The sequence below is a fragment of the Microbulbifer elongatus genome (genome assembly GCF_020524885.1).
Classification (GTDB): domain Bacteria; phylum Pseudomonadota; class Gammaproteobacteria; order Pseudomonadales; family Cellvibrionaceae; genus Microbulbifer; species Microbulbifer elongatus_A.
In genome coordinates this window covers 1614251-1671921 of sequence record NZ_JAIVKJ010000001.1, presented here as the reverse complement: position 1 = coordinate 1671921, position 57671 = coordinate 1614251, and the positions used below count along the sequence as shown (strand labels likewise).

53 protein-coding genes (2 of these 53 running past the window's edge) are annotated in these 57671 nt (G+C 56.9%); 29 read left to right on the top strand and 24 right to left on the bottom strand.

Annotated features, from left to right (window positions below; all coding sequences use genetic code 11):
• Positions 1 to 1096: the start of a heavy metal translocating P-type ATPase gene (locus tag LC059_RS07095; protein WP_226703105.1), read on the bottom strand. The gene continues 1283 nt to the left of window position 1, outside the view; the window shows 1096 of its 2379 coding nt (coding positions 1-1096); its start codon is at positions 1094 to 1096; its stop codon lies off the left edge, out of view.
• A 215-nt stretch (positions 1097 to 1311) separates the two neighbouring features.
• On the opposite strand from LC059_RS07095, the gene LC059_RS07090 reads away from it, so the two are divergent.
• Positions 1312 to 4002, top strand: a complete 2691-nt coding sequence (locus tag LC059_RS07090) for a cation-translocating P-type ATPase (RefSeq protein ID WP_226703104.1) — start codon at positions 1312 to 1314, stop codon at positions 4000 to 4002.
• 30 nt (positions 4003 to 4032) lie between these two features.
• Here LC059_RS07090 and LC059_RS07085 read toward each other — a convergent pair whose 3' ends face one another.
• The 5 genes from LC059_RS07085 to LC059_RS07065 form a co-directional block, all read right to left on the bottom strand.
• The gene (locus LC059_RS07085) at positions 4033 to 4443 is read right to left on the bottom strand and encodes a low affinity iron permease family protein (protein WP_226703103.1); all 411 of its coding nucleotides are present in this window, start codon (positions 4441 to 4443) and stop codon (positions 4033 to 4035) included.
• A gap of 54 nt (positions 4444 to 4497) precedes the next feature.
• Complete coding sequence (gene ppsA / locus LC059_RS07080; protein ID WP_226703102.1) at positions 4498 to 6912, bottom strand: phosphoenolpyruvate synthase; 2415 nt, start codon at positions 6910 to 6912, stop codon at positions 4498 to 4500.
• 8 nt (positions 6913 to 6920) lie between these two features.
• Positions 6921 to 7838 carry a 1-phosphofructokinase family hexose kinase gene (locus LC059_RS07075; protein WP_226703101.1) on the bottom strand — a complete coding sequence of 306 codons (918 nt, stop codon included), beginning with the start codon at positions 7836 to 7838 and terminating at the stop codon, positions 6921 to 6923.
• A gap of 23 nt (positions 7839 to 7861) precedes the next feature.
• Positions 7862 to 8860 carry a type I glyceraldehyde-3-phosphate dehydrogenase gene (gene gap, locus LC059_RS07070; protein WP_226703100.1) on the bottom strand — a complete coding sequence of 333 codons (999 nt, stop codon included), beginning with the start codon at positions 8858 to 8860 and terminating at the stop codon, positions 7862 to 7864.
• A gap of 78 nt (positions 8861 to 8938) precedes the next feature.
• A complete protein-coding gene (locus tag LC059_RS07065; protein WP_226703099.1) occupies positions 8939 to 9487 on the bottom strand; it encodes a GNAT family N-acetyltransferase in 549 nt (182 codons plus the stop codon).
• Positions 9488 to 9628: 141 nt separating this feature from the next.
• Between LC059_RS07065 and LC059_RS07060 the strand changes: the two genes are divergently transcribed.
• The 13 genes from LC059_RS07060 (at position 9629) to LC059_RS07000 (ending at position 20656) form a co-directional block, all read left to right on the top strand.
• Positions 9629 to 10750 carry a 4Fe-4S dicluster domain-containing protein gene (locus LC059_RS07060; RefSeq protein ID WP_226703098.1) on the top strand — a complete coding sequence of 374 codons (1122 nt, stop codon included), beginning with the start codon at positions 9629 to 9631 and terminating at the stop codon, positions 10748 to 10750.
• Positions 10751 to 10755: 5 nt separating this feature from the next.
• Positions 10756 to 11229, top strand: a complete 474-nt coding sequence (locus LC059_RS07055) for a cyclic nucleotide-binding domain-containing protein (RefSeq protein ID WP_226703097.1) — start codon at positions 10756 to 10758, stop codon at positions 11227 to 11229.
• Positions 11226 to 12035, top strand: coding sequence for an FAD/NAD(P)-binding protein (locus LC059_RS07050; protein ID WP_226703096.1), 810 nt, complete (start codon positions 11226 to 11228; stop codon positions 12033 to 12035). The genes LC059_RS07055 and LC059_RS07050 overlap by 4 nt, the downstream gene beginning before the upstream one ends.
• On the top strand, positions 12011 to 12832 hold the full coding sequence (locus LC059_RS07045) for an oxidoreductase (protein ID WP_226703095.1): 822 nt from the start codon (positions 12011 to 12013) through the stop codon (positions 12830 to 12832). The genes LC059_RS07050 and LC059_RS07045 overlap by 25 nt, the downstream gene beginning before the upstream one ends.
• A complete protein-coding gene (locus LC059_RS07040) occupies positions 12819 to 14138 on the top strand; it encodes a Ni/Fe hydrogenase subunit alpha (protein ID WP_226703094.1) in 1320 nt (439 codons plus the stop codon). Before LC059_RS07045 ends, LC059_RS07040 begins: the two co-directional genes overlap by 14 nt.
• Positions 14135 to 14620, top strand: coding sequence for a hydrogenase maturation protease (locus LC059_RS07035; RefSeq protein WP_226703093.1), 486 nt, complete (start codon positions 14135 to 14137; stop codon positions 14618 to 14620). The genes LC059_RS07040 and LC059_RS07035 overlap by 4 nt, the downstream gene beginning before the upstream one ends.
• On the top strand, positions 14602 to 14874 hold the full coding sequence (locus LC059_RS07030) for a hydrogenase maturation nickel metallochaperone HypA (RefSeq protein WP_226703092.1): 273 nt from the start codon (positions 14602 to 14604) through the stop codon (positions 14872 to 14874). The genes LC059_RS07035 and LC059_RS07030 overlap by 19 nt, the downstream gene beginning before the upstream one ends.
• The gene (gene hypF / locus LC059_RS07025; protein ID WP_226703091.1) at positions 14864 to 17203 is read left to right on the top strand and encodes a carbamoyltransferase HypF; all 2340 of its coding nucleotides are present in this window, start codon (positions 14864 to 14866) and stop codon (positions 17201 to 17203) included. Before LC059_RS07030 ends, hypF begins: the two co-directional genes overlap by 11 nt.
• Positions 17194 to 17436, top strand: coding sequence for a HypC/HybG/HupF family hydrogenase formation chaperone (locus LC059_RS07020; protein WP_226703090.1), 243 nt, complete (start codon positions 17194 to 17196; stop codon positions 17434 to 17436). The genes hypF and LC059_RS07020 overlap by 10 nt, the downstream gene beginning before the upstream one ends.
• A gap of 3 nt (positions 17437 to 17439) precedes the next feature.
• A complete protein-coding gene (gene hypD / locus LC059_RS07015; RefSeq protein ID WP_226703089.1) occupies positions 17440 to 18546 on the top strand; it encodes a hydrogenase formation protein HypD in 1107 nt (368 codons plus the stop codon).
• 11 nt (positions 18547 to 18557) lie between these two features.
• The gene (hypE, locus tag LC059_RS07010) at positions 18558 to 19595 is read left to right on the top strand and encodes a hydrogenase expression/formation protein HypE (protein WP_226703088.1); all 1038 of its coding nucleotides are present in this window, start codon (positions 18558 to 18560) and stop codon (positions 19593 to 19595) included.
• A gap of 135 nt (positions 19596 to 19730) precedes the next feature.
• Complete coding sequence (locus LC059_RS07005; RefSeq protein ID WP_226703087.1) at positions 19731 to 20420, top strand: RNA polymerase factor sigma-70; 690 nt, start codon at positions 19731 to 19733, stop codon at positions 20418 to 20420.
• The gene (locus LC059_RS07000; protein WP_319005078.1) at positions 20417 to 20656 is read left to right on the top strand and encodes a zf-HC2 domain-containing protein; all 240 of its coding nucleotides are present in this window, start codon (positions 20417 to 20419) and stop codon (positions 20654 to 20656) included. Before LC059_RS07005 ends, LC059_RS07000 begins: the two co-directional genes overlap by 4 nt.
• An 18-nt stretch (positions 20657 to 20674) precedes the next feature.
• On the opposite strand, the gene LC059_RS06995 is transcribed toward LC059_RS07000, so the two are convergent.
• Positions 20675 to 21553 (bottom strand): mechanosensitive ion channel family protein, encoded by an 879-nt coding sequence (locus LC059_RS06995; protein ID WP_226703086.1) that lies wholly within the window; start codon positions 21551 to 21553, stop codon positions 20675 to 20677.
• Between the two features lie 281 nt (positions 21554 to 21834).
• On the opposite strand from LC059_RS06995, the gene LC059_RS06990 reads away from it, so the two are divergent.
• Positions 21835 to 22464 (top strand): NAD(P)H-binding protein, encoded by a 630-nt coding sequence (locus tag LC059_RS06990; RefSeq protein WP_226703085.1) that lies wholly within the window; start codon positions 21835 to 21837, stop codon positions 22462 to 22464.
• Between the two features lie 65 nt (positions 22465 to 22529).
• Here LC059_RS06990 and LC059_RS06985 read toward each other — a convergent pair whose 3' ends face one another.
• On the bottom strand, positions 22530 to 22877 hold the full coding sequence (locus LC059_RS06985) for a hypothetical protein (RefSeq protein WP_226703084.1): 348 nt from the start codon (positions 22875 to 22877) through the stop codon (positions 22530 to 22532).
• 367 nt (positions 22878 to 23244) lie between these two features.
• On the opposite strand from LC059_RS06985, the gene LC059_RS06980 reads away from it, so the two are divergent.
• Positions 23245 to 24048: an OmpW/AlkL family protein gene (locus tag LC059_RS06980; RefSeq protein WP_226703083.1), complete on the top strand. Its 804-nt coding sequence runs from the start codon at positions 23245 to 23247 to the stop codon at positions 24046 to 24048.
• A gap of 328 nt (positions 24049 to 24376) precedes the next feature.
• Here LC059_RS06980 and LC059_RS06975 read toward each other — a convergent pair whose 3' ends face one another.
• The 5 genes from LC059_RS06975 to LC059_RS06955 form a co-directional block, all read right to left on the bottom strand.
• On the bottom strand, positions 24377 to 25369 hold the full coding sequence (locus tag LC059_RS06975; protein WP_226703082.1) for a hydrolase: 993 nt from the start codon (positions 25367 to 25369) through the stop codon (positions 24377 to 24379).
• 108 nt (positions 25370 to 25477) lie between these two features.
• Positions 25478 to 25819 (bottom strand): DUF411 domain-containing protein, encoded by a 342-nt coding sequence (locus LC059_RS06970; protein WP_226703081.1) that lies wholly within the window; start codon positions 25817 to 25819, stop codon positions 25478 to 25480.
• Positions 25820 to 26012: 193 nt separating this feature from the next.
• Positions 26013 to 26999 (bottom strand): L-histidine N(alpha)-methyltransferase, encoded by a 987-nt coding sequence (egtD, locus tag LC059_RS06965; protein ID WP_226703195.1) that lies wholly within the window; start codon positions 26997 to 26999, stop codon positions 26013 to 26015.
• Between the two features lie 2 nt (positions 27000 to 27001).
• Complete coding sequence (egtB, locus tag LC059_RS06960) at positions 27002 to 28372, bottom strand: ergothioneine biosynthesis protein EgtB (RefSeq protein ID WP_226703080.1); 1371 nt, start codon at positions 28370 to 28372, stop codon at positions 27002 to 27004.
• Positions 28373 to 28561: 189 nt separating this feature from the next.
• Positions 28562 to 31138, bottom strand: a complete 2577-nt coding sequence (locus tag LC059_RS06955; protein WP_226703079.1) for a TonB-dependent receptor — start codon at positions 31136 to 31138, stop codon at positions 28562 to 28564.
• A 488-nt stretch (positions 31139 to 31626) separates the two neighbouring features.
• Here LC059_RS06955 and LC059_RS06950 point away from each other — a divergent pair, with 488 nt between their 5' ends.
• Positions 31627 to 33828 carry a penicillin acylase family protein gene (locus LC059_RS06950; RefSeq protein WP_319005077.1) on the top strand — a complete coding sequence of 734 codons (2202 nt, stop codon included), beginning with the start codon at positions 31627 to 31629 and terminating at the stop codon, positions 33826 to 33828.
• A 57-nt stretch (positions 33829 to 33885) separates the two neighbouring features.
• On the opposite strand, the gene LC059_RS06945 is transcribed toward LC059_RS06950, so the two are convergent.
• The 7 genes from LC059_RS06945 to LC059_RS06915 form a co-directional block, all read right to left on the bottom strand.
• Positions 33886 to 34149: a hypothetical protein gene (locus LC059_RS06945; RefSeq protein ID WP_226703078.1), complete on the bottom strand. Its 264-nt coding sequence runs from the start codon at positions 34147 to 34149 to the stop codon at positions 33886 to 33888.
• 98 nt (positions 34150 to 34247) lie between these two features.
• Positions 34248 to 35627: a siroheme synthase CysG gene (cysG, locus tag LC059_RS06940; protein WP_226703077.1), complete on the bottom strand. Its 1380-nt coding sequence runs from the start codon at positions 35625 to 35627 to the stop codon at positions 34248 to 34250.
• Positions 35628 to 35645: 18 nt separating this feature from the next.
• Positions 35646 to 36923, bottom strand: a complete 1278-nt coding sequence (serS, locus tag LC059_RS06935; RefSeq protein ID WP_226703076.1) for a serine--tRNA ligase — start codon at positions 36921 to 36923, stop codon at positions 35646 to 35648.
• An 18-nt stretch (positions 36924 to 36941) separates the two neighbouring features.
• The gene (gene crcB / locus LC059_RS06930) at positions 36942 to 37316 is read right to left on the bottom strand and encodes a fluoride efflux transporter CrcB (protein WP_226703075.1); all 375 of its coding nucleotides are present in this window, start codon (positions 37314 to 37316) and stop codon (positions 36942 to 36944) included.
• A 48-nt stretch (positions 37317 to 37364) separates the two neighbouring features.
• Positions 37365 to 38729: a replication-associated recombination protein A gene (locus tag LC059_RS06925; RefSeq protein ID WP_226703074.1), complete on the bottom strand. Its 1365-nt coding sequence runs from the start codon at positions 38727 to 38729 to the stop codon at positions 37365 to 37367.
• Positions 38722 to 39348 (bottom strand): outer membrane lipoprotein chaperone LolA, encoded by a 627-nt coding sequence (gene lolA / locus LC059_RS06920; RefSeq protein WP_226703073.1) that lies wholly within the window; start codon positions 39346 to 39348, stop codon positions 38722 to 38724. The genes LC059_RS06925 and lolA overlap by 8 nt, the downstream gene beginning before the upstream one ends.
• Before the next feature lie 100 nt (positions 39349 to 39448).
• Positions 39449 to 41773, bottom strand: coding sequence for a DNA translocase FtsK (locus LC059_RS06915; RefSeq protein ID WP_226703072.1), 2325 nt, complete (start codon positions 41771 to 41773; stop codon positions 39449 to 39451).
• 579 nt (positions 41774 to 42352) lie between these two features.
• Between LC059_RS06915 and trxB the strand changes: the two genes are divergently transcribed.
• The 4 genes from trxB (at position 42353) to infA (ending at position 45438) form a co-directional block, all read left to right on the top strand.
• Complete coding sequence (trxB, locus tag LC059_RS06910; RefSeq protein WP_226703071.1) at positions 42353 to 43294, top strand: thioredoxin-disulfide reductase; 942 nt, start codon at positions 42353 to 42355, stop codon at positions 43292 to 43294.
• 101 nt (positions 43295 to 43395) lie between these two features.
• Entirely contained in the window at positions 43396 to 44130 is a 735-nt protein-coding gene (gene aat, locus LC059_RS06905; protein ID WP_226703070.1) for a leucyl/phenylalanyl-tRNA--protein transferase, read from the top strand.
• Between the two features lie 159 nt (positions 44131 to 44289).
• Positions 44290 to 45009, top strand: coding sequence for an arginyltransferase (locus LC059_RS06900; protein ID WP_226703069.1), 720 nt, complete (start codon positions 44290 to 44292; stop codon positions 45007 to 45009).
• A gap of 210 nt (positions 45010 to 45219) precedes the next feature.
• Positions 45220 to 45438, top strand: a complete 219-nt coding sequence (infA, locus tag LC059_RS06895) for a translation initiation factor IF-1 (RefSeq protein WP_067081888.1) — start codon at positions 45220 to 45222, stop codon at positions 45436 to 45438.
• Between the two features lie 134 nt (positions 45439 to 45572).
• Here infA and clpA read toward each other — a convergent pair whose 3' ends face one another.
• Positions 45573 to 47855, bottom strand: a complete 2283-nt coding sequence (gene clpA, locus LC059_RS06890) for an ATP-dependent Clp protease ATP-binding subunit ClpA (RefSeq protein WP_226703068.1) — start codon at positions 47853 to 47855, stop codon at positions 45573 to 45575.
• Between the two features lie 130 nt (positions 47856 to 47985).
• Positions 47986 to 48381, bottom strand: coding sequence for an ATP-dependent Clp protease adapter ClpS (clpS, locus tag LC059_RS06885; protein WP_226703067.1), 396 nt, complete (start codon positions 48379 to 48381; stop codon positions 47986 to 47988).
• 350 nt (positions 48382 to 48731) lie between these two features.
• Here clpS and cspD point away from each other — a divergent pair, with 350 nt between their 5' ends.
• The gene (gene cspD / locus LC059_RS06880) at positions 48732 to 49025 is read left to right on the top strand and encodes a cold shock domain-containing protein CspD (protein WP_319005076.1); all 294 of its coding nucleotides are present in this window, start codon (positions 48732 to 48734) and stop codon (positions 49023 to 49025) included.
• 301 nt (positions 49026 to 49326) lie between these two features.
• On the opposite strand, the gene icd is transcribed toward cspD, so the two are convergent.
• Positions 49327 to 50577, bottom strand: coding sequence for an NADP-dependent isocitrate dehydrogenase (gene icd, locus LC059_RS06875; protein ID WP_226703066.1), 1251 nt, complete (start codon positions 50575 to 50577; stop codon positions 49327 to 49329).
• A 217-nt stretch (positions 50578 to 50794) separates the two neighbouring features.
• Between icd and LC059_RS06870 the strand changes: the two genes are divergently transcribed.
• From LC059_RS06870 to LC059_RS06840, 7 genes are all read left to right on the top strand, one after another.
• The gene (locus tag LC059_RS06870) at positions 50795 to 51454 is read left to right on the top strand and encodes a pseudouridine synthase (RefSeq protein ID WP_226703065.1); all 660 of its coding nucleotides are present in this window, start codon (positions 50795 to 50797) and stop codon (positions 51452 to 51454) included.
• Between the two features lie 319 nt (positions 51455 to 51773).
• A complete protein-coding gene (mnmA, locus tag LC059_RS06865) occupies positions 51774 to 52955 on the top strand; it encodes a tRNA 2-thiouridine(34) synthase MnmA (RefSeq protein ID WP_413231540.1) in 1182 nt (393 codons plus the stop codon).
• The gene (gene hflD / locus LC059_RS06860; RefSeq protein WP_226703063.1) at positions 52952 to 53602 is read left to right on the top strand and encodes a high frequency lysogenization protein HflD; all 651 of its coding nucleotides are present in this window, start codon (positions 52952 to 52954) and stop codon (positions 53600 to 53602) included. Before mnmA ends, hflD begins: the two co-directional genes overlap by 4 nt.
• An 82-nt stretch (positions 53603 to 53684) precedes the next feature.
• Positions 53685 to 55058, top strand: a complete 1374-nt coding sequence (gene purB / locus LC059_RS06855; protein ID WP_226703062.1) for an adenylosuccinate lyase — start codon at positions 53685 to 53687, stop codon at positions 55056 to 55058.
• Between the two features lie 36 nt (positions 55059 to 55094).
• Positions 55095 to 56300, top strand: a complete 1206-nt coding sequence (locus tag LC059_RS06850; RefSeq protein ID WP_226703061.1) for a cupin domain-containing protein — start codon at positions 55095 to 55097, stop codon at positions 56298 to 56300.
• A 49-nt stretch (positions 56301 to 56349) separates the two neighbouring features.
• Positions 56350 to 56811, top strand: a complete 462-nt coding sequence (locus LC059_RS06845; protein WP_226703060.1) for a GNAT family N-acetyltransferase — start codon at positions 56350 to 56352, stop codon at positions 56809 to 56811.
• Entirely contained in the window at positions 56795 to 57340 is a 546-nt protein-coding gene (locus LC059_RS06840) for a hypothetical protein (protein ID WP_226703059.1), read from the top strand. The genes LC059_RS06845 and LC059_RS06840 overlap by 17 nt, the downstream gene beginning before the upstream one ends.
• A 48-nt stretch (positions 57341 to 57388) precedes the next feature.
• Here the strand turns inward: LC059_RS06840 and LC059_RS06835 are convergent, their stop codons facing one another.
• Positions 57389 to 57671, bottom strand: the end of a protein-coding gene (locus LC059_RS06835) for an FdhF/YdeP family oxidoreductase (RefSeq protein WP_226703058.1). It continues 2054 nt past the right edge of the window; 283 of the gene's 2337 nt are visible here — the last part of the coding sequence; the start codon falls outside the window, past its right edge — the gene reads right to left on this strand; it ends in the stop codon at positions 57389 to 57391.

The following is a 57671-nucleotide window of genomic DNA, read 5'->3' as shown; positions in this document are numbered from 1 at the left end:
ATACCTGGTCCAGGGAGGCGGCCAGGCGCAATACCTCGTCGGGGGGAAAGCCCTCGGTGGCTTCTATGCCCACCAGTTGGGGGCGCCCGGTGGTGAGGGTGCCGGTTTTGTCGAACAGCAGGTTCTGGATATCCGCAAGCTGCTCCAGCGCGGTGCCGTTTTTGATCAGGATGCCGCGCTTTGCGGCCTGGGAGATGGCGGCGATCATCGCCACGGGTGCCGCCAGAATAAGCGGGCAGGGAGTGGCCACCACGAGCACCGCGAGGGCACGTATTGGATCCCCCGAAAGCCACCAGGCCGCGCCAGCCAGAATCAGTACCGGGGGGATAAACCAGAGCGCATAGCGATCCGCGAGGCGCGTAAACGGCGCCTTGCCCGCCTGGGCTTCGGCGACCATACGTACAATACCGGCATAGGTACTGTGCTCGGCAGTTTTCAGCGCCTGTAACTCGAGCGGACTGCCGGCATTGATCACCCCGCTCAGCAGCTGATCACCGCGGGACCGGCGACACGGGGTTGATTCCCCAGTAACGGCCGACTCGTCCAGATCGGCGCTGCCAGATAACAGCAGCCCATTGACAGGTACCGCTTCTCCCGGTTTTACGATTAGTTCATCTCCCACGCGCACGCTGTCCGCGGGAATATCCTCAATGCCGAATGTCTTACCAGGAACCTCACCGAATAGCCTGCGACGGTGGGCGACCCGCGGGGTGCGTTCCACAAGGGCCGAAAGCTCCCTGCGTGCACGCCCGGCGGAGTACTCCTCAAGCGCGCGGCCACTGGCAAACATAAACACGATCACTGCGCCGGCCAGATGTTGGGAGAGCGCCAGTGCGGCGACCATGGTCAAAAGAGCAAGCAGATCCACGCCGGCCTGTCGTCGGACAATTGCTCGCAGAGTATCCATCGTGGCGACGGCGAGCATCAGTACCACCGCGGCAATCCACGGTAGCGAGGGGTCGCCGTCCAGCATCCAGGCCACACCGCCGGCAGCGAGCAGGAAACCGATGACAACGACCAGCCCTATGTGTAGATAACGCGCCAGATTCGTGGCCAGTTTTGTCTGTGGTGATGAGGGTGTGGCGTCGCTGGTCATGGTGAAATCACCGTGGTGCGCGGATCTGGTCGGTCTGCGTGTGTACGCAGTATGACCCGCGGCAATTTATCTACCAGTAATAGACTAACCCGAGAGATCGAGGCAGTGTCACTGCGCATCATGGCTTCTGTGGGGGAGCATATAGTTGATGTAATGCTATTTTTGCAATAGCGATGGCTCCCGCTTGTCGTCCAATTGTATTCCTACAAACCGAAATGACCGACTCCGAACCATTGCCCCTTTGGCACAGCCTGTCCGCAGCGGAAGTCTCAGCGCTTCTGAAGAGCGGTGAAGACGGATTGAGTAGCGAAGAAGCTGCTCGGCGCCTGGCGCACTATGGGCCCAATACGCTGCCGCAACCGCGCCTGACCGGATTCCCGCGCCTTTTCCTGCGCCAATTCATCAGTCCACTCATTTACGTATTGCTAGCGGCAATGGTGGTTTCATTGGTGGCAGGTAAGTTTGCTGATGCGTCTTTTATCGGCCTAATCCTGTTGCTCAATGCGCTGATCGGCGCGCTGCAGGAAAGACACGCCCACCGCAGTGCACAGGCTCTGCGCAAGCTGATGGTGATTCGTGCAAGAGCAGTGCGTGGTGGAGAGATCGTAGAAGTGCCGGCAGAAGCGCTGGTCGCCGGTGATCAGGTATTGCTGAGTTCTGGCGATCGGGTGCCCGCTGATATGCGGTTGCTGGAATCCATCGGATTGGAGGTCGACGAATCTGTACTCACCGGAGAATCGCTACCGGTATTCAAAAGCAGTGAGGTGTTGAGCGATAAGGCGTCCCCTGTCGCCGAGCGGGTGAATATCTGCTACGCCGGCACATTGGTTGCCGCAGGAAGGGGCCGCGCGGTGGTGACGGACACCGGGAAGCGCACGGAAATGGGCAAGCTGAGCCTGACGATGGAAGCCGCTCAATCCGCCAAGCCCCCATTGTTCCAGCGTATTGAACGCTTTAGTAAAAAGCTCACCATCGCGCTTTTAATTGCCGTAGCGCTGTTGGCCACCATTGAGCTCGCGCGTAATACCGAGCCGTTGGTGATCTTCATGACCGCAGTAGCGCTCGCGGTCTCTGCTATTCCGGAAGGCCTTCCAATGGCGCTTACCCTGGTACTTTCCATCGGCACCCGCCGCATGGTCAGGCGCCACGTCATTGTGCGTAAGCTAGTAGCGGTGGAAAGTCTCGGCTCCTGTACGGTGATCGCTACTGACAAGACGGGGACCCTGACAGAAAACCGTCTTACCGCGCGCAAAATCGTTTTCTTCGATGACACGAGTGTGACCATTGATGGCGGCAAGCTTCCATCGATACCGGATTCGCCAGAGTATGACAATATGCGGGTGACCCGTCTCGCAAGGGTGGCCGCCCTGTGCAATGAGGCTGAACTGCGCCCGCTGAAAAATGGTAAATGGCACAGCAGTGGTGACGCGGTTGATCAGGCCCTACTGGTTATGGCGCATAAGGTCGGGCTGCAACGCAACACTCTCAATACCCACTGGCCACAACAGGCACAAATACACTACGAACCCGCACTGGGGTTTGCCGCCACACTACATGGAAATGATCAGGACGGGCATTCCCTGATCTGTGTTAAAGGTGCGCTGGAGAAGTTGCTGCCGATGTGCGATCGCATGGTGACCGCAGATGGCGATATGCCACTGGACAAGTCGGCAGTGTTGTCTGCGATGGCAGGTCTTGCCGAGCAGGGCGCGCGCGTATTGGCGTTTGCCGATGGCGAGGAGGGTACTCCTGAGCACTTTGTACCCGACAACCTCCGCGGGCTATGTCTTCTCGGACTGGTGGGGATGTTTGATCCACTGCGCCCGGAAGCGGTCGCCGCCGTTGCAGAATGTCGGGCCGCCGGTATCCACGTATGTATGGTGACCGGAGATCATCCGCGCACCGCACTGACCATTGCGCGGGAATTGCAGTTGGCCGATGCAGAAGATAAGCCGGTAACTGGTATCGACCTGGCTAAAGCCGAAACAGATGGGCCGCAGGCAGTGGATGCGCTCACCGCGGATGCCCGCGTATACGCACGGGTATCGCCGGAACAAAAGCTCATCATCGTGCAATCACTGCAGCGGCAAGGACAATTTGTGGCGGTAACTGGCGATGGTGTCAACGATGCCCCCGCACTGAGCAGCGCACATGTGGGCGTGGCCATGGGAGAGCAGGGCACGGAAGTCGCAAAAGAATCCGCCGACCTGTTGTTGACCGATGACAATTTCGCCTCGGTGGTTGCAGGCGTGGAGGAGGGGCGGATCGCCTACCAGAATATCCGCAAGGTAATTTTCTTCCTGATTTCTACCGGTGCTGCCGAAGTGGTGTTGTTTATCCTCACCACCACATTCGGCCTGCCATTGCCGCTGACGCCGGTGCAGTTACTATGGCTCAATCTGGTAACCAACAGTGTGCAGAGTGTAGGGCTCGCTCTGGAGCCGGGGGAGGGCGATGAAATGCACCGGCCACCGCGGCCGCCGCAGGAGTCGCTATTCAACCCGGTGATGCTGCGGCGGGTACTGGTCTCCGGGCTGGTGATGGGAGGGCTCGCTTTCACGTGTTTCTATTGGTTGCTAGAGCATGGATGGGCGGTAGAAGAAGCGCGCAACAGTGTGCTGTTATTGATGGTGTTGTTTGAAAATGTGCAGGTTTTCAATAGTCGGTCAGAGAGCCGCTCGATATTTCGTCAGCCGTTTTTTTCCAACCCGATTTTGCTGCTGGGTACTCTGGCTGCGCAGGGATTGCACATACTGTGTCTGTATTCGCCACTGATGCAGGACGTGCTCGGAGTATCCCCGGTTAGCGCCATGCAGTGGGGCGCATTATTAACCATCGCACTACTGCAACTACTGGCCATGGAAGTACTATCGCTTATAGCGAAGCCAGCAAAAAGCTCACTTTGAATGCTGACTGTGCAGGTGCCTGCGCCTGTCTCAGGCCTCCGGTGTGCCTGTGTCCTTAACGCCGCGTGTCAGCTCTTCCCGCGCGACGGAGGCGAGATGTTCGTACCGATGCAGGAAGTCTTGCAGGCTATCTTCATCCAATTCCTCCAGGTCAAGCAGTGCGTTATGCGCCCCCTTGGTCGCGCGGATGAGTTCATCCAGTTTGACCTGAATAGCTTCTGTGTCGCGGTTCTGGGTGTTTTGGATCAAAAATACCATCAGGAAAGTGACCGTTGTAGTAATAGTATTGATGATCAGCTGCCAAGTATTACTGAAGCCAAAAATCGGACCCGATAATGCCCAAAGTATAATAATTCCCACTGCACTGGCGAAAACTCTGGGGCGCCCACAGAAATGGGCTGCATTCTTGGCAAGCTTTGAGTACCAGCTGGTTGCACGCATTCGATGGCCTCCTGCTTATCGTCTGTCTCGGTTAAATCGCTGTCGTACAGGGGCTCAGACACCTTTCTGCTGTTCGATTACTGCGACTCTCTCAATAGTGTGCAAGAGGGCATCCGGACTGAGGCTGATCGAAGTGATTCCCTGCTTTACCAGATATTCAGCGACTTCCGGATAGTTTGACGGGGCCTCCCCACAGATGCCCGCGGGAATGCCATTGCGCTTCGCGCCCTCGATTGCCAGTCGGATCATTTCCAACACCCCGGGATCCCGCTCGTCGAAATCGAAGGCGACAATGTCGGAATCGCGATCAACCCCCAGAACTAGCTGGGTCAGGTCGTTGGAACCAATGGATATGCCATCGAAGAGCTGACTGAACCCATCAATCTGCACCACGTTGTTGGGAATCTCGCACATCACATAGACTTCCAGCCCGTTGTGACTTTGCTTGAGGCCGTGGTCAGCCATCGCCTTCAGTACCTGCTCGGCTTCTGGTATGCGTCGACAGAAGGGAATCATGACCTTGATATTGGTCAGGCCCATATCTTCGCGCGCTCGCTTGATGGCCGCACATTCCTGCGCAAAACCCCCAGCATAGGCGGGGTGCGCATAGCGCGCGGCTCCACGGAAGCCGAGCATGGGGTTCTCCTCGTGGGGCTCGAAGGCGCTCCCTCCGATCAGGCGCGCATATTCATTGGTCTTGAAATCCGAAGTGCGCACGATGACCGGGCGCGGGTAAAACGCCGCAGCAATGGTGCCGATGCCTTCGGATAACTTCTCGATAAAATATTCCGGACCACTGTCGTAATTGGCAGTGAGTGCATCAATGGTGTTGCGATCCTGCGTGTGCTCGACTTTGTCCGGACAGACCAGCGCCATTGGGTGGATCTTGATATGCTCATTGACGATAAATTCCATTCGCGCGAGGCCGACGCCATCACAGGGGAGGGCGCTGAGCCGAAAGGCCTGCTCTGGACTGCCGAGGTTGATCATCATTTTCGTGTGCGGGGTCGGCAGCTGATCGAGTTGAATCGTCGTGGTATCGAACGGTATATCACCGTCGTAGATATGGCCGGTATCCCCCTCAGAACAGGACACAGTCACCACCTGTCCGTCGTGGAGCCGGTGTTCGCTACCGATACCGACAATGGCAGGAATGCCAAATTCCCGCGCCACGATCGCAGCGTGGCAGGTGCGGCCGCCGCGTTCGGTCACCAGCGCCGCCGCCCGCCGCATTGCCGGGCCCCAATCTGGGCTGGTGCTGGCTGCGAACAGAATCTCGCCGTCCTGGAACGACGAAAGCCCATTGACATCGTCAACTCGGCGGAGTGTACCGCTGGCAATGGCACTGCCGATGGCGCGTCCCTCGGCGAGCATCGAGGACGTCTCCGGTATGGCGCGAAGCCTGTAGCGCTGTAACTGGTTAACCGGTTTTCGCGAGACCACGGTTTCCGGGCGTGCCTGGAGCAAGTACAGGTGACCGTCGTCGCCGTCCTTGGCCCACTCCAGATCCATTGGGCAGGGCTCGCCGCGCTGCGCACTGTAATGTTTCTCTGCGGCCATGGCGTACCGCGCAAGTTCCAGTATCTCTTCATCGTTAAGGCTGTACCGCTGGCGACGTACATCCGGCGTTTGAATATTCTGGAGTTCCTGGCTGTTCAGATCCGGGTCACACACCAGAGTCAGTTGTTTGGAGCCCAGCTGCCGCCGCAGCACACAGCGGTGTCCAATCTCGTATGTGGGCTTGTGCACATAAAATTCATCCGGGTCCACCGCACCCTGAACTATATTTTCGCCCAGCCCATAGGCCGAGGTGATAAACACCACATCGCGAAAGCCGCTGTCCGTATCCAGGGTAAACATCACGCCGCTGGATGCCTGATCCGCGCGCACCATTTTCATGACAGCAACTGCGAGGGAAACCTTGAAGTGGTCGAACCCGTTTCGCTCGCGGTAGCTGATAGCGCGTGCGGTGAACAGCGAAGCGAAGCAGCGCCGACAGGCTTCAATCAGGCCGTCAAGATTGCCTATGTTCAGGTAGCTGTCGTGCTGTCCTGCAAAACTTGCCTGAGGTAAATCTTCCGCGGTTGCGGAACTGCGCACCGCCAACCGCACTTGCTGCCCGTACTGATCGCACAGCCTTTCATAGGCTGCGGCAATTTGCGTTACCAGTTCATGGGGTAAACCGGCTTCGTAGACGATGGTCCGCGCCTCTTTGGCAATTTTCTCCTGCTCTCCGGGTACCGCAGAGGCGTGGAATTGGATCAGTGTGCGCAGTGGTTCCCAGGCTTTGGCCTGGTCGAGCATGTCACGATAGGCTGAGGCAGTAATGGCAAAACCGTTGGGGACCCGGATTCCCTCTGGGGTAAGCGACCGGTACATTTCCCCCAGTGATGCCGTCTTGCCGCCGACCTCGGCCAGATCGGCCAATCCCAGGTCCGCGAACCAGCGGATGTAGTTGGCTTCAGTCATAGCAAGATTCACAGACTCCTGAATATCTGCTCCACGTCGTCTTTGTGGCACAGCTCGGTTCCCCGGGTCATGACGGCGGCCGCACCCGCGGCCACCCCGAACTTTGTCGCTTCGGTAATTGTCTTTCCTGCGGAAAGTGCAGCGACCACGCCACCAACCACGGCATCGCCAGCGCCGACTTTGCTTTGTAAACGAACAGCGGGCGCAGGGATCCGCTCAAGCTTATCTCGCGTCACAAGTACTACACCGGCTCGGCCGAGCGAGACAATCACCACTTGCGCAGCACCGCGCGATACGATGTCACGGGCTGCATGCACGATAGAGCCGTCATCGGTAAGCTCACGGCCAACCAGCTCTTCCATTTCACGCAGGTTTGGCTTGATCAAGTAAACACCGACGGAAAGCGCACGACGCAGTGCGCCCAGTTTGGTATCCACCAGCAGGCACACTCCCTGGGGTACCGCTCTCAGTAACTCTTCGTACCATGCAGACGGCATCCCCTCCGGCAGACTTCCACTAAATACCGCGTACTTGGTGGTTGGTGGCAGTTTGCGCATCCGCTCTATCCAGTGCTCGCGTTCAGTATCCGAAAGCATGGGGCCAGGCATTCCGAACCGAAAGAGGTTGCCGCTGGACTCCTCACGAACAATCAGGTTTTCGCGCACGGCTTCACTGATCGTAATTGGCTGGTGCGGAACCTTTTCTTCATCAAGGAATTCCCCCAGCCGCCGCCCGTTCTCACCGCCACAGGTCCAGTAAGCACAGACATCCGCTCCCAGTCGGCTGACCACCCTGGCAACATTAAGCCCACCACCGCCGGGATATTCCTGCACATTGGTACAGGAAAGCTTACAGTCAGGGAGGACCTGTTCGACGGAGACGGTCTTGTCGATACAAGGGTTCAGCGTAATCGTTACTATGGACATGATCTCTGCAGAGACTCTGGCCGTTACAGCATCCGCGTCATCATATCGACACAACGCTGAGAAAACGCCCACTCGTTGTCGTACCAGGCGAACACCTTGAGGAACTTGTCTCCCACCATGCAGGTGTCTTTAGTTGTCACGATGGCGCTGTAGGGCCTTCCTACGATGTCACTGGACACCAATTCACGATCGTCAACCGCAAGGATGTCTTTCAACGGGCCCTGCGCCCAATGCCGGAACGTATTGTTGACTTCGTCGACATTGGTTCCTTTTTTTAGGGTGCAAGTAAGATCCAGCAGCGATCCACACTTCAGTGGTGCCCGCACGGCACAGCCATGCATTTTGCCCGACAACTCTGGGATGATCAGGCCAATGGTGGTTGCTGCGCCGGTCGTGGTGGGCACCAGGTTTTCTGCGGCAGCGCGACCGCGGCGAAGTTTGGGATTGTGTCCATCCACAAGGTTTTGTGAGGAAGTGTATGCGTGAATGGTATTGATCAAACCATGCTCAATGCCAAACTCGTCGTTAAGAACCTTTGCCACCGGCGCCAGGCAATTGGTGGTACAGCTTGCGGTGGAGATGATGTTATGGCGATGCCTGTCGTAGCGCTGATCGTTGATGCCGACGACGAAGTGACCGTCTAGCATGCTCTTGCCTGGCGCTGAGATCAGCACCTTTTTGGCGCCCGCAGCGAGGTGTTTGGACGCCCCGGCTCTCGTGCGGAAATTACCGGTGCACTCAAAAACGATATCTACGCCTTTTTCTCCCCATGGCAGCCTGGCGGGATCTTCTTCTGCACTGACGGAAATCGCCTGGCCATCAACAAACAATTGATCACCTTCACCGTGAACCTTCAGGTTCCTGGTGTGGTAGGTGGTGTCTAGCTCCAGGAGATAGGCAAGGCTTTCTACGCTAGCGAGATCATTTACATGGACAACTTCCAGGCCACCATGATGCGATTCCAGCGCGATACGGAGTACTTGTCGGCCAATACGTCCAAGTCCATTGATGCCGATTCTCATGGTCTATTTCCTAAATTCCGTTTGCAGTCAGGTGGGCGAGGCGCGCTATTGCTGGAGGATTTAGCGGCATGATCTTCTTTATGTGGCTGTCAGATCGAGCGTATAGACAACCAGGGTTGGGTCCTTGGGCTCTGCGCGACAGGTCCAGCCCATTGCAACCGCCACATCGCGTAGCCGGGTATTTACCGCCGAATCGATAGAATAAAGCTGGTCGATCCCCCGAGCGCGCGCTGTCTCAATCAGCCGATTCAGTAACAGCGTTCCCAGCCCTTGCGTCTGCCAGTCATCGCCGATGACAACCGCACATTCTGCAGCCTTGCCGTTAGCGTCGAGGGCGTAACGGGAAACGCCAATTTCACTTTCTTGCCCATCCTGTTCGATCAGGGCAATAAAGGCTTCGCGCTTGTCATGATCGACATCGGTTAACTGTTGCAGCTGCTTTTCGCTCGGTGCACCACCGCCGCCTAGAAAGCGGAAATGGCGCGATTCCGGTGACAGGCCGGTAATAAATTCGCGCTCAAGGTCGATATCCGCTCTGTCCAGCGGACGGATAGTGACAACCTGACCATTTCGCAACTTCTCGGTAACCGTTCTGGACAGTGCTTCGTGATGGTTTTCGCTCGACATTGTCACCTGTCTCCTCTCAAGTGGGGCCGTCCGTTTCTACACTCGTCCTGAATAATAGTTCTGTGCGCTTGGTACCGCCCAATCCACAGAGGCATTAGGTGCATAATCTTCGGCGGTCAGGGGCGGTGGGAGCGCGGGTTAATGCAACGATTTCAGTTGAAGGCCGAAGACCTGGATGTACTGATCCAGGTAATACGCGCGCAGGGTCACCAGCTTGTGGGCCCTGTCATTCGGGACGGCGCTATTGTCTACGATGACATTCAATCTGCGTCCGACCTTCCCCGTGGCTGGAAAGATGAGCAGGAGAAAGGCCAGTATCGATTGAAACGACGGGATGACGGTGCCTATTTTGGCTACGCCATGGGCCCACAATCGTGGAAGAAATTTCTGCAGCTACCACGCAGGAAGGTATGGCAGGCGAGAAAGGATAGTAGCGGCATCCAGATAGTCGCCATTGAAGAACCTGCGCCATCGCTGGCCTTTCTCGGGGTTCGTAGTTGTGAACTCCACGCCATTGCCATTCAGGATCGCGTCTTCCTCGGGGACCACTATACCAATGACAGTTACGCCAAACGCCGAGAACCTCTGCTGCTGATCGCGGTGAACTGCATCTATGCAGCAAATACGTGTTTCTGTACCTCGATGAATACAGGTCCTGAGGTGACACTGCCGGCAGACCTGACTATGACCGAGGTCATTGATGTTGAAAGACATCTTTTCCTGATCTCTGCCGGATCTGAGCGAGGTCAAGGCATTCTCCAGCAGCTACCGGTTCAGCCGGCGGAAGTGGAGGTGAAGAAGCTGGCCGAGCGAGCTGTTCAGAGCGCGGTGTCGCAAATGGCGCAGGGCGTGAGAAGCTTCGATAGCTCGGATGTGAAGGAGCTTCTCTACCGAAATTATGAAAGCCAGGCTTGGGATAAGTTGGCGGATCGCTGCCTGAGTTGCGCGAATTGCACTATGGCGTGTCCTACCTGTTTCTGCTCAACCGTGGAAGACACCACTGATTTGAGTGGTGACAACGCGGAACGCTGGGAGCGCTGGGATTCCTGTTTTACAGGTGAGTTCAGCTACATCTCTGGCGGCGCGGTGCGCGCCGATACCCGTTCCCGCTACCGCCAGTGGATGACACACAAACTGGCCACCTGGCACGATCAGTTTGGCACTTCCGGCTGTGTTGGCTGTGGCCGCTGCATCGCCTGGTGCCCGGTGGGAATAGATTTGACCGAAGAACTCCAACGAATAAGGGAACTAGAGAAAGAATGAAAAGCATGGCGGATTTACTGCACGAGCATCCATTCTTCAAAGGCATGGATGAAAGCCATCTGGACTTCATTGCGGGATGCGGTGAAAACCATATCTACAACGCCGGTGATTACATAGCACGGGAGAACGAGCCTGCGGACCATTTTTACCTTATCCGGGCAGGGCAGGTTGCAGTGGAGTGCTTTGTGCCGAACTACGGTGCTATTTGTCTGCAGACGCTGCACGATAACGATATCTTTGGCTGGTCCTGGTTGTTTCCACCGTATATGTGGACCTTTGATGCCCGTGCCGTCGATGAAGTACACGCGATTCGCCTGGACGGTAAATGCCTTAGGGAGAAATGCGAAACGGACACCGCCATGGGCGCGGAGCTGTTGAAGCGCTTTGCCCGTATTGTTACCCAGAGGCTGCAAGCCACCCGAATGCAGTTGATGGACATTTACAGCCAGCAGCGCCCACCGTTGGATCCCGGGCAATGATACCGGCGCTGTTTCGTATCGATGAACGTAAAGAGGAGTTTTCCGGGACTTTCACGCTGGGCATTCGCCGGGAGGGCGAAAGTGCACTGCCTCGATTCAAGCCCGGGCAATTTAATATGCTGTACGCATTCGGCACTGGCGAAGTGGCCATTTCATTGAGCGGTTCACCCGCGGATACCGGTGTCTACCAACATACTATTCGCAGTCAGGGGTTAGCCACCCAGGCTCTCGCACGACTTCAAAAGGGCGACGCGATTGGTGTAAGAGGGCCGTTCGGGTGTGGATGGCCGATTGACACTGTTGCGGGACGGGAGGTTCTTATCATTGCCGGCGGCGTGGGGATGGCGCCCTTAAGACCATTGCTCTACAGCCTGCGGGATAAGGCACATGGGGCAGCCCGGGTACGGTTGTTCTATGGTGCCCGGCACCCCGATGAAATCCTTTACCGGAGCGAGCTAGAACGCTGGGCAGATTCCCTGGATATCACCTTGACGGTGGACCAGGGCGATAGCACCTGGCGTGGGCGCGTTGGTGTGATTACCCAGCCTTTGGAGACTGCCGATATCAATGGCGGTAAGGCTGTTGCTTTCCTTTGTGGCCCCGAGGTGATGATGCGATTCTGCATCCAGACGCTGCTTACCAAGGGGCTGTCGGAGTCCGATATTTACTTGTCGATGGAGCGCAATATGAAGTGCGCCACCGGTCTTTGCGGCCACTGCCAGTGGGGCCCCAACTTCGTGTGCAAGGACGGGCCGGTATTCAGCTACGGGAGTGTACGGTCGTGGTTCAACCTGCGCGCACTCTAGATTCAATGAATGGCAAGGCGCGCCTGGCGGTGTGGAAATTCACCTCCTGTGACGGTTGCCAGCTAAGCCTGCTGGACTGTGAAGATGAACTCCTGCAGCTGGCTGGGTGTGTGGACATTGCCTATTTTATGGAAGCCGCGAGCGACCCGGCGCCCGGGCCCTACGACCTCTCGCTGGTAGAAGGTTCCGTGACCACGCCGGACGAGCTAAAACGTATTCGCGAGATTCGTGCCCAGTCTCAAATACTGGTGAGTATCGGTGCCTGCGCCACCGCTGGCGGGATTCAGGCACTGCGTAATTTTGCCGATGTCGACGACTTTATCGCAGCGGTTTACGCACACCCTGAATACATCGATACGTTAAAAACTTCTACGCCCATCAGCGCCCATGTGCCGGTAGATTTTGAACTGAATGGATGCCCGATCAACAAGCGGCAGCTCTTGGAGGTGATCAGTGCTTTTCTGCACCGGCGTCCACCTCAGGTGCCCGCGCACTCCGTATGCATCGAATGCAAAATGCGCGGTAATGTCTGTGTCTGGGTCGCACACGGCACCCCTTGTATGGGTCCGGTGACACACGCGGGCTGCGGTGCGATTTGCCCGGCATATTCCCGCGGCTGCTACGGATGCTTTGGCCCGAAAGAAAATCCCAATACCACATCCCTCTGCGATTGGTGGCAGCAGGAGTTGGGGGCAGAGAAAACGGTAGTGATCGAGAATCTGCGGAACTTCAATGCCGCCGACCCTGTGTTTGAGGCGGCGAGCCGAAGGCGGGAGGACGGTGGTGGCCAAGAATAAAACCATCAAGGTCGATTACCTGGCGCGGGTGGAGGGCGAGGGCGCGCTGTATGTGCGATACGATGATGCCGGCGTCCACGAGGTCAAACTGAAGATTTTCGAGCCCCCACGCTTTTTTGAAGGCTTTATGCGCGGCCGCGATTTCCGCGAAGCGCCGGACATCACTGCCCGCATCTGTGGCATTTGTCCGATTGCCTATCAGATGAGCTCCGTGCATGCGATGGAAGATGCACTGCACCTGAAGCTACCCCCAGAGCTGCATGCGTTGCGCCGCTTGATCTATTGCGGTGAGTGGATAGAAAGCCACACCCTGCACATCTACATGCTGCACGCGCCGGACTTTCTTGGTTACCCGAGCGCGGTAGCGATGGCCAAGGACCACCCAGCCATTGTGCAGGATGGACTGCGTATTAAAAAGGCCGGCAACGCCATTGTCAGTCTCCTGGGGGGCAGGGAGGTGCATCCCATAAATGTGCGGGTCGGCGGGTTTTACCGCGCCCCCCGGGCCGTCGAGCTAAAGCCGCTGCGCGAGGAATTGCTACACGCCCGGGACATGGCCATGAATACGGTGCGCTGGGCGGCGTCCCTGCTATTTCCGAAATTCGAGCGCGAACAATCCCAGCAGTATGAATTCGTGTCCCTGTCACACGAGGACGAATACCCGATGAGCCGGGGGCAAATCGCCTCGACCCGAGGCCTCTCGATACCGGCTAGCGCCTACGACAATCATTTCCGGGAAGAGCATATCGAGTACAGCAGTGCGCTTCATAGCACTCTCATCGAGCGCGGGGCCTATTTTGTCGGGCCGATGGCGCGCTACAACATCAACTATGCACTACTGTCACCACTGGTGCGTCAACTGGCCGATGAGGTCGGCTTCCCGCCATTTTGCGCCAATCCATTCCAGAGCATTGTGGTGCGCAGCCTTGAGGTTTTATACGCCTTTGATGAAGCCATCCGGATCATCGATGGCTACCGGAAACCCGATGCTGCCCATGTCACTGCCGAGCCTCGCGCGGGAACTGGTTATGGTGCTACCGAGGCCCCCCGGGGACTACTCTACCACCGCTATCAAATCGACGATTCGGGCAAGATCGTCGACGCAAAGATAGTCGCCCCCACATCCCAGAATCAGAAAACCATTGAGGATGACTTGCGCCTGATGCTGCCGAAGTTCATGCATCTTCCGGAGAAGCAGTTGCAGGCACAGTGTGAACAGGCAATCCGCAATTACGACCCCTGTATTTCCTGTTCCACCCATTTTCTCAGACTGAAGCTTGAGCAAGCTCCAAGGACCGGGGTATGAGCGACTGGGTCGTAATAAGCCTTGGCAACCATTTTCGCGGTGATGACAGTGTCGGACCGTATGTTTTGCAGCGACTGCGACCACAGATCGAGCCGGCGGTACCCTGCATCGAAAATGGCGGTGATATGGTCAATCTGCTTGAAGTCTGGAAAGGACAGCATGTTTGCCTGGTAGACGCTGTGGCCACAGAAAAGGCCGAGACCGGTGCCGTTCTTTGCCTCGACGGGTTGGCGGAAGAGGTATTGCCAACGCTTTGTACTACATCGAGCCACGGCATCAATCTCGTAGAAGCACTGGAGATGGCGCGCATCATGGACGCATTGCCGCGGTCACTGCGTATCTACGGAATCTGCGGAAACAATTTTGCCATCGGCGAGGGGCTGTCACCGCGCGTACAGGCTGCTGCGGAAACAGTCGTAAAGGAGATTCTCACTTTGCTGAATACGCACACTGGAGGTGCCCCATGCATGAGCAATCACTGATCAATAATCTGCTCGAAAAAATTCATCGAGTGGCGGATGTGGAACAGGGACGGTTGATTTCCGCAAAGCTCCGCCTCGGGGCGCTTGCGCATATTTCGCCAGAACACCTGCGGGAGCATTTTGAACAGGCCACCGCCGGCACTGCGCTGGAGGGGCTCAAACTCCACATTGAGGAGCAACCAGACATCCACCACGCCGAGGCTCAGGACATCATTCTCGACAGCCTGGAATTCGAACAGCCCGATGCGCACTAGGAATCGCGAACGCCAGCGGCTCGATATTTCTGGGCAGGTGCAGGGGGTCGGCTTTCGCCCCTTTGTCTATCGTCTCGCGAATAGGTTTCACCTGAGCGGATGGATCGAGAACAACGGCGCGGGTGTCTCTGTGGAGGTGGAGGGCAAGGGCACGGATCTCAGGCAGTTTGTGCAGGCACTGGAGCGGGAAAAACCTGCGCTTGCGGAAATTGGCGCTGTTTCGGCACGATCGATTCCGTTAGTGCGGGATAGCGGCTTCCGAATCCTCTCAAGTAAGCCCGGTATTACCACGGGCACTGTGATTCCCCCGGACCTGGCGCCCTGTGACGACTGCCTGCGGGAGCTTTCCGACCCAACCAACCGACGTTTTCGCTACCCGTTTACTAACTGCACGCGCTGTGGCCCGCGCCTTAGTATTGTCGAGCGCTTACCCTACGATCGCGCCCATACCGCCATGAAGGATTTCCCTTTGTGCGACGACTGTACACGCGAATACCACGACCCCGATGACCGCAGGTTTCACGCTGAGCCGATTGCGTGCCCGAACTGCGGGCCGCGATTGATGCTCCAGAACCAAGATGGAAGCTCCCTCGCGGAGGGAAGGGACGCGCTCGGTGAGGCGGTATCGGCCATTCGCACGGGTAAGATAGTGGCACTGAAAAGCGTCGGGGGATTTCAGCTGCTTGTGGATGCCGGCAATACCGGTGCGGTAAAAAGACTGCGCGACCGCAAGCTGCGCCCGCACAAACCCTTCGCACTGCTCTATCCGGACTTGGACAGCCTGCGCGCTGACTGCGTTGTCTCGGCAGTAGAAGAAGCCGTGCTTCGCGCTCCACAAAGGCCCATCGCTATCGTTGAGGCACAGTTTCAAGCATACAAACATGTTTGCCCTGCAGTGGCACCTGGAAATCCAAACCTCGGGGTTATGCTGCCCAGTTCACCGCTGCATCATCTCTTGATGAAGATGTTCAAACGTCCGTTGGTAGCAACCAGTGGCAATGTGGCCGGTGAGCCGATCTGTATCGGTAACGACGAGGCAATGCAGCGGCTCGGTAGAATTGCCGACTGCTTTTTACTGCATGACCGCAAGATCCTCAGGCCGCTGGACGATTCGGTCGTCCGTGTAATGGAGGGGCGAGCGGTACTGCTTCGCCGTGCGCGGGGCTATGCGCCGCAGCAGCTCACGTTACCGAAGACCGCGACAAGTCACCCTCCGTTACTCGCACTGGGCGCCGACCTCAAAAACTGCGTCGCGTCCTGTCACGGCAATATTGTCAACATGAGTGCACATATCGGGGATCTGCAGGATCGACGGACGCTGCAGCAGTTTACCTGTGCCATTGATGATGTGGCGCTCTTGTACGGACAGCTGCCGGAAACCGTGCTTTGCGATTTGCACCCGGGCTATGTGTCCAGTCGCTGGGCACGCAACGAGTGGCGAGGCAAAAGTGGCCAGGCGCCACGCGAGCCGGTAGAAGTCCAGCACCATATCTCGCACCTGTTTTCCTGTATGGCTGAACACCACTACCGTGACGCAGCCCTGGGCGTTTGCTGGGACGGAAGCGGCTTTGGTGAAGACAACAGCCTGCGAGGCAGTGAGTTTTTGCACTGGGACGGACGAGGATCGGTGAGGCGGTTTGCCAGCCTGCGCGAGTTTCCGTTGCCTGGCGGTGAACAGGCGATTCGCGACCCCCGACGAATCTTGCTGGGACTGCTGTACGAATGCCTTGGCGAGCAGGCGTTTTCGATGGAGCCGGTACGAAGACTGTTTTCGCCCTCGCAGCTTTCTGTTGTGCGGACCATGCTCGAGCGTGGTATCCATACGCCGCGTTGCTCGAGCATGGGCCGCCTGTTTGACGCGGTGGCGGTGATTCTGGGGCTGGTTCAATCAGTCAGCTTCGAGGGGCAGGCGGCGATGGCGGTAGAGTATGCGGCACGGCCTTCTATCACTGACCGTCATTTTTCTTTCAGCATCAATGACGGAAAGCTGGATTGGGCGCCGATGGTAAGGGCAATGTTGGACGATACAAGTTGCGGGATTACGGCTGCCGACACAGCCGCCGCATTTCACAATGCGCTCTCACACATGATTCTGGCAGTCGCGCGTGATGCCGCCGAGCACCGTGTATTTCTTACCGGCGGTGTATTTCAAAACAAACGCCTGCTGGAAGGTACGACAACGCTCTTGCGGAGCAATGGTTTCCAGGTGCTCAGTCACAGCAAAGTGCCACCCAATGACGGTGGTATCGCGCTCGGCCAGATCTATTTCGCGCGCTGCATGGCAGATTGTGCTGTTGCCAGCGAGGAGGGTGGTCAGCTGTGTGTCTAGGCATACCCGGCCGAATCGAGGAATTTATCAATCTCGCTCCGCTGGAGCGCACCGCACGGGTGAGTTTTGGCGGTATATGCAAGGACATCAATATCGCCTACGTCCCGGAAGCCGTGGTTGGGGATTATGTGATTGTGCACGTGGGGTTTGCCATCAGCAGGGTGAACGAGCGGGAGGCACAGCGGATATTCCACTATCTCGAACAGATTGGTGATCTGCAGGAGCTGGAGTAACCCATGAAATTTTTGCATGAATATCGCCAGCGAAAGGATATCGAACGGACAGCGCGGCAAATTGCACGGATCACCACCCGCCCCTGGACCATTATGGAGGTGTGCGGCGGGCAGACGCATGCGATCGTCAAATATGGATTGCAGCAGTTTCTGCCACCGGAAATAACCCTGGTGCATGGCCCCGGTTGCCCAGTCTGCGTAACGCCGTTGGAGATTATTGATCAGGCCATCGCTATTGCCTCTCGGCGGGACGTCATTTTCTGCTCTTTTGGCGACATGCTCCGCGTGCCCGGCAGTGATCGTGACCTGCTCGCCGTTAAAGCACAGGGCGGCGATATTCGCATGGTGTATTCGCCACTGCATGCGCTGGAGATTGCCAGGCAAAACCCAACCCGCAAAGTGGTTTTCTTTGCTGTTGGCTTTGAGACCACCGCGCCCGCCAATGCAATGGCAGCTTTCCTTGCGAGGGAAAAAGGCCTGCGGAACTTTTCCCTTCTCGTGTCCCAGTTTCTTGTGCCGCCCGCCATCGAAGCGATCAGTGGCGTAGCGGATTCCAGGGTACAGGCATATCTGGCTGCGGGTCATGTCTGTGCAGTGACTGGATTCGAAAGTTACCACGCACTTGCCAGGCGTTTCAGCGTACCGATTGTGGTTACGGGATTTGAACCACTGGATATCCTACAGGGGGTTTTGATGTGTGTACGCCAGCTGCAGTGCGGGGAAAATCGTGTGCAGAACCAGTATGCACGAGCCGTGGAGCGCGCTGGAAACCAGCGGGCGCAGGATATGTTGCAACAGGTATTTGCGGTGAGCGCCCAGAACTGGCGGGGAGTAGGCAAAATCCCGGCAAGTGGCTTGCGCCTGTGCGCCGCATTTTCTGAGCTGGATGCAGGGCTACTGTTTGCGGATGAAAAACAACCCGCCTGCGATACCAGCGAGTGCATTAGTGGGGAAATCATGCAGGGGCGCAAGAAGCCATTTGAATGCCCGCATTTTGGACGCCGCTGTCAGCCGCAGCACCCTTTGGGAGCGCCAATGGTTTCGTCCGAGGGACCATGCGCGGCCTATTACCGCTACCGCGCCCAGGTGATAAGCAATGATGCAGTTTAGAGGCAGACGCTATGGACATTGATTGCCCGCTTCCCGTAAATAGCGAAGAAACCATCCGCCTCGGCCATGGCAGTGGCGGCGAGCTGAGCCAGAATCTGTTTCGCAACAGTATTTTCCCGCATATAAAAAATCCCCACCTGGAACACTTGCACGATAGTGCGCGGTTCGCCATCGACGGGGCACGGCTGGCCTTCACCACGGATTCTTTTGTCATTTCGCCGCTGTTTTTCCCCGGGGGCGATATTGGTGAGCTCGCGGTTTACGGTACGGTGAATGACCTCGCCATGGGGGGCGCCCGCCCCATGTATCTGAGCTGTAGCCTGATCCTGGAAGAGGGGTTGCCCCTGAAAACACTGGAACGGGTCATGGCGTCGATGGGGCGGGCGGCTGAGCAGGCCGGTGTACAGCTGGTTACAGGCGACACAAAAGTCGTAGAGCGAGGTAAGGGCGATGGACTATACATCAATACCGCGGGGGTGGGGCTACTGGAGCATGACAGGGACATAGGTCCCGGCTCCATCCGCGATGGCGACCGGATTCTACTTTCCGGCGACATCGGCCGCCATGGCATGGCGGTGATGGCCAGTCGTGAAGGGCTCGCATTCGACACGCCGCTGCAAAGCGATTGCGCGCCGCTTCACGCGCCGGTCCTGGACCTGTTGAGAGCGGGAATCAATGTTCACTGCCTGCGGGATCTCACCCGCGGTGGCCTGGCAACGGCATTGGTGGAACTCGCAAGGGCCCGGGGTAGGTTGCTCATGCTGGAGGAAAGCTCGGTAGCGGTTGACCCGTCCGTGGAGGGCGCCTGCGAGCTATTGGGGCTCGACCCCTTTTACGTTGCCAACGAAGGGCGCTTCGTGGTTTTTGTGGCGCCGGAAGAAGAACAGTCAGCCCTAAATATCCTGCATCGCCATACCGTGTCTGCGGATAGCCGGGTAATAGGGGAGGTGGCCCCCAGCGACCCGGCCGCTGTGGTAATGCGAAATATACTCGGTTGCGAGCGTCTGCTCGACCTGCTGCCCGGTGAACAGTTACCGCGCATATGCTGAAATCGGCACTCGCCGTCCTTCGACTCCCGCATTCATTCACGCATTTTCCCCACCGGCACTGTACCTGTACCGCCAAGCCTGTAAGAATCCGAGCTCAAATACGACAAACAACCAACAAACACTGAAAACGGCGTTATGAGTGAATCAGGGGACACCGGGAGTGTCGCGAGAGACGTAAGCCAGGAAGTGGGTCGACACCCGGACTCGGATCTATCGGCCAGCGAACAATTGGTCGATCCCGTGTTTCTTGGCGAGCTGCGCAGCCAGATGGTCAAATTTGCACGGCTGCAGTTGCGTGATGACGACCAGGCAGAAGACGCGGTACAGGAGGCGTTGGCGGGTGCACTGAAAAATGTGGGCTCATTTGCTCGCCAGTCCGCACTAAAGACCTGGGTGTTTTCAATCCTCAAATTTAAAATTGCGGACGTCCTGCGTTACCGTCAGCGCGTCATTTCCAGCAGTGAGCTTGGGGACGAGGAACAGCGGGAACAAGTATTTATGGATGCGCTATTCAATAGCAACGGCCACTGGCACCGGGCTGAGCGCCCGACCAGCTGGAGCGGTCCCCAGGGCGCCGTTCAGAGCGAGCATTTCTGGAGGGTTTTTGATGCGTGCCTCAACGGCCTGCCAGAGAAGCAGGCCCGAGTTTTCATGATGCGGGAATTTATTGAGCTGGAGTCGGAAGAGATCTGTGAGCAACTGGCGCTCACCACGAGCAATCTGCACGTGATCCTTTATCGCGCCAGACTGCGTTTGCGCGAATGCTTGGAGAACAGCTGGTTTGAAACCGCCAGCGCTAAGTCCGGCAAGGAGGTCCAATCATGATGAACTGTAAGCAGGCTACCCGGCTACTCTCCGATCAGCTGGAGCGACCTTTGGGCCGGGGCGAAAAACTCTCTTTGAAATTCCACCTGATGATGTGCCGCGCATGTCGGAACTTTGGTGGACAGATGGGGACTCTGCGCAGTCTCTCAAGAGACTATGCAAAAACAACGGGCAAAACCGATAAAGCGGAAACCAGTAAAGACACGGAAAGCTCCCGGGGCCACGAGGACTCTTAAGCTGGCCCCTTGCCCCGATCAGGGTGTTGTTGCTATTTCCGCTGAATCTGCCAAGTCAGGCCCCTTGTTCCCGTACCAGAAGTGGTAAAAGTCTTCGGTGACCTTTTGCTCGATATCGGTTGCCTCTTCCCGTGGGCAGAAGAGGGTGATCGTCAGCACATTGTGGCCCAGCTCGCTCGTGCTGAATTTGATCTTGGGCTCGGTGCCGGCCAAATCGACCCCCATACGGCTCTCGATCAACTTGCAATAGCGCTCCGCCACCTCCTTGAACGACTCGCAATGCTCCAGTACCCGCTCGGTGATATAGGGCTTGATCGCGAAGGGGTTTTCACCCTTGTTTTCGCGCACGATCGAGAAGGAGTGCTCGATATACCGACGCATGAAATTCAGGTTCTTAACCGGTTGGGTGAAGAACACATTGTTGGGCACATAGAGCGTGGTGCCGGTATAGCCATTGCCCAAGCCGTGTGGGTCAATCTCCAGCAGCGTGGTACTGAGCCAGTTATTGTCGATAACTTCGCCGAACTGGTCGCCAATACGCACCCAGTCACCAATGGTGAAAGAGCGCATACTGGCCTGATAAAGGCCGCCCACCAGGCAGGCAACCACATCCCGCAGCGCGATCACGATAGCCACAGAGAAGGCGGCAATCGACAACGCGAAATTCCGCAGTTCGGATACCCAGATCGCGAATAGCCCAATCACGATCATCAGATTGGTAAAGTTGTGCACCATATGGACCCGACGGCGAATATCCTGCCGCGGCCAGCTGGATCGCCGGAACAGTTGCACGAGTACATAGCGGCTGAACAGCACCAGCACCACCAACGCAAAGCTCCAGGCCAGCTTGTGCTCCATAAATCGGCCTAGTGCCTGAACGAAAAAATCACTATTCATCGGGTGCTCGGTAATGCAATTCGCGGGAGAGCCTGGGGCCGCATAGTGGGGGCATCACTTGGTCCCACAGGTCTCAATTGAGTATGGCGGGCCGAAATGGCCCCACGCCAAATATCGCGGCAGTCTATCCGACAGGTTGAAATCGCCGCAACCCACAATTCACCTGGCTGGCATGAGTAACCAGGGGACTGCGCGAGAATGCACGATCTCTGGCAAACTGCGTGGCAATCGCTGCACTTTTGAACCTGTGGTGTGGCAGAAGAAATTGATGGAGGTGAATTGTGAAAGTAATTCTGGCAGGCGCAACCGGCCTGGTCGGCAGCCATGTGTTGAAGCTCGCGCTGGCCTCCCCGGAGGTGGACAAAGTGATCGCCCTGGCACGCCATCCGCTGCCAGCCCACCCCAAGCTGCTTTGCGTGCAATTAGACTATGAGACGCTGCCGGAAAACGCCGAATGGTGGCATGCTGACGCGGTTATCTGCACGCTCGGCACTACCATCCGTAAAGCGGGATCGTCGCAGGCATTCGAACGCGTGGATCACGATTACCCGCTGATGGTCGCCGAACATGCCCGGCGTGCGGGCGTCGGAACCTATGTCCTGAATTCTGCCCTCGGTGCAGATCCCCAATCAAAATTCCTTTATAACCGTACCAAGGGCAGGGTAGAGCAGGACCTGCGAGCACTGGGGTTTGGCTCGCTTACGATTGCAAGGCCTGGTCTGATTGGCGGGGCACGCAATGAGTTCCGACTAGGAGAACGTGTAGCGGCTGTACTTCTGAAAGTCACAGCGCCCCTGCTGCCACGCCGTTTGCGTGTCAATCCTGCTGAAAATATTGCCCGGGAGCTGATTACAGCCGCCCTCAACCGTGAACCCGGTGAGCACATCATCCAGTCCGAGAGCATGGTCTGATCGCTACGTGGCCAGAGTACTGTTTAGGATGAGTTCTATCCTCCTGGAAACCCTGCAACCTGGAATCAGTTGATAGCGTATCGAGGCTCCTGATCACGCCGCACATCTGTCAAATCAAGCAAATCTAGAAAGTACCGCATGTAATAATGCAGTGCCTGCTCGGCTGGCTGGTCGCCGTCTATTGCACTCTCGAGTGGCGGATGAAAGGAAATTAAATGTGCCATGGCAAGGTGGTAGTCTGCACAAGGTTGGCTGAGCGCATCCGCCAATACCGACGCCACCTGACTGGCAACCTGCTGCGCTGATCCATAACGCGTCAACGTATGCGTTATCTGGCTGCAAAAGTGCGTGCGCGTCTTTTTTTCTGGCGCGAATAGTTCTACTGCAAAATAGATTTGCTGTCCGATCGACATGGTGTATCCCCCAATACAAAACAAGCTGCGCATCCTACCCGCTGGGGCAGGGCATACCTATATTGCGGAAAAGAAATTCCATGATTTCGGTGACAATATTTTTAATATGTGTCATGACGTCTGCTGGCCTTTACCGTTGTCATATCCTGCTAAAAAATTTCACGGCAATACCAGCATGTGGTTTTGAATGACTTCCAGATCGAATCAACGCGAACAACTGAAATATTCTCACGCCTAAAACACATTTATTTTCTATCGTGGCGTGCAAAATTGGGTCTAATTACCATCGCAGGGCAGGGGTGGATTACACTTTTTCTGTATCCAGATGATGACTGGTTTGTTCAAAGGTATACAGGAGTTACCTCAGATGAAAAGGATGCGTAATTTTGCGCCTGTGTTGGCACCGCTCGCTCTTGCATTTTCCAGTGTTGCTGCAGCAGGTGGTTCTGGCTATTCCCCCTCTTACTCAGCCCCAATGTCTCAGGACTTTATCGTCCGTGTAGGTGCCTCCTACATTGATCCTCGCCAGGATCAGGTGAGCTTTGTCGACGAAACCTTCCAGTTCTTCGATGCATTCCGAGCCACCGTCGATCCGAGTGCAGACTGGGGTTGGTATATCAATGGTGAGTGGAAGCCCACCGATCACTGGGGTATCGAACTCAGCTATGTAGATGGCAATACCCACGACGGTGACGATTACGATGGCTTCTTTACTCTGTTTCTGGACGAAGACAGAGAGTTCAGAGACGTCGGCCGGTTTGAAGCTGATATCAGCAGCATCAGCCTGAAATACTACCCACTGGATCCGTCCTGTATGGTCCAGCCATATATTGGCGGTGGGATCAGCTATACCGATTTCGATGAGGATGGATTCAGAGGCTCCGTTCGTGATGAGCTCGAAGAATTCGGCCTCCGTGGTGATTTCGACTTGTCTTATTCGTGGGGCTACACCTGGCAGGCGGGTATCGACTTCAATTTCGGCCATGACAGCTCCTGGCTGGTGAACGTTGCTGCGGTTTACGCGCGTTCAGTAACCGATATGCGTTTGAGCGTGTTTGATGATGTGCCTCCGCCGCCGGATGTGGAGCCTTTCCTGGAGTCGTATTCCGGTGATTACATCTATGATCCGTGGATGTTCAACTTGTCAGTGGGATACAAGTTCTCCTTCTGATAGGAAACCGACTCGGCAGATTACATTGGGCGCTTCGGCGCCCATTTTTATTTTGAGCGGTTGGAATTCCTGGAGCCACTGGAATTCCTGGAGCCACAGTTCCTGGATCAACGCCAGACTTTGAGAGTTGTCATGACGTAGCCGGAGGAATATCTGAGCTGGGGTGTGCGCACCGGGCACACATTGAAAGCTTCCGCATAACCAACCCTAAGTTCGCATAATATAGATTATGTTAAATCCGCTATTTGTCCCACACAGCGGTTTGGCCAGATCTCCAGCTACCGCCGTGAAACGCGGCCTTATCTGAAAGATCCGCCAGTACTATGTCTCATTGGCACTTATCAATTTGGCGGTGTTTCCCGAGAAACTCCGGGATCGCTTTTTCCAGCCAGTATTTCGGACGCCAGAGGCTCCCGGCGACGAAACCCACATGCCCTCCTCGTTTACTCAGGCACAATGTCACCGAGTTACTGACATCTTCAGGGCCCGGTACCGCGGTTGGACAAACAAACGGGTCGTCCAATGCATGGACGAGCATTGTGGGAACCGCGATCTGGCTGAGGAACGGTCTGCTGGATGCTCTCGTATAGTAATCGTCCACACCGGCAAAGCCATGCAGTGGCGCGGTGAAGTGATCATCGAACTTGCGGAAATTACTGAAATATCGGCGATTGCCCAGCGGCGGCATATGGCGCGCGAGTTGCGGATTCTCCGCTTTGCGGCCCAGGCTCTCCTTGAGGCTGTCCAGCAGATGCTTTTGGTAGACTTTTGAAAAACCCGTATTCATGCGGCGACTTGAAAGGTGCAAGTCCAATGGTGGCGATACCGAAACTGCCGCAGAAAGGAGGCTTTGCGCACGGTCTTCTCCCAACCACTTCAGCAGCACATTACCGCCCAGAGAATACCCAACAGCCATCAATGGCGTTGACGGATAGTGCTCGCGCAGCTGGCTGGCGACCCAGCGGGGGTCATCGCTGTCTCCGCTGTGATAGGCTCGCGGCAGCAGGTTTGGCACACCGCCGCATCCGCGGAAATGCATAACCGCAACCTGAAAATGTTTTTCCAGCAGGGCCTGCATCAGCCCCTGCACGTAGGGGGACTCCACCGATCCTTCCAGGCCGTGAAGCACCAGCACTATGGGGCGATCGGGGTTATCTTCCAACGGCTCTGGTGTATGTAATGAGAGACGGTCCGCGTCCGGTGTGGCCAGCCATTGGCACTGGGTACGGATCCAGGGGCGGGGTCTGTGAAAACGCGGGAAAATGGTCTGCAAATGGCAGTTACCGAGCCCGATCGCGGGCTCGAACAACGGGGTGCTCAAGGTGGAAAGCCCTTCTTGTGCTGTGCTTGAAAAGGGCTGCAAGACTAACGCCGCACCACGCATTTTACCAGTGCTCGCGGCATGCTTTGGTTGTGGTGCTGCCCCCTGCTATGCAGCCTCTGGCGCAGTCACTTTTTCGTAGAAACGATACTCTCCATTCGCCAGAATGGCATACACCACGTAGGGTTCAAAATCCCCGCCGCGGTACATTCCCGGGCTGCCCTTCGGCATGCCGGGTACCGCCAGACCAATACTGCCTTTGGGCGGATTGGCCAGAAACTTACGGATTAGTCGCGCGGGCACATGCCCCTCGAATACGTACTGATTATTCCATACACCCGTATGGCACCCCTGCATACTCGGGTGGATACCCCACTGCTGTTTAACTTCCGCAGTATCCAAGCCATTCACACTCGAAACGCTAAATGCGTTGCCTTCGAGATGGGCCATCCACTCTTTACAGCAAAGGCAGAATGGGGATTTGTAGACGACGATATCGCTACGTGCGCCCTGCCCGCCTGCACTGCTTGTCGTGCTGTTTGTCGTGCTGCAAGCGACAAGAATACAGCTGATTATCACGAGAGACAGCAAATGCGCTGTCTTGCGAAAACAAAATCGCTTCACGAAATTTTCAGAAATTCTCTTAAAGAACGTTGGCATAATAGATCGCATAATGTTGTTTGTTATCGGTCCAGTACTGCTTCGGGTTAAATCCGGTCTGCTCAAGAAGTTCCTTGAGACCATTCAGCGTGTATTTGTGGCTGTTTTCTGTATGTATGGTCTCTCCCTCTTTAAAGGAAAACTCCTGCCCAGACACGGTTACAGTCTGCTGTGTAAGGCTTACCAGATGCATTTCTACCCGTTGGCGATAACGATGGTAAAAGGCACGATGGGCGAAGGCATCAACATCGAAGTTGCCGTTCAGTTCGCTGTTGATTCGGGTCAGCAAATTCTTGTTGAACTGCTCCGTTATATGTTTGCTGTCGTGATAGGCGCGTTCCAATACCACAGAGTCCTTCACCAGGTCTGCGCCAATCAGCAGTCCATCGCCCGCGCGAAGGTATTTGGCAAACTGCCTGAGAAGCCCCTTGGCCTGATCGGGGGTAAAGTTACCAATGGTCGACCCGGGGAAGAAAATCACCCGGCGGTGCTCTGACACCGGTAACTCGGCCCATGGATCCTCACTGGTGAAGTCGCCGATGACTGGTGTTACGTTCAAGTTTGGCAGTCGAGCCTGGATTCGTTGTTGGGCCGCGAGCAGAATTTCCGGCGATATATCCAGGGGGCAATACGCGTGTGGCGAGTCCATACGACCCAAAAGTGGTTCAGCCTTTTCACAGTTGCCCGCTCCCGGCTCCACCAGAATTGTCGATGGCCCGAGAAATGCAGCCATACTATCCAGGCTGTTTTGGAATATATCCGCCTCGGTGCGGGTCAGATAATAATCATCCAGCTCGCATATGGCTTCAAACAACTTCGACCCGGCTTCATCGTACAGATATTTGCACGGGAGCGTTTTAGGGGCGCCCGCGAGTCCCGAGAGGACATCCGCCTCAAATTGTCCAAGATGGCTGCACTCCAGTGAGCGGGTATCCCTGCCCTCTTCCCTCAACGTCGTCTGAACGGCCATGTTCACGGTAGCTCTCCTGCCAGTCGAATTCCGGTAAATTGCCACGCCTGGTGCGGGTAGAAAAAATTTCGGTAACTGATTCGGATGTGATCTTTCGGAGTAATGCATGATCCTCCGCGAAGCACCATCTGGTTACACATGAATTTGCCGTTGTATTCTCCCACTGCGTCGGCACTGGCCCGGAAACCCGGGTACGGCAGATAGGCACTAGAAGTCCACTGCCAAAGATTTCCCAGCAACTGTGGCTCGTCTCCTGTGGGTTCCACTTCCGCAAGTGGCTGGAAGTTTCTTGCCTCAAGCATGTTCGCGCGGTCCGCGGCATCTCTGCGGCAATGCAACCAGGCGGCAATTTCCCATTCAAACTCCGTCGGCAGGCGGTACCCCGCCCAGCTCGCGAATGCATCCGCTTCGTAAAAACTCACATGACAAACTGGCGCGGAAAGATCCAAAGGCTGCAATCCAGCGAGCGTAAACTGAAACCAATCGCCATCCACACGGGTCCAGTACAACGGGCCGCGCGCTTTCTGCTCCTGCACCCTGCTCCAGCCATCGGAAAGCCACAGGCGCGGCTCTTCGTATCCGCCATCCTGGAGAAAATCAAGGTACTCACCGTTGGTAACGAGACGCGAACTCAGCCGAAAAGCCTGCTGAAATCGCTGGTGTGCCGGCCCCTCGTTATCGAAGCAAAAAATTTCGACATCGCAGCCGAGGGTGTAATTGTCTTCGGGGATCGAGAGCCATTCGGGTGGCGAGACTTCATCGACTCCGGGCTCGATGTCCAGGTCTTCCCGGTAAGCGGGCTGCAGCGGGTTAATCGAAAACGCGTGCTTGATATCGGTAAGCAGTAATTCCTGGTGCTGTTGCTCGTGGTTCAACCCCAACACCAGTAGTTTCGCCTGCTCGGAGAAAACATCTTCTTCTGTGAGCCACTGTTCAACAGCGCGATCAACACTGCTGCGATAGGCGAAAACCTCCTCAATGGAGGGGCGCGACAGCAGACCACGCTGCGGGCGCAAGAAGGGTTTACCGAGTGTGTTGTAGTAGGAATTAAAAAGGGAGTGGAAAGCCGGGTTATAGATGCGGTAACCCGTAAGGTGTATGCGCAGGATAAAGGTTTCGAAAAACCAGCTGGTGTGTGCAAGGTGCCATTTGCTGGGGCTGGCATCGGGCATAGACTGCAGCTGCATGTCTTCTGCGGTAAGCGGGTCAACGAGACTTTCCGTTTCGCTGCGTACACGCTGGTAACGGAGCAACAGCGCCGCTCGCTCGTCCAGAGACAATTCTCTCTCAGGCTCCTGCCAGTACAGGTGCTCCGAATGGTTGGTTACTTTGTTCCCCGATACCCCTGAACCCGCTTCTGAAATCAGAGTCATCCTATGGTCCGTCAACTACGATGGCTGTTATTGATCATACATCCATTGTGGTGCTTTCCCATGTTGTTGCCGTGAATGTCGAGGCAACTGGCGCCAGGAATTTGAGATCAGGGGGTTTAGGCAAGAAATGCGGGCGAAAAAAAAGGGCCGGCAATGCCGACCCTCTCTCGTGCTCTTTCGTCCGTGCGATCAGAAGCGCACAGTGAAGTCGGCACCGTACATGCGAGGCATGAAGCGCCAAGCCGGGCTGGCACCGATCGCAGCACCGGTACCACCGTAACCACCGGCAATCTCTTCGTCGGTTACATTCTGCACCCACAGGGCTGCAGAGTAACGGTCGGAAGCGCTGTTCCAGCCGGCGCGCAGGTTCATCAGCTGGTAATCCGGGATCACACGAGCCGGATCGCTGATGGAGCCGACACGCTCGTCGGTCCAGTTGTAGTCACCGCGCAGGGTTACGTCACCACCCTGAGCCAGGGCCCAGGTGTACTCGGCCATGATGTTGAACTTGTTCTCCGGAGTGCCAACGCGAGGCTGACCGGTACGATCATCATCCGGGCCTTCATTTACAGGAGGCTGATCCAACAGCGTGTAGCGAGTGTACTCTGTATTCAAATAAGAGTAGTTACCGGCAATAAACAGGTTGTCGGTAGCCGCCCACTGCACTTCCATTTCCGCACCGCGACCTTCCGCATCTGCGTTACGCAGGTAGTAGTTGGGGATGGGCGCACCAACCAGATCCAGCTGCTGCAGGTTCTTGTAGTCGTATGCGAATACGGACGCGTTGAAGCGCACAGCGTTGTCGAACAGGCTGCTCTTCATACCAATTTCGAGGTTGGTCACGCTTTCCTGGTCGAAAGACGGATCGATACCCGGCGCAGCGCTGAAGCTGTTGAAACCACCGGCCTTGAAGCCATCAGCCAGGGACACGAAGGTCATGACATCGTCGTTCCAGCGGTAGTCCAGCACGATACGGCCAGACAGGTCGCTCCAGGAATCACTCAGTTGCTGATTCAGGTTCGGGTTACCGTTGTTGTTAAACGCGATGCCGAACGGGATCTCAGCAATTTGGCCGGGAGGCAGAGTAATGGATGCTCCAAGCGGAGTACCGTCTGGTGCCATCAGCTGAACCGGGCCGCCGACGAACTCGATTGGCAGTACGTTCTGGTAGCTGCTGACGATGGAGAAGTCTTTCTCGTCAGCGGTGTAACGCGCGCCAACGGTCAGATCCATTTTGTCGGTAAGGCTCCAGGTGGCGTCACCGTAGATGGCCGCTGAACGGTAGTCACCCGCGTTGAATACGGATTCGTTCCAGGGGGTGTCCTCGGCAACCCACGGAGAAATACCAGCCATCAACTGACCGATCATTTGGTCGCGGTTGAGCATGTCGGCGGTAACAAAACCGGGAGCGCCAAGCGCCTGAAGCAGTGCATCGGCCTGGCCAGACTGCACCATCAGGTCGTAGATAAAGGTAGAAACTGCCGCGCCTTCAAGGCCGCCGGCAATCATCAGCTGACGCTGCTGGTAAGCGGCATCTTCAAGCTGAGTGGTGGTCAGGCCAGCGCCTGCGTAGGCAGCCTTGACACCTTCATAAACCGCGAAGGACTCCAGGGAGCCGGCGGTGAAGTAAGCGTCGGTGGTGTGCTCCAGCTCTTCACGAGAGTAGGAAGCGCCGAGGGTCCACTTCAGGGTGTCGGTCGCGCCGTTCAGACGGAACTCCTGGGAGAACTGGGTCTGATCATCGAAGTTGGCGGAGCCAAACATGTAATCAGGGTTCGCGGTACCGTCCTCATCCTGCTGCAGGTGGGCATCGAAGCCACGGTAGGCAGTGATGGAGGTAAAGGTCACGTTTTCGAAGTCGTGAACGATAGACACGGATGTGCCCCAGGAATCACGGTCTTCGATGGTCGGGGTATCCAGGGCGTAATCACCGAATACGTCGGTGCCGCCGTCAGCTGCCTGCAGAGACGGAACGATGGAGCTGCGCAGTGCACTGCCCTGATCCATAACGCCGTACTCAGCGCGCCACAGAACTTCGGTGTCCGGGGTCGGCTCCCACAGCAGGGATGCGCGGTAGGTCTGGGTATCGATGTTACCTACTTCGAACCCGTTGGCCAGGTTGTCCGCAAAGGAATCGCGACGGTTGGTGGACGCGGTAAAGCGGCCATACAGGGTGTCGCTCAGCTGACGGTTTACCAGCAGATCCGTGGACTGGCGACCGTAATTACCGGCAGTCACGTTGAGCTCAGTGGTGTCGTCCGCCTGAGGCTTCTTGGAAATAATGTGGATAGCACCACCGGTGGCGTTACGGCCAAACAGGGTACCCTGCGGGCCCTTCAGTACCTCAACGCGCTCGATATCGGCGAGCGGGATCTCGGCACCTGCGCCACGGCCGGTATATACGCCATCGACGTAAACGGCTACTGCCGGGTCGGAGCCCACGGTGAAGTCACCGGTCTCAATACCACGGACGCTGTAGGTCGGCTGCAGCGGGGTGTCGTTGTTCATTTCTACGCCCGGGGTGAATTTACCCAGGTCAGTAAGATTTTTGACACCCATTGCCTTCATGCTATCGCCAGTGAAGGCGGAGATGGCAATCGGTACATCCTGCAGGTTTTCCGCACGTTTCTGTGCGGTAACAACCACCTCTTCAATTTCTGCAGCGTAAGCGGCACTGCTCATAGCAGTAGTCACAGCGATCGCAGCGGAGAGTGTGGTCAGGGAAAAGGAACGGTTTTTTCCGGACTGATCGGCGTTGTACATCATCGCGTCCTCGCGTTTTTAGTTATATGAAAAGCGTGATGGAAATTGGTCATTATTGATAGTTAAGTTGGGCCATCTTACGGGTAGCGCCGTCCCAAGAAAAGCTTGTAGTGACTTTTTTATTGTGACTGGTCAGTTTCGGAGCAAATTTATGTGAACTGGTGCGCCATGTTGGCATTATATTCAACCAAACCGTCAGTTTTGTGACCAGATAAAGTCCTCTGGTAACTACAACCGTGCGCGGAGACACTGTTAGACTGCCACCCTTCAGCTATCAACAAAACGGGCGACAAGTCCCAAAATAACACCACCGGTTTTTACCTGAGAGCATCCCGATGATGAACAACAACCCATGGGCAAAATATACGGCTCGCGGATTACTCGCTCTGCTTGTCCTTTTATTACTAGCTGGTCTGACCGCATGGATATGGCTTCGCCAGAGTCTGCCGCAATTAGCCGGCGAACTTACCTCTGGCCAGCTTAACCAGCCTGTGACCATTCATCGTGACGCCCAGGGCATTCCGTTCATCAATGCCGAGTCCCGCACCGATTCTGCATTTGCCCTCGGCTTCCTGCACGCTCAGGAACGTTTTTTCCAGATGGACCTGCTGCGACGCAACTCCGCCGGTGAGCTCGCCGAGCTGGTTGGTGAGGCCGCGCTGGAACACGATCAGGGCGTACGCCTGCACCAGTTCCGCGCCCGCGCTGAACGCAATATTGCCGCTATGCCTGCCAACCACCGTGAAGTGCTGGAGCACTACACCAATGGCGTCAATTACGGGCTCTCACAGCTGGGGGCAAACCCATGGGAATATGCCCTGCTTCGCCAGGAACCCCGCGCCTGGGAACCCGCTGACAGCCTGCTGACCATTTTCAGCATGTACATGACCCTGCAGAGCCGTACTGGCAACTTCGAGCTGCGCGACAATGCGCTAGCGGAGCTGCTCCCCGGAGATCTCTATGAGTTCTTCGTGCCGAAGGGAGGTATCTGGGATGCGCCGCTGATTGGTGACGCCCGTGGGCCCATCAACCTGCCGGAGACTCACATCGCCGCACTGGTAGATGAGAGCGAGCCCATGGCCTACGGCAAGATGGAAAGCGAAGACATGATCTTCGGCAGTAACAACTGGGTGGTCGGTGGCGCACTCACCGAGCACGGTGCCGCCATCGTGGCAGACGACATGCACCTGGCGATCACGGTACCCAACATCTGGTACCGGGCCGGCTGGAATGTGCCGGGAACGGATTTCAACATGCGCGGCGCCACCCTGCCCGGCGGCCCGATCATCGTTGCCGGCAGCAATGGCAAGGTAGCCTGGGGCTTTACCAACACCACCGCCGACTGGGGCGACCTGATTCCGTTGGAAATTTCGGAAAATGGCCAGCAATACCGCGCACCGGAAGGCTGGAAAGACTTTGAAATCGTACGCGAAAAAATCGCGATCAGCGGCAAGCCCGCGAGTGAACTCGAGGTTCGCAAAACCATTTGGGGGCCAGTGATTGGCGAAGATCACAACGGCACTCCCCTCGCCTACCGCTGGGTGGCGCATGACCAGCGTGGAGCCAACCTGAACATCATCAGCATGGAAACCGTAGCCAATACGCGCACTGCGATGGATATGGCTCCAGAGTTCGGTATTCCGCATCAGAACTTTGTTCTTGGCGACAGTGAAGGGAACATTGGCTGGACTGTGGCGGGGCCGATTCCCCGCCGGGTGGGTCTCGATGGTAACCGGTCAGTAAGCTGGGCTGATGGCACTGCTTACTGGGACGGCTATTTGCCGCTGGAAGAGCATCCCAGCGTATACAACCCGCCATCACACCGGATCTGGACTGCAAACTCGCGCACTATGGACGGGGAGTTCCTGCGAGTAATGGGTGACGGTGGCTACGCTCTGGGCGCGCGCCAGCAGCAGATTCGCGACGACCTGTTTGCGCGCGAACAATTCACGGAGCAGGACCTGTTGGACATCCAGCTGGACGACCGCGCGATATTCCTGGAGCGCTGGCAGGCCCATCTGGTACGGCTAATTGAATCCACCGGTGGCTACGATGACGTGTTGGAGCAGCTGGAAAACTGGGGCGCTCGTGCCAGCGCAGACTCGGTGGGCTATCGCATCGTGCGCAATTTCCGCCTGCGTTTTATCGATTTCTCCACTGCGCCGGTTCTGACCTACATGCAGCGGCATGATCCCGACTTCAAGTTTGGCCGCGTCAACCGCCAGGTGGAATACCCGGCCTGGGAGATGCTCTCCAGCGAACCTGAGCACTTGTTGAACCCGGATTTTGAATCCTGGAAAGCGCTGAAACTTGCCGCCCTCGACAAGGTGTTGGAAGAGATGGCCGAAGGCGGCCTCCCGCTCGCGCAGCAGACCTGGGGTGTGCAGAATGCGGCGAAGATCCAGCACCCGCTTGGACGCGCGGTTTCCGCGGTCAACTGGTTCACGGCGATGCCTGCGGATCACCTGCCGGGTGACTCTCATATGCCGCGCTTCCAGTCCGCCACCAATGGCGCCTCACAGCGCATGGTTGTGGCGCCAGGCCATGAGCAGCTGGGCGTATTCCATATGGCCACCGGCCAGAGTGCACATCCGCTATCGCCCTTCTTTGGCAATGGTCACCGCGATTGGGTCGAAGGTAACCCCTCGAGCTTTACAGAAAAGTCTGCGGCATATGTACTGACTCTGAAATAAGGGCGAGCGCTATGTTTCCGGTGGCTTTAATGCCGCCGGAAATTGTTCAAATGGTCCTCAGGCGGTTTCGTCGAGAATCGCGAAAGAAAGAAATGAGGTGAGCAGCCCCAGCCCTAGCACGAACGGCAGGAGCGGAAAGCAGATCATTAGCAGCGAAGCGCCGATCCAGAGGTTTTTAACCCAGTTCCGCTTGGTGCGGTAACTGCGGGTATAGCGGCGCAGATGGCTGTCGTTTTCATCGGGCAACAGGATTTCGCTTTCCTGGGGCAGAAAACTGCGCACCAGAAGAGTGCAATAAAAACGAAATAAAGCCCACAACATAAAACCACCACTGGCAAACACCTCTTTCAGTATAGATAGGGGTTTGCCAGTCGATGGGGTCAGGGATGCCGAAGGTAAATCCGATTTTTAAACCGGGCTTACTGGTACCAGCCAAGGCTATCGCGCAGCTTCACTACGCCACCGATAATCGTCAGGGCGGGCGCTTCCACTTTGTGCTCTTCCGCCAGTTTCGGCAGTGTGCGAATAGTGCCGACAATCACCCGCTGGTCGCGGGTAGTGCCCTTCTCCACAAGCGCTGCCGGTGTATCCGCATCCATTCCATTTGCGATCAGCTTTTCTGAAATGGTGGGCAGGCCGGTCAGGCCCATGTAGAACACCAGGGTCTGGTTTCTGGTGATTAGCTCTTCCCAGGGCAACACCAGTTCGCCCTGCTTGAGGTGCCCGGTAATAAAGCGCACAGACTGAGCGTGATCGCGATGAGTCAGTGGAATACCGGAATAGGCAGAGCAACCGATGGCAGCAGTGATGCCCGGCACCACCTGGAAAGGGATTCCGGATTCTGCCAACTTGTCGATTTCCTCGCCGCCGCGGCCGAAGACAAACGGATCGCCGCCTTTCAGGCGCAGCACTTTCTTGCCCTCTTTCGCCAGGTCCACAAGCAACTGATTGATATCGTCCTGGGGCACCGAATGGAACTGCTTCATCTTGCCAACGTAGATACGCTCGGCGTCGCGGCGAACCAGCTCCAGCACCTCGGTAGATACCAGCCTGTCGTAAAGCACGACGTCTGCCTGCTGCATCAGGCGCAGAGCGCGAAAGGTCAGCAGGTCGGGATCGCCGGGGCCACCTCCAACCAGATACACTTCGCCGCTCGGCGCCGGCTTGTCTTCCCAGCGCTGTAACTCTTCAAGCAGTGACTGTTCGGCTTCGGCTTTGTGTCCGCGCTCTATCTGGCCGACGATGGGGCCATTAAACACCCAGTGCCAGAAATCCTTCCGTTGCGCCTCCGGCAGCGCTGCCTTCACCTTGTCGCGCATGCGCCCGGCCAGCTCGGCAATCAGCCCCAATCCCGGGGACAGCAGCGTCTCTATCTGCGCTCGCAGCATGCGGGTAAGCACAGGAGCTGAACCGCCACTGGAAATACCAATGGCGAGAGGGCCGCGCTCGACAATGGAGGGAAATGTGAAGGTACAGTGTGCCGGCGAATCAACAACGTTCACCGGCAACCGTTGGGCGCGGGCATCGGCGGATACCTGGGCGTTGACGTCGGCATCGGCGGTGGCAGCCACCACCAGCTCGACGTTGTCCAGCAGCGCCTTGCGATAGGTGCCGACCATATACTCGCCACCGCTGGCGAGAACCAGCTGGCGCAGCTCGTCGGTAATGTCCGGAGCCACCACCAGCAGGCGGGCCTCCGCTTTATTGAGTAGCCGCGCTTTGCGCGTGGCGATGGCACCGCCCCCGACAATCAGACAGGGACGGTTTTTTAAATCAAAAGCGAGAGGCAGGTAACGCAAGTTCTTATTCCATACTGCTTAGCCGATCTTGGTTGCGCCTCCCATATACGGGCGCAGTACTTCCGGCACTTCAATACTACCATCGGCCTGTTGGTAGTTTTCCAGTACCGCGATCAACGTACGGCCCACCGCCAACCCGGATCCATTCAGGGTGTGCAGCAGTTCCGGCTTGCCCGTTTCCGGGTTGCGCCAGCGGGCTTTCATACGCCGTGCCTGGAAGTCCCCCATCAGGGAACAGGAAGAAATTTCCCGGTACTTGTCCTGAGACGGAATCCACACTTCCAGGTCATAGGTTTTGGTTGCACCGAAACCCATATCGCCACCACACAGCACTACAGTGCGGTATGGCAGGTTCAGCTTCTGCAGAATATTTTCTGCATGACTGGTGAGCTGTTCGAGCGCGTCTTTGGACTGATCCGGGCGGGAAAACCACACCAGTTCCACTTTCTCGAACTGGTGTTGACGAATCATGCCGCGAGTATCGCGCCCGTGTGAGCCGGCTTCAGAGCGAAAGCAGTTGGTGTGGCTGACATATTTGTGCGGCAGTGACGCGGCGTCTTCGACAATCTCGTCACGGTACAGGTTTGTCAGCGGTACTTCTGCGGTGGGGATGAGGTAGAAACCGCGCTCATCCTCCAGCTTGAACAGATCCTCGGCAAACTTGGGCAGCTGCGAGGTACCGTACAGGGAATCGCTATTTACAATAACCGGCACATTGGCTTCTTGATAGCCGTGCTCTTCTACGTGCTGATCTAGCATGAACTGTGCCAAGGCACGGTGCAGCTTCGCTACTTTGCCGGTCATGACCGCGAAGCGGGAACCAGTGATCTTGCTTGCCACTTCAAAGTCGAGGCCACCGAGGCTGCCACCCAGATCTACGTGGTCGCGCACTTCAAAATCGAAGCTGCGGGGCGTGCCCCACTGGCGGACTTCCACGTTATCGTCTTCGTCCTTGCCTTCCGGCACGGACTCATCGGGGATATTAGGGATCGCCAGCAGCAAATCGTCGAGTTGCGCCTGCAGGTCGTTCAGTGCCTGCTTGGCTTCCGACAGCTGTCCACCCAGAGATTCGACCTCTTTCAGCAGCGGCGCGATATCCTCGCCGTTAGCCTTGGCGCGGCCGATATTCTTGGATTTGCTGTTGCGCTCGTTCTGCAGGGACTCGGTGCGCATCTGCAGATCTTTGCGCTGCTCTTCGAGCTGCTCCAGTTTGGCCGTGTCCAGTTGCACACCGCGCTTGCTGAGCGCTGCTGCAACGTCGTCGAGTTGGTTACGAATGAGTCTTGGATCGAGCATGGTGTATTTATTACCGCGTTACAGATATTTCATTCCCAGTGTGATGGCCGTTGCGGTTGCAGCCACACACACCAGGATGCTGGCGAAAACATAGGCCAGCGCCGTCAAAGGCTGGCCATTGTGCCACAACATCACAGTTTCCAGCGAGAAGGTAGAGAAGGTGGTCAGCGCCCCGAACAGTCCTGTCATGATCATCAGCCGCCACTCATGGCCGAGCATTCCCCGCTCAACGATCATCACATAGGCAACGCCGATCAACAGGGAGCCGATGACGTTGACAATGAACGTACCGAGAGGAATACGGTTTTCGAATACAGGATAGGCCCATAGCCCGACAAGATGTCGCAGGATCGCGCCGATGGCGCCGCCTAATGCTATTGCTATCCATTGCATTGGGGTGTGCTCCGAGGGAAAGGTGAGATCGTCAGCTGCGCAGGAATTCTATCGCTTTTCTGGCGCTGCGTGGCGTGCAATTCCATAGCGCTGTTGGTCACTGGCGTCGTTGAGCGCGCGCAGGCGCTGCATTTTTTCTTCGATCTTCAGCTCAAGGCCCCGGTTTACCGGGTAGTAGTAGCGGCGATCCGCAATCTCCTCCGGCAAGTAATTCTCCCCAGCGGCAAAGCCATCTGGCTCATCGTGGGCATAGCGATACTCGGCGCCGTGCGCCATCTCCTTGGCCAACTTGGTGGGGGCGTTGCGCAGGTGCACCGGCACCTCATAGCTGGGCTCACGACGAATATCCGCGAGCACACGCTTGTAAGCGGTGTAGACCGCGTTGCTTTTGGCGGCGACAGCGAGGTATGCCACCGCCTGGGCAATGGCCAGCTCTCCTTCCGGGCTGCCCAGCCGCTCCTGCACATCCCAGGCGTTAAGGGCAATTTCCAGGGCGCGAGGGTCCGCATTGCCTATGTCCTCACTGGCCATACGCACTACACGGCGGGCGACGTAGAGCGGATCGCAGCCGCCGTCGATCATGCGTGCAAACCAGTAGAGAGCGGCATCCGGATCGGAGCCGCGTACCGACTTGTGCAGCGCGGAAATCTGGTCATAGAAGTAGTCGCCGCCCTTGTCGAAACGGCGCACATCGGCGGTGAGCACCTCCGCCAGCACGGCATCGTCAATAACCTGACGCCCCCCCTCTTCCCGGGACAGGTCACAGGCGATTTCGAGCAGGTTGAGTGCGCTGCGCGCATCGCCATCGGCGCTGAGGGTAATCTTGCCCAGCACTTCGGGTGTCACTTCGATATTGCGGGTCTTGAGCTCTTCGTCTTCGGCCAGGGCGCGCTGCAGCAGTCCGCTCAATTCCTCCTGCGAGAGGCTTCGCAGCAGGTACACACGGCAGCGGGACAGCAACGCGTTATTCAGCTCAAACGACGGATTTTCCGTGGTGGCGCCCACAAAGGTGACGGTGCCCTCCTCCACATACGGCAGGAACGCATCCTGCTGCGCCTTGTTGAAACGGTGCACCTCGTCAACGAACAGGATGGTGCCGCGTCCAAACTGGGCTGCGTGCTGTTGCGCCTCGGCCACCGCCTGGCGGATTTCCTTTACCCCGGCGAGCACCGCCGACAGCGTGGCAAAGCGGGCATCGCACTCTTCCGCCAGCAGTCGCGCAAAGGTGGTTTTGCCAACGCCCGGTGGCCCCCACAGCACCATGGAATGCAACTGGCCGCGCTCTACCGCTTCGCGTAGCGGTTTACCCGGCCCCAATAAATGCGTCTGGCCCACATAGTGGGCCAGAGTTTGCGGCCGCATACGGGCGGCCAGAGGCTGATGCCTGGGGGGCGATTGAAACAGGTCACTCATCGCGAATAACGTCAGTACCCTTGGGTGGTTTGAAGTTGAACATGTGCGAGGAAAGCTTCGGGTTGGCCTTCAGGCCGTTGAACTGGATATCGGTAGTCTGCCCCATACCGTCACGCACGGTCATGGCCGCCGGCAGTCCGCTGTTATCAAAACGGATTACCATGCTTTTGAATGGCGCGGACGCGCGCTTGGGTGTCAGATAGTAAGCGCCCTTCTTGCTTTCAACGCTGAAAGAACTGCGGATATCCTCAACTTTGCCACCAAGCAACAGGGCCGGAGTTTCTTTCATGCGGTTGTCGACCGGACGAATAGTGACCTGTTCGAGGTCTGGATCGTAAAGCCACAGCTTCTTGTTGTTGGTCACCAGAAGCTGAGGGAAAGGCTCACCCGTCTTCCAGCGCAATTTACCAGGGCGCTGTACGGAAAAATTGCCGCTGCTTTTCTGCAGGGTTTTACCTTTCTGGTCTTTCAGGGTCTGGCGGAAGTTGCCAGAGATGGAACCCAGGGGCTGCAACAGCCGGCTTAGGTCTTCACTTGCGTCAGCCTGCGCGCTACTGGCGCTCATACCAAAAACGCCAAATGCCAGTGAGAGAGCAAATGTGCCTAGTGTACGTCTCATAGTTGCCTTCCAGTTTGGTATTCCGGGGAATGTCCATTTAAGCCTAGTCCGGCAGAAGTGAACCCGGCCTGAACCAGGCTCAAATGCTGACCGCTCGCCGTCAGGCGGGCGGTGGTGCCAGCACTTCCCGGTTGCCATTGGCCTGCTGAGGAGACACCACACCGGCGGCTTCCATTGTCTCGATCATGCGCGCGGCGCGATTGTAGCCGATGCGCAGTTGGCGCTGCACGGAAGAAATGGATGCTTTTCGCGACTTGGTCACAAAAGCGACAGCCTCATCGTAGAGGGCATCGGCCTCTGGGTCGTCTTCACCACCCTCGGTCTGCATACCAGGCACCGGAATACTGTTATTGGAGTCATCCACGATGCCGTCGATGTACTCGGGCTCGCCGCGGCGGCACCAGTCCGCTACAACCTGGTGCACTTCATGGTCGTCCACAAAGGCGCCGTGCACCCTCACGGGCACCGCTGTACCCGGTGGCAGATATAGCATATCGCCGTGTCCGAGGAGCTGCTCCGCCCCGCCCTGATCCAAAATGGTGCGCGAATCCACTTTCGAGGAGACCTGGAAGGCCATACGCGTGGGAACGTTGGCCTTGATCAGGCCGGTAATCACGTCCACCGACGGACGCTGGGTAGCCAATAACAGGTGGATACCGGCGGCACGGGCCTTCTGGGCGATTCGCGCGATCAGCTGCTCTACCTTCTTGCCGACAATCATCATCATGTCGGCGAATTCGTCGATCACCACTACAATGGCAGGCAGCGGCTTCAGATGCGGCCTCGTCTGCTCCGCCTCTGGCACACTGGACATGGGGTCCGGCTGCCAGGTGGGGTCCTCCAGGGGCTCTCCATTGGCGATAGCGTCTTTAACCTTGCGGTTGAAGCCCGCCAGGTTGCGCACACCCATGGCTGCCATCAGCTTGTAGCGCCGCTCCATCTCACCCACACACCAGCGCAAGCCGTTGGCGGCGTCGTTCATGTCGGTGATCACCGGTGTAAGCAGGTGGGGAATACCCTCGTACACCGAGAGCTCCAGCATTTTGGGGTCCACCAGAATCAGGCGCACTTCGTCCGGCGTTGACTTGTACAGCAGGCTCAGGAGCATCACGTTGATGCCGACCGACTTACCAGAGCCCGTGGTACCGGCCACCAGCAGGTGTGGCATCTTGGCGAGATCAGCCACAACCGGCTGCCCGGCAATATCGTGCCCGAGCGCCAGAGTCAGTGCCGAGCTGGACTTCTCATAGACTTCAGACCCCAACACTTCGGTCAGGCGCACCATCTGGCGGTTTTCATTGGGAATCTCGATGCCCACCACGGACTTGCCGGGGATCACCTCCACCACACGCACGCTAATCACCGCCAGTGACCGCGCCAGGTCTTTCGCAAGGTTAGTGATTCGACTCACCTTAACTCCTGGTGCGGGCTGAATTTCAAATCGGGTCACTACCGGCCCCGGCAGCACAGACACCACCTCGGCCACCACGCCGAAATCTTTCAGTTTCAGCTCCAGCAGCCGGGACAATGCCTCGAGTGCCTCGCGACTGAAACCAGCCTTTTTGTTGGTATCTGCCGGGTCAAGCAGGGAAAGCGCGGGCAAGGTGCCGGTAACCGGCCCCTTGAACAGCTCACCCTGCTTCTCTTTTACAGCCCGCGGGCTCTGTTTGGGCGGCGGCGCGGTGGGCGCAATCTGTGGTGGCTGACGCTTGGCGGTGCGCTGCTTTTCCTCTTCGACCGCCGCTTTGCGCACAACGATGGCCTCGCGGGCCACGCGTTGCTCTTCGCGGTTCTTGCGTGCCGTGGCCATACGGCTGCCAATCCATCCAAATACAAACAGCACGCTACGGCCGATATCCTCAAACAGCTTGAGCCAGGACATGCCAGTAAACACGGTCACGCCTATCGCAAACATGGCGAGTAACAGAATAGTGGCCCCGACGTAACCAAGGCCTTTTTCCATAAACGCAGAAATCGCTGCACCGATAATCCCGCCGTTGGAAAACGGAAGCGGGTCTGCGGCCTCACCGAAACAGAGTGTCGCTATCGCGGCACCGGAAGCCAGCAAAAGCAAAAGACCACCAACGCGAAGTGCGAACAGTGGCCCATGAAAGCGCGCATTCTTGTCGCGAAGGATCCGATAGGCGCGCCAACCAATCAGCACCGGGAACAGGTAGGCCATCCAGCCAAGCAGCGAGAGGCTGACATCCGCAAGCCAGGCACCGGTTGGCCCGATAGCGTTTTCAATGCCGCCGCCACTGCCGGTATGGGACCAGCCGGGATCCGCAGCGCTATAGCTCAGCAGGCTGATACCCACAAGCAAGGCGCCCGCAAGCAGGATGATGAGGGCCCCCTCGCGGACGATTCGCGCAATCAAAGAGTCAGGGATGGCTGCCGAAGATTCGGTTTCGCTTTCAGCCTTCAATGGCTTACCTCGGTAACAGTGTTCTTGTTAGAAGTGTCTTATATATAAGTCACGGCAATGTCAGGCATCTGTGTACTACAGCCGGGGGGCAAATGCTACCTGAGGCTTACCCTAGAATTCACTTTAAGATTAGACTTTATCTTTAATAACAGTAACTTACAGGGCATGCCTCACACAACATTTAAGCTGCTGGCACGCCAACAAACACCAGCGGCCGACGCTCGGGGAGCAAGAGCTTGCCTCCGGTGAAGGCGAGAGCACACTATTTAGCCAGTCTATAAAACGGCGCAATCAGATAAATAAGGCCAAACTATTTGGTCGGCTGATTCGCATCTCCTATCATTGCCGCAATTTTTGCCCCGGGCGCATCTGGCGACTATTCATCCAGATACACCTATCCGCATGCGTAAAGCCTCAAAAATCCACCCTTGAACAATGTCGGTGGTAAGGCCATGATCCGCGCAGGCAATATCCGCCGCGAGCTTCATGCGGCGTCGCAAAACGACAGAATCACTCAGGTTCAAATCGACCTGTATCAAAATCGACCAATTTCAACATTGAAGTATTGTGAGTCCAGCCATGAGTAACCATCACCGCCTGATCATTCTCGGCTCCGGCCCTGCCGGCTACACCGCGGCCATCTATGCGGCGCGCGCCAACCTCAACCCTGTCGTCATCACAGGTATGCAGCAGGGTGGCCAGCTGACCACCACTACCGAAGTAGAAAACTGGCCGGGCGGCGTACACGACCTGCAGGGCCCGGATCTGATGGTGCAGATGCAGCAGCACGCGGAGCGCTTTGATACCAACATCATCTTCGACCACATCCACGAAGTGGACCTGAAGCAGCGCCCCTTTACCCTGAAAGGTAACGAGACCTACACCTGTGATTCCCTGATTATCGCTACCGGCGCTTCCGCCCAGTACCTTGGCCTGCCCTCTGAAGAGGCCTTCCAGGGGCGCGGCGTCAGCGCCTGTGCCACCTGTGACGGTTTCTTCTACCGCGACCAGAAGGTTGTGGTTGTCGGCGGCGGCAACACCGCTGTCGAAGAGGCCCTGTACCTGTCCAATATCGCCAGCGAAGTCACCCTGGTACACCGCCGTGACGAGCTGCGTGCAGAGAAAATCCTGCAGGATCGACTGCTGGAAAAGGCCGAGAACGGCAATATCAACCTGTGCTGGCACCACACCCTGGACGAAGTGCTGGGTGACGACAATGGCGTGACCGGTGTTCGCTTGAAGAATGTCCAGGATGGCTCCAGCAAGGAAGTGGATGTTTCCGGCGTGTTCATTGCCATCGGCCACAAGCCGAATACCGACATCTTTGAAGGTCAGCTGGAAATGAACGGCGGCTACATCATTGTCGAGAGCGGCCTGAACGGTAATGCCACTCAGACCTCCGTTCCCGGTGTATTTGCCGCGGGCGACGTGTCCGACCACATCTACCGCCAGGCGGTGACCTCTGCGGGTACCGGCTGTATGGCGGCACTGGACGCGGAGCGCTTCCTCGACGCCCAGTAAGTCCAAGGTAAGGCGCAAGAAAAGGCGGCTGCATAGCCGCCTTTTTTCGTTAAAATCTCCTGTGAGCTCGGGCGACCCGCATAAACCGAAAGGCGAATAGATTGAGTAGCAACACCAACGACATTCTCTCGCTACTGGACCCGGATGTCGTCGCCTTTCCGGACACCAGCTCGGCCCTCCACGACCCTAATGGACTGCTTGCGGTGGGCGGTGACCTGACACCCGACTGGCTGCTTGCCGCGTATCGCAGGGGTATATTCCCCTGGTTCTCGGACGATCAGCCCATCTTGTGGTGGTCGCCCTCCCCTCGTTGCATTGTTCTCCCAGTAGAAACAGAGTTCTCCCGCAGCCTCAAAAAGGTCATTCGTCAGGAGCGATACCAGGTCACCTTTAACCGGGCCTTCGAACAAGTGCTGGACGGCTGCGCTGCACCGCGAGCACAGGAAGCCGGCACCTGGATCACGCACGACATGCGCGAGGCCTACCTGGAAATGCACGACCTGGGGCACGCACACTCGGTAGAGACCTGGCGGGATGGCAAGCTGGTCGGCGGGCTCTATGGGTTGGCGATCGGGGAGGTTTTTTTTGGTGAGTCCATGTTTCACCGTGCCACTGACGCATCCAAGGTCGCATTCGCCCATCTGGTACGACAGCTGGATCAATGGGGGTGCTCGCTGATCGATTGTCAGGTGAGCAATCCACACCTGTTGAGCCTGGGAGCCATTGAGGTGCCGCGTGAGAGATTCGAGCAACTGTTGAGCCACGGTGTTTCGAGGCCGGGGTTCCCATCGCCATGGCCCCCGGCACCCGCCGCGGACTTATTCCAGCCCCGCTGAGCCCAACTCCATTCAGGCCTCCGGATTTTCTGAGCCCGGGTTTGTGTTTTCCTCGACCGCAACTTACCCTCGGGTCTTAAAGTTTGAGGAGTGGCCAGCTACCGTGAAGCAAGTGACCCAACAGACAAGTCATCCAGCGCTCCCGAGCGGTGCTGCGGCATGAGCCAGTACTCCCAGCTAAACTCGGTCCGCCTTCTTGCCACCCTTCCCCATCCCTGCGGCTATCTTGAGGACCAGGAGGCCACTACCGTATTTGTGGATCCGCAGACTCCGGTCGACCAGCGTCTGTACAGCCGACTGTCTGAGCTGGGTTTTCGCCGCAGTGGCAACTACCTGTACCGACCACAGTGCACCCATTGCCAGGCCTGTATCCCTGCCCGGATTCCTGTCGAACTATTTGTGCCCAACAGAAACCAGCGCCGCTGCTGGAAGCGCAATCGGGATCTCGATGTATTTCACCAGCGCAACATCGACACGGATGAGCACTACGCGCTCTATGCCCGCTATATTGAGGAGCGGCACCGGGATGGTGAAATGTACCCACCCAGCCAGGAGCAGTTCCGCAGCTTCCTGCAAAATGCATGGGGCAGTACCCGCTACCTGGAATTTCGGGCTCGCGGGCGGCTCGTGGGCACGGCGGTCACCGATGTGCTATCAGGCGGGGTTTCCGCGATCTATACCTTCTTCGATCCGGACGAAATCAAACGGAGTCTCGGCAGTTACTCCATTCTTTACCAGATCGAGTGGGCCCGGCGGCTGGGACTACCCAGTCTATACTTGGGCTACTGGATCGCGCAGTGCCAGAAAATGGCTTATAAGAGTCAATTTCAGCCACTCGAGATCCTTAAGGACAACCGCTGGGAACTGAAGTCCGATTAGGCCAGCCCGACCCGCTGGCTGGAGCCTCGCAAAAGCTACCTTCTTACCCGTGCCGCAGATTTGCCCGCAGAGCGTGCTTTCACTTGGCCTGCCGGCACTTTTCGTGCAAAATGCACGCCCGTCGTACCGCCGGGCCCCGTATCTGACGGTTGAGGGGCCACAAAAACGTGGCGGAAAAGCTAGTACACATTTATCAAAGGTTGCTGCCGCATGGCAAAAGACGATTACATTGAAATGGAAGGTGAGGTGATCGACACCCTGCCCAACACCACATTCCGCGTGAAACTGGAAAATGGACATGTGGTAATCGCGCACATTTCCGGCAAGATGCGCAAAAACTACATCCGCATCCTTACCGGTGACAAGGTTAAAGTCGAACTGACTCCCTACGACCTGACCAAGGGTCGTATCACTTACCGCGCCCGCTGAGTGCTGCTGCCGGCAGCCGGATTGCCCTCCAGGGTTGTCTTCCGGGCCTGCCGAAGACGCACGAAAAAAGCCACCTCAAGGGTGGCTTTTTCATTTTCCGGTTAAGGCGTATTGGCCCCAGAGTGGCCTGTCGATCAGTGAACCGGTAGCGCGGTATTAATCTTGAGCTGATCGTTCTCCACCGTCACTTCGACCTTGCCGCCCTCTTCTGACAGCTCGCCAAACAACACGGCCTCGGCCAGCGGCTTGCGTAATTTTTCGCGAATCAAGCGGGCCATCGGGCGAGCACCCATCTTCTCATCGTAACCATTTACCGCCAGCCATTCCCGGGCCTCATCGTCGACCTCAAGGGTCACACGGGATTCATCCAGCTGCGCCTGAAGTTCAACAACAAACTTGTCCACCACGGTTTTAACCACTTCGATATTTAGGGCACCGAACTGGATAATGCTATCCAGGCGGTTGCGGAATTCAGGAGTAAACATCTTCTTGATCTCCTCCATTCCGTCGCTGCTGTGGTCCTGATTGGAGAAGCCGATGGAGCGGCGGCTCATCACTTCTGCGCCGGCATTGGTCGTCATGATCAGAATCACGTTGCGGAAGTCTGCCTTGCGCCCGTTGTTGTCGGTCAAGGTGCCGTGATCCATCACCTGCAGCAGCAGGTTGAAGACTTCCGGGTGGGCCTTTTCAATCTCATCCAGCAACACCACGCTATGGGGGTGCTTTGTCACGGCGTCGGTCAACAGACCGCCTTGATCGAAACCGACATACCCCGGGGGCGCCCCGATAAGACGGGATACCGTGTGGCGCTCCATATATTCGGACATATCGAAGCGAATCAGCTCGATGCCCATAACCTGCGCCAGCTGACGGCACAGCTCGGTTTTGCCCACCCCGGTAGGACCGGCAAACAGGAAAGAGCCAATGGGTTTTTCCTCCGCACCCAGGCCAGCACGCGCCAGCTTGATGGAGGTGCTGAGCGCCTCAATCGCATTGTCCTGCCCGAACACCACCATCTTGAGGTTGTCATCGAGCTTGGCGAGCGCCGCCTTGTCCGAGGCGGAAACGCTTTTCGCGGGAATGCGGGCCATCTTGGCGACGATATTCTCAATCTCGGTAACGGAGATGGTGTCGGTGCGCTGGTCGACCGGCAATAACGCCTGGTAGGCCCCAGCCTCATCAATCACATCAATAGCTTTGTCTGGCAGGAAGCGTTCGGTGATATGGCGATTGGCAAGGTGCGCAGCCGCCTCCAGGGCGGAATCGGTAAAGCGGACCTTGTGGTGATCCTCGAAACAGGTCTTGAGCCCCTGAAGGATCTGTACAGTTTCTTCTACTGAGGGCTCGTGAACATCAATCTTTTGGAAGCGACGCGACAGCGCGCGGTCTTTCTCAAAGATCCCGCGGTATTCGTTGAAGGTGGTGGAGCCGATACAGCGCAGCTGACCACTGGACAGCAGCGGTTTGAGCAGGTTGGAAGCATCCATAACCCCGCCGGAAGCGGCGCCGGCACCGATAATGGTGTGAATCTCATCGATAAACAGTACAGCGTGCTCGCGCTTCTTGAGCTCGGCCAGCAGCGCTTTAAACCGCTTTTCAAAGTCACCGCGATACTTGGTGCCAGCCAATAGTGACCCGAGGTCCAGGGAATAAATGGTGCTTTCTTTCAGGGGTTCCGGCACTTCGCTATCGACAATACGGCGGGCCAGCCCCTCAGCAATAGCTGTTTTACCTACGCCAGACTCACCCACCAGTAGCGGATTGTTCTTGCGTCGGCGCGCCAGCACCTGGGTAACCCGCTCCACCTCGGGCGCCCGCCCTACGAGCGGATCAATACGCCCGAGAATCGCTTCCTGATTCAGGTTGGTTGCATAGCTTTCAAGCGGATCGGAGCCACCCGGTTCAGCCGTGGAGCCGAGATCTTCATCGACCTGCTCGGGAGAAGGATCAGGACTGCTGTGGGCGTTATTGCCGCCGGAGCTTACGCGGGAAATACCATGGGTGATGTAATTCACCACATCAATCCGGGCTACGCTCTGCTGCTTCAGGTAGTAAACCGCCTGACTTTCCTGTTCGCAAAAAATGGCGACCAGCACATTGGCACCGGTAACCTCTTTCTTGCCGGACGACTGTACGTGAAAAACCGCACGCTGCAGAACGCGCTGGAAACCAAGCGTGGGCTGGGTTTCGCGTTCAGCGTCATTCTCAGGGATCAGTGGCGTAGTAGAGTCGACGAATTCGAGCAGTTCCCGGCGCAGAGCACTGAGATCAGCCCCGCAGGCATGCAGGACATCTGCCGCGGATTCATTGTCCAGCAGCGCCAGCAGCAGGTGCTCAACGGTCATAAACTCATGGCGTTTCGCCCGTGCACCTTTGAACGCTAGATTGAGCGTTACCTCTAAATCCTTGCTGAGCATTTAAACCTCAAACCTTACTGGCCAATGTCATCCGGGTTGTAGTGAAAAACACCCGGTATTCCTGATTTTTTGCCGGAGTACCGGCCGGAAAGTCACACCTGAATCCCTGCAGGTGCCGGAGCTGTCTATCTCAACCCTCCTCGTCGTTTTCGTCTTCCTCATCCGCCTCAATTTCACATAGAAGAGGATGCTCGTTATCCCGCGCAAACTGATTTACCTGCGCGGCCTTTGTTTCCGCTATATCTCGAGTATAGACACCGCAGATCGCTTTTCCCTTAGTGTGGACCTGTAACATCAATTGAGTGGCGCGCTCTCGATTGACGTAAAAGAAAAGCTCCAGGGCCTCTACCACAAACTCCATCGGGGTGTAGTCATCGTTGAGCATGACCACCTTATACATCGGTGGGCGCTTCAGCCGCGGCCTTGCCTCCGCAAGCGCGGTATCCCCTTCGGCACCATGAAAGTGGAAGCCATCGTCGCCGTCACCTTCGTTGGAGTGTAGTTTAATGATTTGTGATTTTCCCATAGCGCTAATCAATCAGAGTTCAGGAATTGGTTCACAGTGCTGGCGCATCTGCGCTTATTTTCGCACTTTGAGCGAGAATGGAATGCCCGTGTCAGTCACTAATGCGACGCTGGCGAGCCGGCATTGTAACCTTATTCTGCCGATGGCACAGTGTGCAGCAGCACGCTCCCTTGACAAGGGCGGGCGCCTTGGCTAAAAGAGGTATTAACCGCGCCAAGCGGTAAACGGCACTAGCTCATAGTTGTGCAAATGAGTTTGCACATAAAAGTAAGCGCATGAAGCGCGATAACAATAATTACTACATTTTTAGGCGGCCAGCAGTCGCCCCGGCAATTTAGAGGGATTTCGCCATGCCTACCGGTACCGTTAAGTGGTTCAATAATGCCAAGGGATATGGATTTATTCTTGCTGATGAGGGTGGAGAAGACTTGTTTGCACATTACTCGGCGATTCAGATGGAGGGTTACCGCACTCTGAAAGCCGGCCAGCAGGTCAATTTCGATATCATCCAGGGCGATAAGGGCTATCACGCAGCCAATATCAGTATCGCTACAGCAGACAACGCCAAGGCTTCCGCACCTGCCGTCCAACCTGGGCAGACCGCCAACGTGCGTGAAAAAGAGGCGGAAGAAGTACTCGATTGAGTTTCGCATTGCAGTCATCGACTGCAATGCAGAGCAATCTTATCGATCAAGAGCAGCCATATCCGACTGGCTGCTTGCGCCGTTCTGGAAAGCCAACTCCGGGCAGCTTGCTTACGCCCTCCCAGTGGTACACACGTGCCGCTCACATCACGACAACTCCGAAAGCATCTTCCCGCTCCTTTCCCGCTGTATTTAACGGTATCGCGCACCAGCGGCTGCACACACATGCCAGACACAAAAAAGCCCCGCATCGCGACGATGCGGGGCTTTCTTATGGATTGACAATCAGCTGGGCTGAGAATCAAGCCATGTGCTTGATGACTTCGTCACCAAATTCGGAGCAGGACTTCAGCTCGGCACCGTCCATCAGACGCTCGAAGTCATAGGTAACGGTCTTGGCTTCGATTGCGCCTTCCATACCTTTAACAACCAGTTCCGCGGCTTCGTTCCAGCCCAGGTGACGCAGCATCATTTCTGCGGACAGGATCAGGGAGCCTGGGTTCACTTTGTCCTGGCCAGCATACTTGGGTGCAGTACCGTGGGTAGCTTCGAACAGAGCCACTTCGTCAGACAGGTTGGCACCCGGAGCGATACCGATACCACCTACCTGGGCAGCCAGAGCGTCGGACAGGTAGTCGCCGTTCAGGTTCAGGGTGGCGATTACGTCGTATTCGGCCGGACGCAGCAGGATCTGCTGCAGCATGGCGTCAGCAATTACGTCCTTAACCACGATTTCCTTGCCGGTGTTCGGGTTCTTGAAGCTGCACCAGGGGCCGCCGTCGATCGGCTGAGCACCGAATTCTTCGCGAGCCAGCTCGTAGCCCCAGTCAGCGAAGGCGCCTTCGGTGAACTTCATGATGTTGCCTTTGTGCACCAGCGTCAGGGAGTCGCGATCCTGATCGATGGTGTACTGCAGGGCCTTGCGTACCAGGCGCTTGGTGCCCTCTTCGGAAACCGGCTTAACACCGATGCCCACTTCTTGCGGGAAGCGGATTTTCTTAACGCCCATCTCTTCCTGCAGGAACTTAACCACTTTCTTGGCTTCGTCGGTACCCGCTTTCCACTCGATACCGGCGTAGATGTCTTCGGAGTTCTCGCGGAAGATCACCATGTCTACCTTGTTCGGCTCTTTTACCGGAGAAGGCACACCGCTGAACCAACGTACCGGACGCTGACATACGTACAGGTCCAGCTCCTGGCGCAGAGCAACGTTCAGGGAGCGGAAGCCGCCGCCTACCGGGGTAGTCAGCGGGCCTTTGATGCTGACAACGTAATCTTTGATCGCTTCCAGGGTTTCTGCCGGGAACCAGTCGCCGCTGTAGGTTTCAGCAGCCTTTTCACCGCAGAAAATTTCCATCCACGCGATGGCCTTCTCGTCGCTGTACGCCTTGCTTACAGCGGCGTCGATTACTTTGCGCATTACCGGGGTGATATCCACGCCGATGCCGTCACCTTCGATAAACGGAATGATCGGGGTGTTCGGTACGTTCAGAGAACCATCTGCGTTGACTGTGACTTTTTCGCCGTTGGCCGGCACTTGGATATGACCCATTAAGTTGACTCCCGTAACTCTTTGACTAAACGTCCGGCTTTTTTGCATAAAAAACGGCATAATGCGCCGAATTCCGCTGCCGGTCATGGTTGCCGCCCGTTGTCTGCGCCGTTGCAGTCGCCGAGCTGGCTAAAAATCGGCGGGATTATATCAGCATCCGTCCGTTTTTGTAGTTTCATTACAACTAAAGCACCAGCCCCTTGCCGCAACCTGTTTCATGAGCCAACTCATACTGTTTAACAAGCCATACGGCGTTCTCTGCCAATTCACCGACCCGGAGGGCCGTCCGACCCTCGCGGATTACGTGAAGAAACCGGGCGTTTATGCTGCCGGGCGACTGGATTACGACTCGGAGGGACTGCTTCTGCTGACAGCCGACGGACAGCTGCAGCATCAGATAGCGCACCCCAGCAACAAGCTGCCCAAAGTGTACTGGGCACAGGTTGAGGGAGAGGTCAGCGAGGCCGCACTGTCACAGCTGCGCAAGGGGGTGCAGCTGAAAGATGGCCGCACGGCGCCCGCCAAGGCACGCATCCTGCCCGCACCCGACATTTGGCCCCGGGTCCCGCCAATTCGCGAGCGCAAGTCCATCCCCACATGCTGGATCGAGCTCACCATTAGCGAAGGCCGCAATCGCCAGGTAAGACGGATGACTGCGGCCGTTGGCCACCCTACCCTCAGGCTCGTGCGAACCGCCATTGGTAACTGGAGCCTGGGCGGACTGGCGCCCGGGGAGCAACGCGCCGAGGAAGTCTTCCTGCCCGCATCCTCCAGCAAAAAATCGCCACGGGGCGTCGGTCGCGGGCGCGCAGGCAAAAGCGGTGCAGCAGCCGGGGCGCGGGGACAAAAACGTGGGCCGGGCACGAGGAAGCGTTGACCACCAAGTCTGCGCTCTCAGGCGTTAGCCACCTGAAAGCATCAATCAGCAGGCGCGTCGCCCCTGATCACAGCTAGTCTGAAATAGACACGCGGCGCCGGGTTTACTTGCTGCCCCCCCCCTATAGCGGTTAGCGGCATGCATCAAAATCGGCGAAATTGAGGTCAAACGCTGCCGAATTGGTCAGCAACCCGAATCACAGGTAAAATGCGCCCCCATTTTCCCGCCCTAGGGCGATTGGTCGCACCTCAGGGGTTGAAAATCCTCTTGCGCCCCACACTGTAACAACCGGTATTTCATGTCAGCTTCGGAATTGCCTGTGTCCTCTAGTCCCAATGAATCCCTCGGCACTACAGCCGCTCCTAAACGCGTCATTGTCGGCATGTCCGGCGGCGTGGATTCGTCGGTGGCCGCCTACCTGCTTATGCAACAGGGGTATCACGTCGAAGGCCTGTTCATGAAGAACTGGGATGAGGACGACGGCACCGAGTATTGCACCGCCAAGCAGGACCTGGCCGATGCCGAATCCGTGTGCAAGCGCCTGGGCATCAAGTTGCACACGGCCAATTTTGCCGCCGAGTACTGGGATAACGTATTCGAGTACTTCCTTGCCGAATACAAGGCCGGCCGTACGCCTAACCCCGATATCCTGTGCAACCGGGAGATCAAATTCAAAGTTTTCCTCGAATACGCAGAAATGCTCGGGGCTGAGGCCATCGCCACCGGCCATTATGCGCGCCGCCTCGACAAGGATGGCCGCACGTATCTGATGAAGGGGCTCGACGGCAATAAGGACCAAAGCTACTTCCTGCACGCCGTGGGCGAGGCCGAATTTGCCCGCTCCCTGTTTCCGCTCGGTGAGCTGGAAAAACCGGAAGTGCGCCGGATAGCGGAAGAAAACGGCTTTATTACCTACAGCAAGAAAGACAGTACTGGTATCTGCTTCATTGGGGAGCGCCGGTTCAAGGATTTCCTGGAACAGTATCTGCCGGCACAGCCCGGTGAAATGCAGACCCCGGATGGCGAGGTGATGGGCCAGCACAGTGGCCTGATGTACCACACCATCGGACAACGCCAGGGCTTGGGAATCGGCGGCGTCAAAGGAGCCGGCGATCAGCCCTGGTATGTGGTCGGCAAAGACCTTGAGCGCAATGTATTGCTGGTTGCCCAGGGTAAGCACCATCCGCTGCTCTACTCAACGGGCTTGACCGCCACCCAGGCGCACTGGATAAACGGCGCCCCACCCGCGCTATCCTTCCGCGCTGCGGCGAAAACACGCTACCGCCAGGCCGATCAGGACTGCGAAATCACCGTCGGTGACAATGGCCAACTCACTATTGCCTTCGATCAGCCCCAGCGCGCGGTTACTCCGGGCCAGTCTGTGGTGATCTATCAGGGCGACATCTGCCTTGGTGGCGCGGTCATCGATAAGGCGACCGGGGTCGGTGAAGTGGAACCAAATACACTCCAGAAAAAACAGGCCGCGGGGAGCGACTCTTGAGTAACTGGCGAGATCAGGCACTGGCTCTGGCCGGCGTATTCCAGGCAGCCATTCTTGTGGAGCGGCTGGCCAAAACCGGCACCGCACCGGCTGAACAGATGGAAACGGCGGTATACAGCCTGTTTCAGCAGAATCCGGAAACTACCGAAGATGTGTATGGCGGTGTTGAAAAGCTACTGCCTGGGCTGCGCGGTGCGCGCCAGTTACTCGCCACACGCAGTCACCCCGAGTACACCGACTGCCTGCGTTATGTGCTTTCCATTCTCTACCTGCAGCGGCAGCTGGCGAAAAAGCCAGACCTGCTTTCAATTATTGGAAGCAGGTTGGAAAAAGCGCATGTGCAAACAGATCACTTTGGTGTCGGCCACGAAAATGTGTACGCCAATCTCGCCAGCATCTATAGCGACACCCTGAGCACATTCCGCTTCCGTATTCAGGTGCTGGGTGACTTCAATTTCCTGCAGCAACAGCGCATCGCCAACCAGATCCGCACCATGCTGTTTGCCGGTGTCCGCTCCGCCATGCTGTGGCGGCAACTGGGCGGGCGCCGCCTGCACCTGCTGTTTCAGCGCAAGAAGCTGATCGCGGCAATGGATGCGCTGATATCCAAATACGAATCCCTGGAACACTCACCCCGGGAGCACTAAACCCGGGAACACGAATCGATTTTAATATTTCTGCCGCTCGCGCATTCGCATTGCGGCCGAATCTCAAACTCGGAGAGACACAATGACCGTCGAGCTATCCGCACTGACTGCGGTTTCCCCCATTGATGGACGCTACGAAAGCAAAACCGCTGGCCTGCGGGACATTTTTAGTGAGTACGGCCTGATCCGCGCCCGCGTAGAAGTGGAAGTGCGCTGGCTGCAACAACTGGCACGCCACGAAAAAATTGTGGAAGTTCAGCCATTCAGCGGTGACAGCAATAAGATCCTCGATGACATCGTGTCCCAATTCTCCGTCGAAGACGCAGAGCGCATCAAAGAAATCGAACGCACCACCAACCACGACGTAAAAGCCGTGGAGTACTTCCTCAAGGAAAAAGTGAAAGGTGACGAGCAGCTGGCCGCGGTCAGTGAGTTTATTCATTTCGCGTGCACCTCTGAAGACATTAATAACCTGTCCCACGCGCTGATGCTGCGCGCAGGCCGAGATCAGGTCCTGCTGCCGGCGATGAACCAGATCGTCAGTGAAATCGCCAACCTGGCAAAAACCTTTGCCGACGTGCCCATGCTGTCCCGCACCCACGGCCAGACCGCCAGCCCCACCACCGTAGGCAAGGAACTGGCCAATGTGGTTGCGCGCCTGCGCCGTCAGGTTAAGCAGATCCACGAGGTCGAGCTGCTGGGCAAAATCAACGGCGCTGTAGGTAACTACAACGCTCACCTCTCTGCTTACCCGGATGTGGACTGGGAGAAGAATGCAGAAGAATTTGTGACCTCCCTGGGCCTGACCTGGAACCCCTACACCACCCAGATCGAGCCGCACGACTATATTGCCGAACTGTTCGATGCCATTGCGCGCTTCAACACTATTCTGATCGACTTTGACCGCGATATCTGGGGCTACATCTCCCTGGGTTACTTCAAGCAGAAAGTCGTTGCCGGCGAAGTGGGTTCTTCCACCATGCCGCACAAGGTAAACCCCATCGACTTCGAAAACTCCGAGGGCAACCTGGGTATCGCCAATGCGGTGTTCCAGCATCTGGCGGCCAAACTGCCGGTTTCGCGCTGGCAGCGCGACCTCACCGACTCGACTGTGCTGCGCAATATGGGCGTTGGCGCGGGCTATTCCGTGATTGCCTACGCCGCCACCCAGAAGGGTCTGGGCAAACTGGAGATCAACCGCGCGCGCCTCGAGGAAGATCTGAACAACGCCTGGGAAGTACTGGCAGAGCCCATCCAGACCGTGATGCGCCGCTACAACATCGAAGAGCCCTACGAAAAGCTGAAGGCGCTGACCCGCGGCCAGGGCATCACCAAGGAAACACTGGCTGTGTTTATCGACGGTCTGGAAATGCCAGAGGAAGCCAAGCAATCCCTGCGTGAGATGACCCCGGCCAGCTATATCGGCAACGCCGTAGCCCAGGCCAATAAAATCTAAGCCAGCGCAGTCGCGTTAAACACCGGGAGTTTTGCCATGACCGAGTCGGGCCAGCACCACAACGTTGAATCTCTGACCCACCTTGGCGACATCCCGGTGGAAACGTTTTTGCGGGAGTACTGGCAGAAAAAGCCACTCCTGATTCGCAATGCGTTTCCCGATTTCGAGACGCCAATTACCGGCGAAGAGCTCGCCGGGATGGCGCTCGAAGAACAGATTGAATCCCGCCTGATCGAGGAAAAGGGTATCGAGGGGCCATGGCAATTGCGCAACGGCCCCTTCACCGAAGAAGACTTCTTTTCGTTACCGAAAACACACTGGACCCTGCTGGTACAGGCTGTGGACCAGTGGATTCCGGAAGTGGCTTCGCTCAAGGATCACTTCCGCTTTCTTCCCGACTGGCGCCTTGACGACATCATGATCAGCTACGCAGCCGATCAAGGCAGTGTCGGGCCCCACTACGATTTCTATGACGTATTCCTGCTGCAGGCCGAGGGTAAGCGTCGATGGCACCTCGGCCCAAAAGCGGACGCCAGCAGCCCCCGTGTCGAGGGTACTCCGCTGAATATCCTCAGGGAGTTCGAGTCTGAGGCCAGCTGGCTGCTCGAGCCCGGGGATATGCTGTACCTGCCGCCGCAATACAGCCACTGGGGCATAGCCGAGGGCGGTTGCACCACCATTTCCGTTGGATTCCGTGCACCCTCTGCCCGCACCATGCTGGAAGACCTGGCCGCCGAGCTCGGTGCCGGATTGCCTGATCACTACCGGTACACCGATGCCGACCTGTCATTGCCTGAGAATCCGTCGGAGATCGACCAGCAGACCGTCACCCGGGTACAACGCCACCTCGCGGAGTGGCTACAGCAGCCCCAAAATATCGCCCAGTGGTTCGGCGCCATCATGACCGAAGCCAAGTACCCGGATACTGTGGCACTGGATGCCGGAAGCGCGGACGATTGGCGGGAGACACTGGCAGCAGGTGGCAGCCTGATACTGAACCCCGGCTCTCGCTGCGCCTTCTGCCGCGAGCCCGCCAGTCTGTTCGTGGATGGGGAATCCTTCCCTGCACCGCTCCTGTTTGCGGAGGGCTTCTGCAGCAATCGTACGTTGACCCAGAGCGACGTTGACGCCTACCCGGAACTCGCCGCCGCTGATGGATTGTTCGATTTGCTGGTGTCACAGGGCAGTCTCATTTACCCTGAAGACCTGACGGAATACGATGAAGAATACGATCAGGACTAAGATCCGGAAGACCAATAAAAATTAGAAAAGACCAGTAGGAGTGCTGTTCATGAGTCTGTTTGTACGCCTTGCCGACTGGCAAACCGACCGCGCTGCCATCCGCAAAATCCGCGAGAAAGTGTTCGTCGAAGAGCAGCAGGTACCACCGGAGCTGGAGTGGGACGAACACGAGGAGAGCGCGCAGCATTTCCTGATATACCACCACGACAAGCCCATCGGCACCGGGCGCTTGACCGGTGGCGGCAAGATCGGGCGCATGGCAATCCTGAAAGAAGCCCGCGGGCTGGGTGCTGGCCTGGCGCTTTTACAAAGAATCTGCAAGTTTGCCCGTGTTTCCGGGCAGAAAGATGTCTACCTGAATGCCCAGGTACAGGCCGTTCCTTTTTACGAGAAAGCCGGCTTTACCGTGTTCGGCGACCAGTTTATGGAAGCGGGCATTCCCCATGTGCGCATGGACCTCACCCTGAACGACAAAGAACCCAGCGAAAATATCGATGACTGGAACCGCTGACCGACGCAGGCATTTACAGGCAGGCGATGCTATCGGGGCACCGGACGAGACACTGAATGTGGTGACGCTAAACAATAGCGGTGCCTGTGTTGACGCGCTTAACAAGCTATTGTCGGAAAGTCGCCGCCAGGTGCGGATCTTTTCACAAGACCTCGCTCGGACACTCTACCACCAGGCAGAAATTGTCGACGCCCTCTCCCGATTCGCTCGCCGCAGCCGATACGCGCGAGTAGAAATCCTGATCACCGATAGCGCCTCTATTTTGAGTCAGCCCCATCTACTTCTCCCACTAATTCAGCGGCTGGACAGCCGAATTAGCCTGCGAAAAATACAGAACAGTAGTGAGCTAACTGATTGGGAGTTCGCGATCGCCGACGACCGCCAGAGCCTGCTCATTTCTGACCCCGTCAAATGGAGCGGCCAGTACCGTGCCGATGACCCGGTCAGAAATCGCAAGCTGCAGGATGTGTTTGAACAAAGCTGGTTACATGCGCGCCCCGACCCGGCATTAAAGCGTTTTGTACTCTAAAGGCGCACCTATACCCACTCGCGCTCCCCCTCAGGTTTTGGTCCGGCATTAGGCAATCCGTTCAGGTGCAGAACTGGGCTCCAATCGAATGGCGATGTATTTCGACGTGGGCGTGAAGCTGCCAACACCGTAGCTTTCCAGCGGCACCAGCGGGTTGGCCTCTGGATAATACGCAGCAGCCTGCCCCTTGGGAATGTCAAAAGCGATCAGGCTGAAGCCCGATACGCGGCGCTCCACATCATCACTCCACAAAGAAACGATATCCACCTTTTGACGGTCGGAAAATCCCAGGCGATGGATGTCTTCCAGGTGCGCAAACAGCACATGACGC

Coding starts and splice junctions, on each gene's coding strand:
- LC059_RS07090 (WP_226703104.1), top strand. CDS start 1,312: ATGACCGACTCCGAACCATTGCCCCTTTGGCACAGCCTGTCCGCAGCG.
- LC059_RS07085 (WP_226703103.1), bottom strand. CDS start 4,443: ATGCGTGCAACCAGCTGGTACTCAAAGCTTGCCAAGAATGCAGCCCAT.
- ppsA (WP_226703102.1), bottom strand. CDS start 6,912: ATGACTGAAGCCAACTACATCCGCTGGTTCGCGGACCTGGGATTGGCC.
- LC059_RS07075 (WP_226703101.1), bottom strand. CDS start 7,838: ATGTCCATAGTAACGATTACGCTGAACCCTTGTATCGACAAGACCGTC.
- gap (WP_226703100.1), bottom strand. CDS start 8,860: ATGAGAATCGGCATCAATGGACTTGGACGTATTGGCCGACAAGTACTC.
- LC059_RS07065 (WP_226703099.1), bottom strand. CDS start 9,487: ATGTCGAGCGAAAACCATCACGAAGCACTGTCCAGAACGGTTACCGAG.
- LC059_RS07060 (WP_226703098.1), top strand. CDS start 9,629: ATGCAACGATTTCAGTTGAAGGCCGAAGACCTGGATGTACTGATCCAG.
- LC059_RS07055 (WP_226703097.1), top strand. CDS start 10,756: ATGGCGGATTTACTGCACGAGCATCCATTCTTCAAAGGCATGGATGAA.
- LC059_RS07050 (WP_226703096.1), top strand. CDS start 11,226: ATGATACCGGCGCTGTTTCGTATCGATGAACGTAAAGAGGAGTTTTCC.
- LC059_RS07035 (WP_226703093.1), top strand. CDS start 14,135: ATGAGCGACTGGGTCGTAATAAGCCTTGGCAACCATTTTCGCGGTGAT.
- LC059_RS07030 (WP_226703092.1), top strand. CDS start 14,602: ATGCATGAGCAATCACTGATCAATAATCTGCTCGAAAAAATTCATCGA.
- hypF (WP_226703091.1), top strand. CDS start 14,864: ATGCGCACTAGGAATCGCGAACGCCAGCGGCTCGATATTTCTGGGCAG.
- hypD (WP_226703089.1), top strand. CDS start 17,440: ATGAAATTTTTGCATGAATATCGCCAGCGAAAGGATATCGAACGGACA.
- hypE (WP_226703088.1), top strand. CDS start 18,558: ATGGACATTGATTGCCCGCTTCCCGTAAATAGCGAAGAAACCATCCGC.
- LC059_RS07005 (WP_226703087.1), top strand. CDS start 19,731: ATGAGTGAATCAGGGGACACCGGGAGTGTCGCGAGAGACGTAAGCCAG.
- LC059_RS07000 (WP_319005078.1), top strand. CDS start 20,417: ATGATGAACTGTAAGCAGGCTACCCGGCTACTCTCCGATCAGCTGGAG.
- LC059_RS06995 (WP_226703086.1), bottom strand. CDS start 21,553: ATGAATAGTGATTTTTTCGTTCAGGCACTAGGCCGATTTATGGAGCAC.
- LC059_RS06985 (WP_226703084.1), bottom strand. CDS start 22,877: ATGTCGATCGGACAGCAAATCTATTTTGCAGTAGAACTATTCGCGCCA.
- LC059_RS06980 (WP_226703083.1), top strand. CDS start 23,245: ATGAAAAGGATGCGTAATTTTGCGCCTGTGTTGGCACCGCTCGCTCTT.
- LC059_RS06970 (WP_226703081.1), bottom strand. CDS start 25,819: ATGGCCCATCTCGAAGGCAACGCATTTAGCGTTTCGAGTGTGAATGGC.
- egtD (WP_226703195.1), bottom strand. CDS start 26,999: ATGGCCGTTCAGACGACGTTGAGGGAAGAGGGCAGGGATACCCGCTCA.
- egtB (WP_226703080.1), bottom strand. CDS start 28,372: ATGACTCTGATTTCAGAAGCGGGTTCAGGGGTATCGGGGAACAAAGTA.
- LC059_RS06955 (WP_226703079.1), bottom strand. CDS start 31,138: ATGATGTACAACGCCGATCAGTCCGGAAAAAACCGTTCCTTTTCCCTG.
- LC059_RS06945 (WP_226703078.1), bottom strand. CDS start 34,149: ATGTTGTGGGCTTTATTTCGTTTTTATTGCACTCTTCTGGTGCGCAGT.
- serS (WP_226703076.1), bottom strand. CDS start 36,923: ATGCTCGATCCAAGACTCATTCGTAACCAACTCGACGACGTTGCAGCA.
- crcB (WP_226703075.1), bottom strand. CDS start 37,316: ATGCAATGGATAGCAATAGCATTAGGCGGCGCCATCGGCGCGATCCTG.
- LC059_RS06925 (WP_226703074.1), bottom strand. CDS start 38,729: ATGAGTGACCTGTTTCAATCGCCCCCCAGGCATCAGCCTCTGGCCGCC.
- lolA (WP_226703073.1), bottom strand. CDS start 39,348: ATGAGACGTACACTAGGCACATTTGCTCTCTCACTGGCATTTGGCGTT.
- trxB (WP_226703071.1), top strand. CDS start 42,353: ATGAGTAACCATCACCGCCTGATCATTCTCGGCTCCGGCCCTGCCGGC.
- LC059_RS06900 (WP_226703069.1), top strand. CDS start 44,290: ATGAGCCAGTACTCCCAGCTAAACTCGGTCCGCCTTCTTGCCACCCTT.
- infA (WP_067081888.1), top strand. CDS start 45,220: ATGGCAAAAGACGATTACATTGAAATGGAAGGTGAGGTGATCGACACC.
- clpA (WP_226703068.1), bottom strand. CDS start 47,855: ATGCTCAGCAAGGATTTAGAGGTAACGCTCAATCTAGCGTTCAAAGGT.
- clpS (WP_226703067.1), bottom strand. CDS start 48,381: ATGGGAAAATCACAAATCATTAAACTACACTCCAACGAAGGTGACGGC.
- cspD (WP_319005076.1), top strand. CDS start 48,732: ATGCCTACCGGTACCGTTAAGTGGTTCAATAATGCCAAGGGATATGGA.
- icd (WP_226703066.1), bottom strand. CDS start 50,577: ATGGGTCATATCCAAGTGCCGGCCAACGGCGAAAAAGTCACAGTCAAC.
- LC059_RS06870 (WP_226703065.1), top strand. CDS start 50,795: ATGAGCCAACTCATACTGTTTAACAAGCCATACGGCGTTCTCTGCCAA.
- purB (WP_226703062.1), top strand. CDS start 53,685: ATGACCGTCGAGCTATCCGCACTGACTGCGGTTTCCCCCATTGATGGA.
- LC059_RS06850 (WP_226703061.1), top strand. CDS start 55,095: ATGACCGAGTCGGGCCAGCACCACAACGTTGAATCTCTGACCCACCTT.
- LC059_RS06845 (WP_226703060.1), top strand. CDS start 56,350: ATGAGTCTGTTTGTACGCCTTGCCGACTGGCAAACCGACCGCGCTGCC.
- LC059_RS06840 (WP_226703059.1), top strand. CDS start 56,795: ATGACTGGAACCGCTGACCGACGCAGGCATTTACAGGCAGGCGATGCT.